Source organism: Streptomyces sp. NPDC059142 (assembly GCF_042755665.1).
In the GTDB taxonomy this organism is placed as follows: domain Bacteria; phylum Actinomycetota; class Actinomycetes; order Streptomycetales; family Streptomycetaceae; genus Streptomyces.
Genome location: NZ_JBHZDA010000033.1, coordinates 1 through 45,734, shown reverse-complemented (window position 1 = coordinate 45,734; position 45,734 = coordinate 1). Strand labels below are relative to the sequence as shown.

38 protein-coding genes and 2 rRNA genes are annotated in these 45,734 nt (G+C 73.2%); 13 read left to right on the top strand and 27 right to left on the bottom strand.

Annotation, left to right across the window (positions count from 1 at the left end):
* Nucleotides 1-44 precede the first annotated feature (44 nt).
* The 8 genes from ACFXPK_RS15005 to ACFXPK_RS14970 all read right to left on the bottom strand — a co-directional run bounded on the left by ACFXPK_RS15005 (nucleotide 45) and on the right by ACFXPK_RS14970 (nucleotide 9,197).
* The gene (locus ACFXPK_RS15005; protein WP_384991500.1) at nucleotides 45-833 is read right to left on the bottom strand and encodes an SDR family oxidoreductase; all 789 of its coding nucleotides are present in this window, start codon (nucleotides 831-833) and stop codon (nucleotides 45-47) included.
* 17 nt (nucleotides 834-850) lie between these two features.
* A complete protein-coding gene (fabG, locus tag ACFXPK_RS15000; protein WP_384991502.1) occupies nucleotides 851-1,612 on the bottom strand; it encodes a 3-oxoacyl-ACP reductase FabG in 762 nt (253 codons plus the stop codon).
* 178 nt (nucleotides 1,613-1,790) lie between these two features.
* Complete coding sequence (locus ACFXPK_RS14995) at nucleotides 1,791-2,219, bottom strand: DUF3037 domain-containing protein (RefSeq protein WP_385075346.1); 429 nt, start codon at nucleotides 2,217-2,219, stop codon at nucleotides 1,791-1,793.
* The gene (locus ACFXPK_RS14990) at nucleotides 2,216-3,076 is read right to left on the bottom strand and encodes a HipA family kinase (RefSeq protein ID WP_385075343.1); all 861 of its coding nucleotides are present in this window, start codon (nucleotides 3,074-3,076) and stop codon (nucleotides 2,216-2,218) included. Before ACFXPK_RS14990 ends, ACFXPK_RS14995 begins: the two co-directional genes overlap by 4 nt.
* A 426-nt stretch (nucleotides 3,077-3,502) precedes the next feature.
* Nucleotides 3,503-4,750: a cytochrome P450 gene (locus ACFXPK_RS14985; RefSeq protein WP_384991514.1), complete on the bottom strand. Its 1,248-nt coding sequence runs from the start codon at nucleotides 4,748-4,750 to the stop codon at nucleotides 3,503-3,505.
* Between the two features lie 59 nt (nucleotides 4,751-4,809).
* Nucleotides 4,810-6,015 carry a sulfotransferase family protein gene (locus ACFXPK_RS14980; RefSeq protein WP_385075340.1) on the bottom strand — a complete coding sequence of 402 codons (1,206 nt, stop codon included), beginning with the start codon at nucleotides 6,013-6,015 and terminating at the stop codon, nucleotides 4,810-4,812.
* Nucleotides 6,012-7,493, bottom strand: a complete 1,482-nt coding sequence (locus tag ACFXPK_RS14975) for a pyridoxal phosphate-dependent decarboxylase family protein (RefSeq protein ID WP_385075337.1) — start codon at nucleotides 7,491-7,493, stop codon at nucleotides 6,012-6,014. The genes ACFXPK_RS14980 and ACFXPK_RS14975 overlap by 4 nt, the downstream gene beginning before the upstream one ends.
* 657 nt (nucleotides 7,494-8,150) lie before the next feature.
* Entirely contained in the window at nucleotides 8,151-9,197 is a 1,047-nt protein-coding gene (locus ACFXPK_RS14970) for an NAD(P)/FAD-dependent oxidoreductase (protein ID WP_385075335.1), read from the bottom strand.
* A 107-nt stretch (nucleotides 9,198-9,304) separates the two neighbouring features.
* Between ACFXPK_RS14970 and ACFXPK_RS14965 the strand changes: the two genes are divergently transcribed.
* Nucleotides 9,305-9,898, top strand: a complete 594-nt coding sequence (locus tag ACFXPK_RS14965) for a hypothetical protein (RefSeq protein ID WP_385075332.1) — start codon at nucleotides 9,305-9,307, stop codon at nucleotides 9,896-9,898.
* Nucleotides 9,899-10,050: 152 nt separating this feature from the next.
* The gene (locus tag ACFXPK_RS14960) at nucleotides 10,051-11,349 is read left to right on the top strand and encodes an alginate lyase family protein (RefSeq protein WP_385075329.1); all 1,299 of its coding nucleotides are present in this window, start codon (nucleotides 10,051-10,053) and stop codon (nucleotides 11,347-11,349) included.
* 29 nt (nucleotides 11,350-11,378) lie between these two features.
* Here the strand turns inward: ACFXPK_RS14960 and ACFXPK_RS14955 are convergent, their stop codons facing one another.
* Together ACFXPK_RS14955 and ACFXPK_RS14950 are read right to left on the bottom strand one after the other, a co-directional pair.
* Nucleotides 11,379-12,230, bottom strand: coding sequence for an NAD(P)H-binding protein (locus tag ACFXPK_RS14955; protein WP_385075327.1), 852 nt, complete (start codon nucleotides 12,228-12,230; stop codon nucleotides 11,379-11,381).
* A complete protein-coding gene (locus ACFXPK_RS14950) occupies nucleotides 12,227-12,652 on the bottom strand; it encodes a nuclear transport factor 2 family protein (RefSeq protein WP_384991530.1) in 426 nt (141 codons plus the stop codon). The genes ACFXPK_RS14955 and ACFXPK_RS14950 overlap by 4 nt, the downstream gene beginning before the upstream one ends.
* Before the next feature lie 87 nt (nucleotides 12,653-12,739).
* On the opposite strand from ACFXPK_RS14950, the gene ACFXPK_RS14945 reads away from it, so the two are divergent.
* Complete coding sequence (locus tag ACFXPK_RS14945) at nucleotides 12,740-13,342, top strand: TetR/AcrR family transcriptional regulator (RefSeq protein WP_385075324.1); 603 nt, start codon at nucleotides 12,740-12,742, stop codon at nucleotides 13,340-13,342.
* Nucleotides 13,343-13,432: 90 nt separating this feature from the next.
* Here the strand turns inward: ACFXPK_RS14945 and ACFXPK_RS14940 are convergent, their stop codons facing one another.
* Genes ACFXPK_RS14940 through ACFXPK_RS14925 form a run of 4 tightly spaced genes read right to left on the bottom strand, consistent with a single transcriptional unit; the run spans nucleotide 13,433 to nucleotide 25,875 of the window.
* Nucleotides 13,433-14,233: an ABC transporter permease gene (locus tag ACFXPK_RS14940; protein WP_384991535.1), complete on the bottom strand. Its 801-nt coding sequence runs from the start codon at nucleotides 14,231-14,233 to the stop codon at nucleotides 13,433-13,435.
* Nucleotides 14,233-15,210 carry an ATP-binding cassette domain-containing protein gene (locus tag ACFXPK_RS14935; RefSeq protein ID WP_384991537.1) on the bottom strand — a complete coding sequence of 326 codons (978 nt, stop codon included), beginning with the start codon at nucleotides 15,208-15,210 and terminating at the stop codon, nucleotides 14,233-14,235. The genes ACFXPK_RS14940 and ACFXPK_RS14935 overlap by 1 nt, the downstream gene beginning before the upstream one ends.
* Before the next feature lie 37 nt (nucleotides 15,211-15,247).
* On the bottom strand, nucleotides 15,248-15,454 hold the full coding sequence (locus tag ACFXPK_RS14930; protein WP_384991539.1) for an MbtH family protein: 207 nt from the start codon (nucleotides 15,452-15,454) through the stop codon (nucleotides 15,248-15,250).
* The gene (locus ACFXPK_RS14925; RefSeq protein WP_385075386.1) at nucleotides 15,451-25,875 is read right to left on the bottom strand and encodes an amino acid adenylation domain-containing protein; all 10,425 of its coding nucleotides are present in this window, start codon (nucleotides 25,873-25,875) and stop codon (nucleotides 15,451-15,453) included. Before ACFXPK_RS14925 ends, ACFXPK_RS14930 begins: the two co-directional genes overlap by 4 nt.
* 338 nt (nucleotides 25,876-26,213) lie before the next feature.
* On the opposite strand from ACFXPK_RS14925, the gene ACFXPK_RS14920 reads away from it, so the two are divergent.
* The gene (locus tag ACFXPK_RS14920) at nucleotides 26,214-26,471 is read left to right on the top strand and encodes a hypothetical protein (RefSeq protein WP_384991545.1); all 258 of its coding nucleotides are present in this window, start codon (nucleotides 26,214-26,216) and stop codon (nucleotides 26,469-26,471) included.
* A 67-nt stretch (nucleotides 26,472-26,538) separates the two neighbouring features.
* Here the strand turns inward: ACFXPK_RS14920 and ACFXPK_RS14915 are convergent, their stop codons facing one another.
* The 3 genes from ACFXPK_RS14915 to ACFXPK_RS14905 are packed head-to-tail and all read right to left on the bottom strand — an operon-like array spanning nucleotide 26,539 to nucleotide 29,674.
* Entirely contained in the window at nucleotides 26,539-27,393 is an 855-nt protein-coding gene (locus ACFXPK_RS14915) for a hypothetical protein (protein ID WP_384991548.1), read from the bottom strand.
* On the bottom strand, nucleotides 27,390-29,213 hold the full coding sequence (locus ACFXPK_RS14910) for a GMC family oxidoreductase (RefSeq protein ID WP_384991550.1): 1,824 nt from the start codon (nucleotides 29,211-29,213) through the stop codon (nucleotides 27,390-27,392). The genes ACFXPK_RS14915 and ACFXPK_RS14910 overlap by 4 nt, the downstream gene beginning before the upstream one ends.
* Nucleotides 29,210-29,674: a hypothetical protein gene (locus ACFXPK_RS14905; protein WP_385075319.1), complete on the bottom strand. Its 465-nt coding sequence runs from the start codon at nucleotides 29,672-29,674 to the stop codon at nucleotides 29,210-29,212. Before ACFXPK_RS14905 ends, ACFXPK_RS14910 begins: the two co-directional genes overlap by 4 nt.
* A 309-nt stretch (nucleotides 29,675-29,983) precedes the next feature.
* Here ACFXPK_RS14905 and ACFXPK_RS14900 point away from each other — a divergent pair, with 309 nt between their 5' ends.
* Nucleotides 29,984-31,297, top strand: a complete 1,314-nt coding sequence (locus ACFXPK_RS14900) for a glutamine synthetase (RefSeq protein ID WP_385075317.1) — start codon at nucleotides 29,984-29,986, stop codon at nucleotides 31,295-31,297.
* A 198-nt stretch (nucleotides 31,298-31,495) separates the two neighbouring features.
* Here the strand turns inward: ACFXPK_RS14900 and ACFXPK_RS14895 are convergent, their stop codons facing one another.
* Complete coding sequence (locus ACFXPK_RS14895) at nucleotides 31,496-32,632, bottom strand: PQQ-dependent sugar dehydrogenase (protein ID WP_384991558.1); 1,137 nt, start codon at nucleotides 32,630-32,632, stop codon at nucleotides 31,496-31,498.
* Between the two features lie 237 nt (nucleotides 32,633-32,869).
* On the opposite strand from ACFXPK_RS14895, the gene ACFXPK_RS14890 reads away from it, so the two are divergent.
* Entirely contained in the window at nucleotides 32,870-33,199 is a 330-nt protein-coding gene (locus ACFXPK_RS14890; protein WP_384991561.1) for an antibiotic biosynthesis monooxygenase family protein, read from the top strand.
* A 108-nt stretch (nucleotides 33,200-33,307) separates the two neighbouring features.
* Entirely contained in the window at nucleotides 33,308-33,769 is a 462-nt protein-coding gene (locus ACFXPK_RS14885; protein ID WP_385075314.1) for a pyridoxamine 5'-phosphate oxidase family protein, read from the top strand.
* A 65-nt stretch (nucleotides 33,770-33,834) separates the two neighbouring features.
* Here ACFXPK_RS14885 and ACFXPK_RS14880 read toward each other — a convergent pair whose 3' ends face one another.
* Nucleotides 33,835-34,494 carry a TetR family transcriptional regulator gene (locus tag ACFXPK_RS14880; protein ID WP_385075311.1) on the bottom strand — a complete coding sequence of 220 codons (660 nt, stop codon included), beginning with the start codon at nucleotides 34,492-34,494 and terminating at the stop codon, nucleotides 33,835-33,837.
* Between the two features lie 296 nt (nucleotides 34,495-34,790).
* Here ACFXPK_RS14880 and ACFXPK_RS14875 point away from each other — a divergent pair, with 296 nt between their 5' ends.
* The 5 genes from ACFXPK_RS14875 (at nucleotide 34,791) to ACFXPK_RS14855 (ending at nucleotide 38,886) form a co-directional block, all read left to right on the top strand.
* On the top strand, nucleotides 34,791-35,567 hold the full coding sequence (locus tag ACFXPK_RS14875) for an SDR family NAD(P)-dependent oxidoreductase (protein ID WP_385075308.1): 777 nt from the start codon (nucleotides 34,791-34,793) through the stop codon (nucleotides 35,565-35,567).
* A 90-nt stretch (nucleotides 35,568-35,657) separates the two neighbouring features.
* Complete coding sequence (locus tag ACFXPK_RS14870; protein WP_385075305.1) at nucleotides 35,658-36,593, top strand: zinc-binding dehydrogenase; 936 nt, start codon at nucleotides 35,658-35,660, stop codon at nucleotides 36,591-36,593.
* A 236-nt stretch (nucleotides 36,594-36,829) separates the two neighbouring features.
* Nucleotides 36,830-37,522 carry an ArsR/SmtB family transcription factor gene (locus ACFXPK_RS14865; protein WP_385075302.1) on the top strand — a complete coding sequence of 231 codons (693 nt, stop codon included), beginning with the start codon at nucleotides 36,830-36,832 and terminating at the stop codon, nucleotides 37,520-37,522.
* Nucleotides 37,519-38,304 (top strand): SRPBCC domain-containing protein, encoded by a 786-nt coding sequence (locus ACFXPK_RS14860; RefSeq protein WP_385075299.1) that lies wholly within the window; start codon nucleotides 37,519-37,521, stop codon nucleotides 38,302-38,304. The genes ACFXPK_RS14865 and ACFXPK_RS14860 overlap by 4 nt, the downstream gene beginning before the upstream one ends.
* 9 nt (nucleotides 38,305-38,313) lie before the next feature.
* The gene (locus tag ACFXPK_RS14855) at nucleotides 38,314-38,886 is read left to right on the top strand and encodes a dihydrofolate reductase family protein (protein WP_384991578.1); all 573 of its coding nucleotides are present in this window, start codon (nucleotides 38,314-38,316) and stop codon (nucleotides 38,884-38,886) included.
* A 48-nt stretch (nucleotides 38,887-38,934) separates the two neighbouring features.
* Here ACFXPK_RS14855 and ACFXPK_RS14850 read toward each other — a convergent pair whose 3' ends face one another.
* The 3 genes from ACFXPK_RS14850 to ACFXPK_RS14840 form a co-directional block, all read right to left on the bottom strand.
* A complete protein-coding gene (locus ACFXPK_RS14850) occupies nucleotides 38,935-39,270 on the bottom strand; it encodes a YnfA family protein (RefSeq protein ID WP_384991580.1) in 336 nt (111 codons plus the stop codon).
* Between the two features lie 151 nt (nucleotides 39,271-39,421).
* Nucleotides 39,422-40,201 carry a MerR family transcriptional regulator gene (locus tag ACFXPK_RS14845; RefSeq protein WP_385075296.1) on the bottom strand — a complete coding sequence of 260 codons (780 nt, stop codon included), beginning with the start codon at nucleotides 40,199-40,201 and terminating at the stop codon, nucleotides 39,422-39,424.
* A 64-nt stretch (nucleotides 40,202-40,265) separates the two neighbouring features.
* Nucleotides 40,266-40,727: a GNAT family N-acetyltransferase gene (locus tag ACFXPK_RS14840; protein WP_384991586.1), complete on the bottom strand. Its 462-nt coding sequence runs from the start codon at nucleotides 40,725-40,727 to the stop codon at nucleotides 40,266-40,268.
* A gap of 272 nt (nucleotides 40,728-40,999) precedes the next feature.
* Between ACFXPK_RS14840 and ACFXPK_RS14835 the strand changes: the two genes are divergently transcribed.
* On the top strand, nucleotides 41,000-41,752 hold the full coding sequence (locus ACFXPK_RS14835; RefSeq protein ID WP_385075293.1) for an SDR family oxidoreductase: 753 nt from the start codon (nucleotides 41,000-41,002) through the stop codon (nucleotides 41,750-41,752).
* 99 nt (nucleotides 41,753-41,851) lie between these two features.
* On the opposite strand, the gene ACFXPK_RS14830 is transcribed toward ACFXPK_RS14835, so the two are convergent.
* The 5 genes from ACFXPK_RS14830 to ACFXPK_RS14810 all read right to left on the bottom strand — a co-directional run.
* Nucleotides 41,852-43,075, bottom strand: coding sequence for an N-acetylmuramoyl-L-alanine amidase (locus tag ACFXPK_RS14830; protein WP_385075290.1), 1,224 nt, complete (start codon nucleotides 43,073-43,075; stop codon nucleotides 41,852-41,854).
* Between the two features lie 163 nt (nucleotides 43,076-43,238).
* Entirely contained in the window at nucleotides 43,239-44,006 is a 768-nt protein-coding gene (locus tag ACFXPK_RS14825; protein ID WP_385075384.1) for a hypothetical protein, read from the bottom strand.
* Nucleotides 44,007-44,044: 38 nt separating this feature from the next.
* Nucleotides 44,045-45,172 carry a hypothetical protein gene (locus ACFXPK_RS14820; protein ID WP_385075287.1) on the bottom strand — a complete coding sequence of 376 codons (1,128 nt, stop codon included), beginning with the start codon at nucleotides 45,170-45,172 and terminating at the stop codon, nucleotides 44,045-44,047.
* Between the two features lie 238 nt (nucleotides 45,173-45,410).
* Nucleotides 45,411-45,527: ribosomal RNA gene (rrf, locus tag ACFXPK_RS14815) — 5S ribosomal RNA — on the bottom strand.
* A 133-nt stretch (nucleotides 45,528-45,660) separates the two neighbouring features.
* Nucleotides 45,661-45,734, bottom strand: a 23S ribosomal RNA gene (locus ACFXPK_RS14810); the annotation flags it as partial.

Here is a 45,734-nt window from a genome sequence, read left to right as displayed (position 1 = left end):
CCGCCCCGCCCGACCCCCCCCCCCCGCCCCCCCCCCGGCCGCGCTCAGCCGACTCCGGCGTTGAGGAAGATCCCGCCGTCGACCACGAGCGTCTGCCCGGTGATCCAGTCCGACTGGTCGGAGGTGAGGAAGGCCGCGGCGCCGCCGATGTCCTCGGGCACCCCCAGCCGGCCCAGCGGATAGGCGCCGGCGGCCTCGGCCTCCCGGCCCTCGTACAGCGCCTGGGCGAATCTGGTCTTGACCACGGCGGGTGCGATGGCGTTGACCCGGACGGACGGCGCGAACTCGTGGGCGAGCTGGAGGGTCAGATTGACCATGGCCGCCTTGCTCATCCCGTACGCGCCGATGAAGGGCGACGCGGAGATCCCGGCGACGGACGCGATGTTCACGATCGCGCCGCCGTTCTCCTTCTGCCAGGCGCGCCAGGTGTGCTGGGCGAAGCCGAGGGCGGAGATGACGTTGGTCTCGAACACCTTGCGGGCCACGTCGAGGTCCAGCTCGGCCATCGGGCCGAAGACCGGGTTCGTCCCCGCGTTGTTGACCAGGAAGTCGACCCGTCCGAACGCCTCCATGGCGCGCTCCACGGCGACGGCCTGGTGCGCCAGGTCGTGCGCCTTGCCCGCCACACCGATCACCCGGTCGGTGCCGAGCCGCTCCACGGCCTCCTTGAGCGCGTCCTCGTTCCTGCCGGTGATGCACACCCGGTCGCCGCGCGCGACGAGCGCCTCGGCCACGCCGTACCCGATCCCCCGGCTCGCGCCGGTGACCAGCGCGGCCCTCCCGCTCTCCGGGGCCCGCGCGCCCGGCTCCGTACGCTCGGTCTGCTCCGTCATGTCGGCAGTCCCCCCTCTTAGTTGAGCGGCCCGCCGGCCACGTACATGACCTGTCCGGAGACGAATCCGGCCGCGTCACCCGCGAAGAACGCGATCGCGTTGGCGACGTCCTCGGGGTGCCCGACCCGCTGTACGGGGATCTGGGTGGCGGCGGCGGCCTGGAACTCCTCGAAGCCCATGCCGACCCGGGCGGCGGTCTGCGCGGTCATCTCGGTGACGATGAAGCCGGGGGCCACCGCGTTGGCCGTGATGCCGAACTTGCCCAGCTCCTTGGCGAGGGTCTTCGTGAAGCCCTGGAGGCCCGCCTTCACAGCGGCGTAGTTGGCCTGGCCCCGGTTGCCCAGCGCGGAGCTGGAGGAGAGGCTGACGATACGGCCGAACCCGGCGTCCACCATGTGCTTCTGACATGCCTTCGCCATCAGGAAGGCGCCCTTGAGGTGGACGTTCACCACCGTGTCCCAGTCGGACTCGCTCATCTTGAAGAGGAGGTTGTCCCGGAGCACGCCCGCGTTGTTGACGAGGACGGTCGGCGCGCCCAGCTCTGCGGCGACCCGGGCGACGGCCGCCTCCACCTGCGCGGAGTCCGAGACGTCGCAGCCGACGGCGAGGGCGGTGCCGCCCGCGGCGGTGATCTTCTCCACGGTGTCCTTGCAGGCCGCCTCGTCCAGGTCGAGTACGGCCACGGCACGGCCGTCCGCGGCCAGCCGTACGGCGGTGGCGGCGCCAATGCCACGCGCCGCCCCGGTCACGACCGCTACGCGCTGCTCGGTGGTGGACATCCCTGTTCTCCTCGCCCTAGGATCCTGCGGCCCTGATGCTGAGCAACCGCTTAGTAGGTTCAGCAGACAGACGCTAGAAGCCGCAGCACCCCGTGTCAACGGCCGACGACGCCGGTGACGGAATCGGCCGCGGGAAAAGACGGAAAGAGCGGCGGGAGCGAAGGGGGACGGACGGAACTCAGAGGACGAGAAGGCTCAGCAGCCGTTCCGCCTCGGCCCTCGGATCGGCCGTCAGCCCCGTGTGGACGGGGCCCGGCTGTACGACGGTGGAGCGCGGCGCGATCAGCCAGCGGAAGCGCCGGCCCGCGTCGTCCGCCGCGGCCTGTCCGGCCGCGGCGCCGCCCTCGCAGATGCCCTCGACGGCGCGCAGCGCCGCCCGTACCCCCGCGAGATCGGCCCTCGGGTCGAGGGCGGACAGCTTGGCCTCGTCGAGATGGGTGAGGGCGCCGACGTAGGACCGCGCGCGGCAGTAGACCAGCACCCCGGCGTTGAAACACTCGCCCCGCTCGACACGCGGTACGACCCGCAGCAGCGCGTACTCGTACGTGTCCTTCTCGCCCTTGACGTTCTTGACGTACGTGGGCCCGGTGAAGTCCTTCGTGCTCACTGGGCGTCCCCCTTCTCGCTCCGCGTACCCTGCGCCCGGCGCGGCCGGGGGGCGAGCCGGTCGGCCAGCCACCCCGGGGCGCGCGAGGGCCGCTCGACGCTCGGTGCGCCGAGGGTGATGCGCCGGTGGATCGTCGCGGCGCGCTCCAGCAGCGGCGCCACATACGCGCGGCGCAGCGCGTCGGTGGAGTCGAAACCGGGCTCGTCGGCCAGCCACTCCTCCGGCACCTCGGCGGTGACCTCGGTCAGCAGCTCCTCGGTGACCAGCGGGGCGAGCCGCTCGGCGGCGGCCGCGAGATCGGGCGCGAAGGGCGCGAGCGCGTGGTCGGAGGCGTTGTACGGCTTGGCGGCCGACGCCTGGGCGCCCGGCCAGTTGTGGTGCCAGATCATGGTGGCGCCATGGTCGATGAGCCACAGATCCCCGTGCCACACCAGCAGGTTGGGGTTGCGCCAGGAGCGGTCGACGTTGTTGATGACGGCGTCGAACCAGACGATCCGCCCCGCCTCCTCGGAACTCACCTCGTACGCCAGCGGATCGAAGCCGATCGACCCCGGCAGATAGTCCATCCCGAGGTTCGGTCCACCGCTGGCCTTCAGCAGCTCCTGCACCTCCTGATCGGGCTCCGAGAGCCCGATGACCGGGTCGAGTTCCATCCGCACCAGCTCCGGAACGGGCAGCCCGAGCCTGCGCGCGAGCTGCCCGCAGATGACCTCGGCGACGAGCGTCTTACGGCCCTGCCCGGCTCCGGTGAACTTCATGACGTACGTGCCGAGGTCGTCGGCCTCGACGAGCCCCGGCAGCGAGCCACCCTCACGCAGGGGCGTGATGTAGCGGGTCGCGGTGACCTCATTCAACATTTCGCCAGGCTACCCGTCTCTTCGACCTTGCAATCCATGGACAGCCTCGGAAGGCCGGAACAGGGGAATCACCTGTCAACGACCCTGGGGAGAATCTGGGGAGTTCCGACCGGCGGGCGGTTCCCCCTGCTCCCCGAGCAGTCCGCCGCCGACGCTACGCCCCTCGCTTCCCGCCTCCGGCATGAAGTGAGCATAGTAACCGAGTGTAATTGTCGGCGCAGAGTGCCCAAGCCACGCCGTCCTTCGGGGACGCCGCCCGCTGCCAGGGGGCACACGCGTCCTCCCGCCGCTTCAGTGCCGTCCGGACGCACAATTCGCCGTCGCGCTCGTGCGGGAGGTGCCCGTGCGATGGAGATGCCCCGTATCGGACCGTGCCGTCGGGCAGGCCGCGAGCAGGCGCGCCGGGCGTGCGGCGCGGCGGGTCGGTCAGGACGTCGCCGGGCCGAGTCCGGTCGCGGGCAGTTGGGCGACTCCGCCGATCAGGGAGCCGTTGAGGAAGGGCAGTCGGGTGACGGGGCGGGAGACGGTGAGGCCGGGGTGGCGGCGGCTGAACGCGAGGAAGGCCGTGCTGAGTTCGAGCAGGGCGAGGCGGGCTCCGATGCAGCGGTGGGGGCCGTGGCCGAAGGCCAGCAGGGGGCCGGGGGTGCGGGTGATGTCGAAGGTGTGCGGGTCGGTGAAGACACGGGGGTCGCGGTCGGCGTGGGCGTGGGAGGGGATGACGGCCTCGCCGGCCCGGATGCGGGTGCGGCCCAGGCGGATGTCACTGGTGGCGAGGCGGGGCAGGGCGGCGTCGGCGATCGTGTCGTAGCGGAGGATCTCCAGGACTGCCCTGTCGATCAGTGCCGGGTCGCGGCGGAGAGCCTGCCATTGGTCGCGGTGGATGAGCAGGTGGAGCAGGCCGTTGGTGAGGGTGGCGGCGGTGGTGGCGTGGCCGGCGACGTACAGGTTGACGGCGGTGGCGAGGAGTTCGGCGCGTGAGATGGAGCCGTGCTGGTGGCTCTGGAGCAGGGTGCGCAGCAGGCCGCCGCCCGGGCTGAGTCCGCTTCCGTAGTGGGGGCCGCCGAACAGGAGGTGGTGCCAGTGGGCGCGCAGGGCCTGGTGGCCGGCGCGGGTCCGGTCGGGTGGCAGGCTGGTGAGGGCGAGTTTCTGGCGGGACCAGTGCAGCAGCGGAGCGCGTTGCTCTTCGGGGACGCCGAGCAGGTCGCAGACCATGCCGGTGGCCAGGGGCAGGGAGAAGGCTCGGTGCAGGTCGACGGGCCGGTCCGCGACGGCGTCCGCGTCGATCGAGTCCAGCAGGCGGGTCACCCGGGTGTCGAGGGCCGGGCGCAGGGCTTCGACGGCTCTCGCGCTCAGGGCGGGGGCGCACAGCCGCCGTACGCGGGTGTGGTCGGGAGGGTCCAGGCCCAGGAGGCTGGGTTCGTCGAGGTCGGCGTGGGTCATACGGGGGCCGTCCGGCGCGGTGAGCATGGCGCGGCGGCTGAAGCGGCGGTCGGCGAGCACCCGTACGACGTCGGCGTGGCGTACGGCGAGGTGGGCGGGGTGGCCGCTGGGCATCGTGACGACGGCCATCCGGTCCTGGTCCAGCAGGTCGGTGTGCGGGAAGGGCGAGAGACAGTGCTCCCGTTCGAAGGGGTAGGCACCGAGCTGACGTGGCAAGCGGGCTGGTTCGGACACGCGGGCCCCCTTGGGTGGGCGGGACGACGAGCTCATGGCGACGGACGGCGTGTGGCGGGTCAGGACGTCGGGCGGCCGTCGGCGGAGGGCAGTCCGCACGGGCCTCGGGGGTGCTCGTGCGGGGGGCGCGGGTGACGCGACAGGTGGTCGCGCCAGCCGCGGCGGACGGATTCCGTGACGGGTACGCCCAGCCAGTCGCTCACGCGTTCCGCGGTGGCCCGGGGGTTCCGGGTGAGCTCGTCGAAGGTGACGGCCAGGCAGCGGATGCCGGGCGGAGGCTGGGCGGTGAAGGCGCGCAGGCGGTCGAGCGCGGTGTGGGTGGCGGCCGTCATCTGGCGGCCGATCTCGTGCGCGTCCACGTCGTCGCTGCGTTTGCGGCGTGCCGCGAGGGCGAGGCCGCACACCGAGCCGATCGCGGCATCGGTGTCGCGGTGCAGCACCACGAGGTCCGCTCGGGGGTAGACGGCGGCCAGGGACGGCAGGTGCCAGACGTGGGAGGGGCTCTTCAGCAGGAGTCGGGCGCCCGCCGGGGCGGGCCGGCGGGCGAGGATGTGCCGCAACTGGGCCTGGTGGAGGCGGTAGGCGCCGGTCAGGTCCTGGTCCATGAGCCAGGCGGCGTAGTCGGGCAGGCGGTAGCTGATGGTCGCGAGGACGGCGTTGCGGAAGTCCGTGTTCATCAGGTACTCGCACTCCTCCGGGCCGGTCGCCGATGTGGGGTGGATACGGCGCAGGTCGGGAGCGGCCCGGAAGTGCTCGGTGACGTGCCGGCGCGCGGCGCCGACGAGCTGGTCCTCGGTGGTGCCCGGGGGCGTGAGGGGAGCCAGCAGTTCCCACAGCCGGGGCGCGCGCAGCGACGGGTGGTGGGCGAGCAGGTGGTGCAGCAGGGTGGATCCGGTCCGGGGAAGGCCGACGAGCACCACCGGGCCCCGGCCGAGGGCCGGATCAAGGGCCGGAAGCGCGTTGGCGTGCAGGCGCAGACGGGTGCACAGGGCGCCCAGGAGCACTGTGCGCGCCTCGGCACGGCCGTACGGGTTCAGCCGGGCCTGGGAGGCGAGTGAGGCGGTGAGATGCGCGAGCGCGCTCCGGTGGTCGGGAGAGCCGAAGTCGTCGAGGCCGGTCAGCCGCATGGCCTCCTCGCGCAACTCCACATGGTCGAGGCGGGTGTCGGCCTCGCCGCGCTTCGTCCCGGGCGTACCGCGTGAGGCCGTCGCCCCGCCGACGGCGGTCCCGGGGGGAGTGCTCCTCCCGGTCGCGTCCGGGGTCATCCGGCGGTTCCCTCGGCGCGGGCCTGCCCCGAGGGGGTCGGGCGCGGGGACGGTGGTGCGGCCGTGCGGGTCTGCCAGAGCGCGCCGATGTGGTCGACCACGCGCCGCAACTGTGCTGTCTCGATACGGGGGTTGATCGTGCACAGCCGGAAGACCCTGCGACCGGCGACGGTGACGGCCATCACCAGCGCGTGTCCCTCGTCCATGAGCGCGCGGCACACCTCGTCGACCGCCCGGTCCTGTTCCTGGGGGGTCGGTGCGGGGCCGGGCCCGCGCGGCAGGGGACGGAAGGTGACCACGGCCAGGGCGGGACCGGTGACCACGGCCAGGCCGGGCGAGGCGTCGATGTGGCGGGCGATCTCCTCGGCCGTGTCCAGGCCGCGGTCGATCGCGGAGCGGAAGGCGTCGGCTCCGAAGGTCTTCAGCGACAGCCACAGCCGCAGCGCGCGGAACTCGCGGGTGTGCTGGACACCCCACTGAAGGAAATCGACTCCGTCGTCCTGCGCCCCGGACGCGGGCGCCGTACCGTCGGCCGCCAGGTAGGGGGGCAGTTCCACGCCGAACGACCGGCGCAGATGGGCGGGTTCGCGCAGCAGCACGCAACTGGTCTCTGCGGGCTGGAAGAGCCACTTGTGGGCGTCCACGGTGACCGAGTCCGCCAGTCCGAGGCCGGCCAGGGCCCGCCGCCCGCGGTCGGTCAGCGCGGCGGGGGCGCCGTAGGCGCCGTCCACGTGCAGCCACAGTCCCTCCTCGGCGCAGAACCGGGCCAGTTCGGGGAGCGGGTCGACGGCGCCGGTCGCCGTGGTGCCCGCGGAGGCGACCACGAGGAACGGACACGAGCCCTGCCGGCGGTCCTGGCCGACCCGCTCGGCGAGGGCCGCGAGGGGAAGGCGCTGGGCGCGGTCGCTCGGCAGGATACGGACGCGGTCCGCGCCCAGCCCGAGCACGTGCAGGGCACGCCGCACGGAGAAGTGCGCCTGGTCGCTGACGTAGGCCGTGGCCCTGTGCGGCTCTTCTCCCGCGCGCGCGTCGCGGGCGGCGGTCAGCGCGGTCAGGTTCGCCAGAGAACCGCCCGGCACGAACAGTCCCGATGTGCCCTCGGAGAGGCCCAGCAGTTCCACCAGCCAGCCGACGGTGGCCGACTCGATCGCGCTGGCGACGGGCCCCGTCAGCCGCCACCCGGTCGGCACCGCGAACCCGGTGGCCAGAGCCGCGCCCAGCACCCCGGTGAAGGTGCCGGGGCTCGGCACGAACGCCAGAAAGCCGGGACGGTCCGGATGGGCGTTGCCGTCGCGTAACAGCAGGTGCAGTTCGTCGAGGAGCGCGGCCGGATCGTCCACCGCCGCGTGCGGGACCGGCTGATCCCGGAGAAGCGCCGCGGCGGCGCCGGCGGTCCTCGCGGGCACCGGCGTGCTGTCGGACGGGGCCGCGACGTGGTCGATCAGCATGTCCAGCGCCCGCAGCCCCAGCGCCCGCATGCTCCCTTCCGTCAACAGCAGTGACGCCCCCGGGGCCGGTCGGGAAGCCTGTCGGGCGCTTTCGCTCTCTGCTCCCCGCTGCGGAATCGACATTTTCACCACTTTCTCCCGTGTATGCCCGAGCCTGCCCCTTCCTGCCTTCTTCGACACACGCGTGGAGCTGCCCCGCAGGGCCTTCTTGTCGGGCTTGCCCCCGCCGGTGAGAGGGATGGAGTCGGTGAGGGCACGTGGCCGTGGACGCACAGGTCGCCCCGCCCGTCGCGGACCATGGACTTCAGCGCCCGGCGGTGACGGTGGCTCCGGGGACGGTGACCACCGCGGCGTGGATCAGTGCGTGGCCGCCGCCGGGAGGCCGGACTCCGCGGACCGTGCCGCGCCTGACGTCCCGGTGGGTGTCTGCGACGCCTTCGCCGACCGGTACGCCGAGGCCGCCGACGAACCGACGCGGCAGATCGTGGTCAGTAAAATCGGCGGCTTGACCGGCCGGCGCAAGGCCGCGATGGCACCTCGCGGTGCGGCTGGAGCGGTGATGGGCTTCCGCCCGCTGCTTCGTTCATCTGGGCCGGTGGAAGTGTCCGGTGCACCTCCGGCGCAACGTGGTGCCGTGAGCCGGGTGTCGGACCGGTGCTTCCGGCCACCGGCCGGCGCCGGAAGCCGTCATCGGTCCGGCTGCCCGAGGGCGCCGAAGCGGTCCGGGCGGCAACCCGACAGAGCGGGCTCGACGGTTGCGTCCACCAACTCCCGTGCGACCAGGCGGCCCACGGCCGGGGCGAGCGTGACCGCCGAGTGCATCACCGCCAGGTAGAGGCCGGGGACCTCGGCGACCGGGCCGACGATCGGCTCGCCGTCGGCCGGCATCGGGCGCACTCCGATTCGGGTGCCGAGCAGTTCGACGCTCCCGGCGCCGTGGAACGTGGACCGGACGGCGGCAAGGGTCCGCTCCGGCGAGTCCGCGGCGGCGATCAGCCGGTCCGGGGCGACCTGCCGGAGATCGAAGTCCTCGGTGTTGACCACGGTACGGACCAGACCGGCCGGGGCGCGGAGCCGGAACAGCGGGCACGGCGACGGTTCGACCGGGACGCGCACGCCGAGCGACGCGCCCAGGGCGGCCGTGGCGACGCCGGCCGCCAGCACCACCGTCGTGCCGGAAACGGGTCCTGCTGTCGTCCCGACCCCGGCGATACGGCCCGCCGCGTCCCGGTGGACCTCGGTGACCCGCGTGTCCGGACGCACCCGCGCCCCATGGACGCGAGCGCCCTCGGCCAGCCGCCCGGCCACGCCCACCGCGTCGACAGCGCCGTCGTCCGGCGCCCAGACAGCCCACTCCGGAGGCCGCCGCAGGGCGGGTTCCAGTGTCGCCGCGGTGGCCGCGTCCACGATGGTCTGCCCGGGTCCGGCGTCCGGCGCGCTCTGCTGCCTGTTCCAGCTCAGCGAGCCGGACCAGGTCACCGGAAGCCCCGGCAACTCGGTCCCGAGGCGGCGGTACTCCGCCGTCGCGGTGGCCCGCAGCCCGGCGGCCGGACCGCTGAGCACGCCGGACGCCCCGACCCAGGCGAACGAGTCCGCCGTCACGCCCGCGCCTGGCCGCCCGGCGTCGACCAACGTCACGGTGGCCCCCGACCGGGCCGCGTGATAGGCCACGGACGCGCCGACGATGCCGGCGCCGACGACGACCAGGTCCCCGCTCAACGATGAGTTCAACACGCTCATGACCCTAGCGGCGCCCCGTTGCCGATCCCGGATCGGACGGTGTCGGCGGCTGGTGACAGGATCGAAGGGTGCTGATCACGGGATATGGTCACGGTCCTTTGGTGCCGGGCGAGTCACTGCTGGAGCGCCCGGGCTTCTGGTCGAACCACCTCGGGGCGGTGTGCGGTGACGGGGAGTGTGCCGAGCAGCCGGTTCCCGAGTGGTTCGGCGACGACGGCGCCGATGCCGATGCCCTGTCCGAGATCCTCTTCGACCCTGACCGCTGGCCGGTGTTCAGGGTGCCGGCCGAAGACGGTCCCGGGATCGTGGTGATCCACCGCAACCTGGACGGCGACCACGGCACCGACCACCTCCTCACCCGTCCCGGCGGAGGCCACGTCGAGCAGATCACCGGCCGGGGGCGGGACGTCTCGGGAACCGGGCTGACCTGGCGCGAACTGATCCGTATCGCGGACAGCCCGTCCCCCACGGCCGAAGGCGTCCAGGACGCGGCAGCCCGCCTCCTGCTGCTGTTTCCCCTCCTCACCGATCCGGACGTACCGGACGCGGCGGCGGCACGGCTCACGGCCGCCCTGGTCGCGGTCGGCGCGCCACCCGGGACCGTCCGCCGCGCGGCGGAGCATCTGCTGTCCCATCTCACCGGGAGATCCCGGCACGATCCCACGTGGGCGTCTCCGCTGAGCGGTGGCCGATAGGTCGATCACCGAACGGCCCGGGAGGCACGCACACCCCGAAGTGGCACGGCAACTTCCGGGATGTGCGGGCCTGTTGCCGGGTGCACGCCCTGGCTCTACGCTCGCACGGTCTCGTTCGTGAATCGTGTTCATGTACATGATGGGAGCGTTCGATGAACGGCACTCCTCAGTCGCGTCCGGCAGCCCTGTTCCTCTCGGTGATCCTCGCCCTCGGCACCCTCTCCGCGGCGCTCGCCCCGACCGCCGCGGCCACCGCCCCGGGCCACGGCACACGCGTGGTCCCGGCGACCGTCGTGATCGACGGACAGCGGATGCGGCAGACCCGTATCGCCCTCGACCGGGGCGACCCCGCGCTCCGCAGATCCGTCGCCACCCTCATCGCGCAGGCGGATTCCTGGCTCGGACGGGGCCCGTGGACCGTCACCGACAAGCCACGGCCGGCCCCCAGCGGCGACCCGCACGACTATCTGAGCCAGGCCCCGTACTGGTGGCCCTCGCAGCCGAAGACCGCGGACAACCCCTGGGGCTGTCCCTACGTCGAACGCGACGGCGAACGCAACCCGGATCTGGAGACCGGTACCGACCGGCCCGACCTCAGCCGGGTGGTCACCTCCGCCACCACGCTCAGCCTCGCCTGGTACTACACGGGGCGCCAGCGGTACGCGGAGCACGCCGCCGAGATCCTGCGCACCTGGTTCGTGGCCCCGGCGACCCGGATGAACCCGAACCTGAACCACGGGCAGTTCATCCCGTGCAAGTACGACGGCCGTTCCATCGGCGTCATCGATTTCTCCCAGCAGTACACCGGCGTGCTGGACGCGCTCGCCCTCCTCGACACCGGAGCCCCGGGGTGGACCAGGAGCGACCGGGCCGGAATGCGCGCCTGGAACCAGGACTTCCTGGACTGGCTGGTCAACTCCCCGTTCGGCAAGCAGGAGTCCGCCGCCGTGAACAACCACGGCACCTTCATGGACATGCAGGTCGCCGCGCTCGCCCTGGCCACCGGCGACCGGGCCCTCGCCCGCAGGACCGTCCTCGACGCCCGCGCGAAGCGGATCGACGTGCAGATCGCCGCGGACGGCAGCCAGCCGCAGGAACTCGCCCGCACCCGAAGCTGGCACTACTCGACCTTCAACCTGGTCGCGTACGCACGCCTGGCCGCCACCGGCCGACAGCTCGGCGTGAACCTCTGGGCGTACGAGGGGCCGCAGGGCCAGAACCTGCGCAAGGCCGTCCGCACCCTGCTGCCCGCGGCCACCGGCGCGACCGACTGGCCGTATCCGGAGCTGGAGTTCTCCCGTTACGCGGCGACGGACATCGTCCACGCGGCGGCGGACGCGGGCGACCGCGCCGCCCGCGCGGCGATCCCGCGCCTGCAACCGCCGCCGGGCGGCGACCTGTGGGCGCTGCGTCCGGCGGCCGAACAGCTCGACGGGCCCCTCTTCCCGTAGACCGTCCCACCGGCCGCCCCGCGCCACGGTCAGGCGCGGAAGGATCCCCTCTCCCCTTCGAGGAGGGCGCGGAAGGTGCGCGCGGGGCGGCCGGTCAGGCGCCGGACGGTGTCGGTGGTACGGTCCTCCGCCCCCTCGGCGATGGCACGGTCCATGCCGGCCAGCATCGCGGCGAACTCCGCCGGCACCTGCGCCGCGAGACGGTCGCGCATCTGCTCGTAGGACAGACGGTGGTGCGTGACGAGCCGGCCGGTGACCTGGGTGAGGGTGGCGGCGATGTCGTCGTAACCGAGCGCCTCCGGCCCGGTGAGAACGAGATCGGTGTTGGGGGCGTGTTCGTCGGTCAGCGCGTGGACGGCGACGGCCGCGATGTCCTCCACGTCGACGAAGCCGACCCGGCCGCTGCCGGTCGCGGTCCAGATGGCCCCCTCCTCACGGATGCTCACGGCGTGCGCGTGGGCGCCGGTGAAATTCTGCATGAACCACGAGGGCCGCAGCACCGCCCACTGTTCGAACAGATCGGGCAGCAATTGGTGCACCGCTCCCACGTCGGGGCCGCCCGCGGGGATGGCCGAGGAGCTGAGGAGCACAGCGCGGCGCACTCCGGCCGCGCGGGCCCGCCGGAGGAACGGCACCATGACCGCCGCCGGGTCGGGGTCGCCCACGGGCGGGATCAGGTAGACGCGGTCGGCCCCGTCGAGGGCGGTGGCGTGGGTGGCGGGTTCGTACCAGTCGAAGACGACCGGCTGCGCGCCGGGGACCGCGGCGGCCCGGCGGCCGGCGGCCCTGACCCGGTGGCCGGCGGCTGTCAGCCGCGCGGCGGTACGGCCGCCGGTGGTGCCGGTGGCGCCGATGACCAGAGTGGTGCCGGTGGCGGTCATCGGTTGCTCCCCGCGAAGTCGGTGCCGGGTTCGAGGAGCACGAGGGGGTTCCAGTAGTCGCGGTAGGACGCGAATCGCCCGTCCCGGACCGTGACGACGGCGATGTAGGTCATGTCGAAGGGGCGGTCGGACTTCACCAGGCGCCCGACGCCGCGCATCTCCACCACGATGGTCTCCGGGTCGGTGGTCCGGTGGATCCGCGTCTCGGGGAAGTCGCGCAGATCGATGTGGTCCGGGTAGTGGCGCATGTACGCGGCGACGGCCTCCCGGTTCTCCAGGCGCTTCGGCCGGCCGTCGGGGGCGAAGGGGAACTCCATGAAGCCGTCCTCGGCCCACAGGTCCACCCACGCGGGAATGTCCTTGTCCAGCAGCAGCCGCAGGCTGTGGCGGAACAGGTCCACCGGAGAAGTCGGTGCGGACATGGGTATCCTCCATCTCATAGAATACGGACCCTGGGTCCGCTTCAAAGATACGGACCCGGGGTCCGCTTCGCAACTGGAGGACGCACCATGCCCGAGCGCAAGCCCCGCAAGGACGCTGCCCGTAACCGGCAGGCCGTCCTCGCGGCCGCCGACGCTCTCTTCGCCCGCGGCGAGAACCCGGAAGGCGTCACCATGGCCGCCGTCGCGGCGGCGGCCGATGTCGGCAAAGGGACCCTCTTCCGTGCCTTCGGCGACCGCACCGGTCTGCTGCGCGCCCTGTACGAAGCACGGCTGGAGCCGGTCAGGGAGGCCGTCGAGGCCGGACCGCCGCCCCTGGGCCCCGCGACCCCGCCGCGGCAGCGCGTACCCGCGCTGCTCGACGCCCTGCTGTGCTTCAAGCTCGACAACCGCCCCCTGATGCTGGCCCTGGAGGAGGGCGGGAGCGGCAGCCCGTACCAGGCGGAGCATTACGGGCGTTGGCACGGCCTGCTGGACGCCATGCTGGGGCAGATCCCCGGCCCGGCCGACAGCGGCTTCACCGCGCACGCCCTGCTCGCCGCCGTCCGGGCCGATCTGGTCGAGCATCTGGCCGGGCACGAGGGTGTGCCGCGCGACAGGATGCGGGCGCAGTTGGCGGACTTCACCGCCGGAGTCCTGGACTCCGGCCCGGTACGAGATCTGCCGGAATGACGGCGACACCCCGGGGAGTTCGCCCGGAGCACCGCCGCCCGCGAGGAGGAGGCGGGGGCGGTGTGGCGCGGCGGGCCGCCGGACGGGCCGTCAGCCCACCGTCACACGCCGGAATCTGCCCAGAGCCGTCGCCATGAACGCCGCGGTGATCGCCGCAGCGCACAGGAGGGCGTACGGCAGGGCATGCACGACCGGCCACGCGTCGCCCGGCACGATGCCCGCGGGCGGCGCGTTGCCGAAGAGCCCGCGGACCGCGGTGGCGGTGGCCGAGACCGGATTCCACTCCGCGACCGTCCGCAGGGGGCCGGGCATCGTCTCGGTCGAGACGAAGGCCGAGGAGACGAAGGTGACGGGGAAGAGCCAGATGAGACCGGCGCTCTGCGCCACCTCCACGCTCCGCGCCATCAGCCCGATGGTGGCGCCGACCCAGGACATCGCGAAGGCGAAGGCCAGGACGAGCAGGTAGGCGAGCACCGCCTCACCGGGTGAGGCGGAGACACGCCAGCCCACGAGCAGCCCGCAGAGCGAGGTGACCGCGAGGGTGACACAGGTCATCGTCAGGTCGGAGAGGGTCCGGCCCAGGATCACCGCCGCCCTCGGCATGGGCAGCGAACGGAACCGGTCGACCATCCCCTTGTCCAGGTCGTGGGCGAGGCCGAGCGCGGTGAACGCCGCGTTGAACGTGACCGCCTGGGCGAAGATGCCGCCCATCAGGAAGGTGCGGTACTCGGCTCCGCCCAGGCTGCCGCCGAACACGTACGCCAGGAGCAGGACGAACATCACCGGCTGGACGAGCGCCGCGATCACCGAGCCCGGTGTCCGGCGCAGGTTGAGCAGATTGCGCCACGCGATGATCGTGGCGTCGCGGGCGACCCGCTTCACGGACGCCATCAGCGGTCCTCCCCCGCCGGCCGGACGGTTCCGGGCTGCCCGGTGAGGGCGAGGAAGGCGTCGTCGAGCGTCGGCGGCGCCAGTTCGACGTCCTGGACGGCGATGCCCGCGCGCCGCAGGCAGCCCAGGGTGTACTCCAGGGTCTCCGCCCCGTGGTCCGTGGTGACCGTGAACCGCCCGGTGTGCCGGTCCAGGTCCGGGGTGTGGGGCCCGAGCCCGTCCAGCACGGCGTACGCGCCCGCGCGGACCGTCGGATCGGCGACCGTGAGCGCCAGCCGCTCGCCCCCGACGCGCGCCTTCAGCTCCGCCGGGGTACCGCGGGCGACGACCCGGCCGCGGTCGATCACCACGACGGAGTGGGCCAGTTGGTCGGCCTCCTCCAGATACTGGGTGGTGAGCAGGACCGTCGTACCCGCCGCCACCAGTTCACCGATGGACGCCCAGGTGTCGGCCCTGCCGCGGGGGTCGAGCCCCGTGGTGGGTTCGTCCAGGACGACGACGGCGGGACGGGCCACCAGCGCGCCCGCCAGGTCCAGCCGTCGGCGCATCCCTCCGGAGAAGGTGCCGCTCGCGCGGTCGGCGGCCTCCTCCAGCCGGAACCGGGCGAGCAGTTCGGCGGCTCTGCGCCGCGCCTCGCGCCGGCCCATCCCGTACAGCCGGCCGACGAGATACAGGTTCTCGCGGCCGGTGAGCTTCTCGTCCACCGCCGCGTACTGGCCGGAGAGGCCGAGACACGCCCGTACGCCCTCCGGGTCGCGCAGGACGTCGTGCCCGGCCACCCAGGCGCGTCCGGAGTCCGGCCGCAGCAGGGTGGACAGCACCCGGACGGTGGTGGTCTTCCCGGCCCCGTTGGGCCCGAGGACGCCCAGCACGGTGCCGGGCGGCGCTTCGAGGTCCACGCCCGCCAGGGCCTGCCGGTCGCCGAACCTCTTGGTGAGACCCTCGGCGCGTATCGCCGGGGGGTGGTGCGCCGTCATCGTTGCCTCTCGTCGGCGGATCGGAGGTGCGGGCGGTTCACGCCACGGTGATCCGGGCGCTCCTGGGCGTCAGATCCGTCCAGTTGCGGTCGACGTACTCCAGGCAGGCGCCGTGGTCGGCGGGGCCGAAGACCGGCTCCCACCCGGCGGGGACGTCGGCGAAGGACGGCCACAGGGCGTGCTGGTCCTCGTGGTTGACGACGACGCGGTGCTGGGTCCTGGGGTCGTCGAAGGGGTTCGTCACGAGATCTCTCCTTGTACGGTGCGGTGGGCGGTGCGCAGGGCCGCCGCCACGGTGGTGCCGATCCGCTCACGGGCGGCCGGCTGCATCATCTGGGCGTGCGCGCACGCCACGTCGTGGTTCTCGATGTGTCCGCCGATGTACGGCGCCCACAGACCGAGCCCGAAGGCGTCGGCGGGACGTCCCTCGGTGGCGGTGAAGAAGAGGACGGGGCCGTGGAAGGTCCGGGGGGTGTAGGCCCGCATCAGCCGCGCCTGACCGGCGAAGTTGTCCACCATCGCGTCGATCGTGGCCGGTTCGAGCGAACCGAGGGGGCTGCCCGTACGCCGGAACTCGTCCCGTACGGAGGCCGCGTCGACGGCCTCCGCACCCGCCAGGGCGTCCCCGTCCACCCCCAGGTTGGCCAGCAGCGCGCGGAAGACCGTGTCCCGGTCGGCGCTGTCCAGGTCGTCGAGGGGGGCCAGCGGAAACGCGTCCGCGAGGGCGAGCAGGTCGACCCGCTCGCCGGCCTCCTGGAGCTGGACCGCCATCTCCTGCGCCACGTTGCCCCCGAAGGACCAGCCGAACAGGTGGTACGGGCCGTGCGGCTGGACGGTGCGCACCTGGGCCACGTACCCCGCCGCCATGGCCTCGATGGAGCCGGGGAAGGGCTCCGTACCGTCCAGGTTCGGGGTCTGGAGCCCGTACACCGGCTGGTCGCCGTCGAGATGCGGCAGCAGCCCGCCGTACGACCAGGCGAGCCCGCCCGCCGGGTGGACGCAGAACAGCGGGGGTCGCCCGCCGGACGTGCGCAGCGGCAGCAGCGTCGCCAGCGGGTCGTCGTCCGCCGCGTCGAGCAGCCGGCCGGCCAGCGCGGCGACGGTCGGCGCCTCGAAGAGCGTACGGATGGAGACGTCCGCGCCGAGGGCGGTACGCACCCGGCCGATGAGCCGGGTCGCAAGCAGCGAGTGGCCGCCGAGGGCGAAGAAGTCGTCGTCGATCATCACCCGTTCGACGCCGAGGACTTCCGCGAACAGCGTGCACAGGACGTCCTCGCGCGGGCCGCGCGGGGCGCGCCCCTGGGAGCCGCCGCGCGCCGGCGCCCCGGGGGCGGGCAGCGCCCGGCGGTCGAGTTTGCCGTGGACGGTGAGGGGGAGCCGGTCCAGGCGCCGCCAGCCGGAGGGCACCATGTAGGCGGGCAGCCGGCGCGCCGCGTGGTCGCGTACGGCGTCGAACCCGGCCGTGTCGGCGGTCCCGGCGTCGGCGGTCCCGGCGCCTCCGGAGGCGGGGACGAGGTAGGCGGCCAGCCGGGTGCCGTCCTCGGCCTCGTGGGCGATCACGGCGGCCCGGTCGACGGCGGGATGTTCTTCGAGGACCGCCGCGATCTCCTCGGGCTCGACGCGGAAGCCGCGGATCTTGAGCTGGCCGTCGGCGCGCCCGGTGAATTCGAGGGCGCCGTCGGGGGTGCGGCGCGCGCGGTCGCCGGTGCGGTACATCCGGCTTCCCGGCGGACCGTACGGGTCGGGCAGGAACACCCGGGCGGTCTCCCCGGGCCTGCCGTGGTAGCCGAGGGCGAGGCTGTCACCGGCGAGGTGGAGGTCCCCGGGCACCCCGGGCGGCGCCGGCCGCAGCGCCGCGTCGAGCACATAGGCGCGGGTGCCGGCCACCGGGGCGCCGAGTACCGGGTGTCCGGCCGAGTCGAGAGGCGCCTCCAGGGTGTCGACGGTCGCCTCCGTCGGACCGTAGAAGTTCCAGCAGCGCACGTCCGGGACGGCGCGCAGCTCGCTCCAGAGCCCGGCCGGGACGGCCTCGCCGCCCAGGATCAGTACGGACGGCCGGTGGGGCGCCGTCCGGTCCAGGAGGCCGGCGTCCAGCAGATGCCGTACATGGGTCGGGGTGGTCTCCAGGACGTCCAGCCGCCGGTCGCGCACGCTCGCGACGAGCGCTTCGGCGTCGCGCCGGGTGAGGTCGTCCACGAGGTGGAGGTGGTGGCCGTCGATCATCCACAGCACCGGGTCCCAGGCCGCGTCGAAGGAGAGCGCGGTGGTCAGCGCCACGGAGAGCCGGTCCCGGCCCGCGGCGCGCACGGCGGGGGCGAAGACCTGCCGCCGGTGGTGCTCCAGCAGCCGGGCCAGGGAGCCGTGACCGACCAGCACGCCCTTGGGCCGGCCGGTGGAGCCGGAGGTGTGCAGGAGGTACGCGGCGTCCGCGGAGCCCGGCCGTGCGGCGTCGCGGGGTCCGGCGGGGGCCTTGAGCGCGTGCGCCGCCGCGTCGCCGTCCAGTACCAGCCGGGCGGCGGTGGCGGGGAGCAGGCCCTCGGTCGCCCGCGCGGTGACGGTGAGCCGGGGGCGGGCGTCCGCCAGCACGGCCTCGATCCGCCCCTCGGGAAGCGAGGGGTCGACCGGCGCGTAGACGGCGCCGGCCTTGACCACGCCGAGCAGCGTCGCGATCGAGTCGGTCGAGCGGGGCAGCAGGACCGCCACGGGGTCCGCGCGCCGTACGCCCGAGGCGTGCAGCAGGGCGGCGATCCGGTCGGAGCGCGCGTCGAGCGCGGCGAACGAGAGCCGCCCGTCGGGTGCGGTGACCGCGATGTCCCCGCTGCGGGCCCCGGCCACGGTGCGCGCGAAGCGGTCCAGGACGGTGCCCGGGTCGCCGGGGACCCGGCCGCCGTCGCCGAGCGCCAGCAGCCGCGCCTCCTCGGCGGCGTCCAGCGGGCCGAGGCCGGAGAGCGGTGTGTCCGGGGCGGCGACCGCGCGCTCCACCACCCGGGCGAACCACCGGGCGATCCGCCGCGCCGTCGCCGGGTCGAAGAGGTCCCCGCTGAACTCCAGGGTGCCGTCGAGCGCGGCGGGTCCGCCCTCGGCGCCGGGCCGCTCGGTGAAGCCGAACGACAGGTCGAACTTGGCTCCTCCGGTCTCCACACCGCCGAGTTCGGCGTGGAGTCCCGGCAGGTCCAGCCGGGGCGGCCGGTTGTTGTTCAGGGTGAGCATCACCTGGAACAGGGGGTGGCGGGCGAGGGAGCGGGTCGGCCGCACCTCTTCCACCAGCCGTTCGAAGGGCAGGTCCTGGTGGGCGTAGGCCGCCAGATCCGTCTCCCGTACCCGGGCCAGCAGCTCCCGGAAGGTCGGGTCGCCGGAGGCGTCCACCCGCAGCGGGAGGGTGTTGACGAAGAAGCCGACGAGCCCGTCCAGCGCCTCGTCCGTCCGGCCCGCGACGGGTGTGCCGATGGTGAGGTCGTCGCCCGCGCCGAGCCGCCGCAGCAGCGCCGCCAGGGCGGCGTGCAGCACCATGAAGGTGCTGGACGCGCAGGACGAGGCCAGTTCGGCGACGGCCGCCGATGTCGTGGACGGCAGCGGGAGCGGGACCGTACCGCCTCGGCCGGTGGGCACGGCGGGCCGCGCACGGTCGGCGGGCAGCGGGGTCTCCTCCGGGGCACCCGCCACCGCACCGACCCAGTGGGCGAGTTGGCGGGACAGGAGGGATTCCGCACCCGGGGAGCCGTCGAGCAGGGTCCGCTGCCACAGGGTGTAGTCGATGTAACTCACCGGCAGCGGAGTCCAGTTCGGCGCGCGGTCGGCGGTACGCGCGGCATAGGCTCCGGCGAGGTCCTCGGCCAGCGGCCCCATCGACCAGCCGTCGGCCGCGATGTGATGCACCGTCAGCAGGAGTACGTGCCGGTCCTCGCCCGTCTCGAAGAGCTCGGCGCGCAGCGGAATGTGGCGGGACAGGTCGAAGGGGCGTGTCGCGTGGTCGCGCAGCACACCGTCCAGAGCGGACTCCTCGACGGCTGTCACCGGCAGCCCGGGGCGGGCGTCGCCCGGGTCCAGTACCACCTGGAAGGGGTCGGGGCCGTGCTCGTGCACGACCGTGCGCAGGCTCTCGTGGCGGGCCACCACATCGGCCAGCGCGCGGCGCAGCGCCCGCCGGTCCAGATGTCCCGTCAGCCGTACGGCGATCGGCAGGTGGTAGGCGCCGTCCTCCGGGTCCATCCGGTGCAGGAACCACAGCCTCCGCTGGGCCGGGGAGAGCGGGGGCCGGGCGGGCCGGGTGGCGCGCCGCAGCGCGGGGCGCGCGGCCCCCGCCTCGTCCAGGCGCTCCGCGAGGGCGGCCGGCGTGGTCGACTCGAAGAGCGAGCGGACCGGCAGTTCGACGCCGAAGGCGGCCCGGACACGGCCGACCAGGCGGGTGGCGAGGAGGGAGTGCCCGCCGAGTTCGAAGAAGTCGCCGTCGCGGGAGACCTGTGCGACCCCCAGGCTCTCCGCGAACAGCGCGCACAGGATCTCCTCGCGCGCGGAACGGGGCGGTTCGGCGCCGGCCTCCTCGGCCCCGCCCGGCTCCTCGGTCCGCGGGGAGGCGGGGAGGGCTTCGAAGTCCACCTTGCCGTGGGCGGTCAGCGGGAGCGCGTCGACCCGCACCACGGTGGAGGGGACCATGTAGCCGGGCAGCCGGTCCGCCGTGAAGGCCCTCAGTTCCCGGGCTGACGCCCGCTGCCCGTCGCAGGGCACGACCCAGGCGGTGAGCCGGCCGCCGCCCTCGGCGTCGGGGCGTACGGTGACGGCCGCCTGGGCGACACCGGGGTGGGCGGTCAGCGCGGCCTCCACCTCGCCGGTCTCGACCCGGAAGCCGCGCACCTTGATCTGGCCGTCGGCGCGCCCCGCGTACTCCAGTCGGCCTTCCCTGCGCCGCACCAGGTCCCCGGTGCGGTACATCCGGGTGCCCGGCGGGCCGTGGGGGTCGGGCAGGAAGCGTTCGGCGGTGGTGGCGGAGCGGTTCTCGTACCCCCGGGCCAGACCGGTCCCGCTGAGGTACAGCTCACCGGTCACCCCGGGCGCGACCGGGCGCAGCCGGGCGTCCAGGACCCGCGCCCGGGTGTGCGCCACCGGGTGGCCCAGGTGCGGTCTGCTCCCGGGGACGATCCGGCCCATCACGCTGTCGACGGTGGCCTCGGTGGGACCGTAGAGATTCCACACGGCGACGTCGTGCAGGGCGGCCAGCTCGCTCCACAGCGACTCGTTGACGGCCTCGCCGCCGAGTGCGAGGACCCGCGGCCGGGGCCGGCCGGCCGCGAACAGCCCGCAGGTCCTGAGCTGTTCGAGGAAGGACGGGGTGGTCTCCACGACGTCGATCGCGTGGTCGTGGAGGAAGGCGGTGAGCGCCTCCGGGTCACGTCGTACGGAGTCCTCCACCAGGTGGAGTTCGTGTCCGGCGACCATCCACAGCAGCGGGTCCCAGGACGCGTCGAACGTCATGGCGGCGGTCAGGGCGACCCTCAGGGGCAGGCCGTTGTTCGCGCGCTCCGCCGGGGCCATCAGCCTCTCCTGGTGGCTCGCGAGGAGGTTGGCGAGCGCCCGGTGCTCGACGGCCACGCCCTTGGGGCGGCCCGTGGAACCCGAGGTGTAGAGGATGTAGGCGGCGTCCTGGGCGAGGGGCGGCGCGGGCAGTTCCCCGCCGGTCGGGCGCGGGACGGACGGATCGTCCAGCAGCAGGAGGCCGGGCCCGGGGGGCAGCGCGTCGGCGGCCTCCGCCGTGGAGAGCACGAGCCGGGGCGACGCGGTGTCCAGGATCAGTTCGTTGCGGACCCGTGGATGGGACGGGTCGAGCGGTACGTGGACGGCGCCGGCCCGCAGTACGGCCAGCAGCGCGACGACGTAGGACGAGGTACGGGGGAGCGCGACGGCCACCCGGTCGCCGTGGCGGACACCCGAGGCGTGCAGGGTCCGGGCCAACCGCTCGACCCGCTCGTGGAGTTCACCGAAGGTGAGCCGGCCGTCGGCGGCGACGACCGCGGTGCGGCCCGGAGTGACGATCACGCGGGTGGCCAGTACGTCCAGCACCGTCCAGTGCGGCACGTCGAGCCCGGGGTGGCCGGGCGGCATCTGCTCGCGTGGACGGGGGACGGCGCGCGGGAGTTCGTCCAGCGCGGCCCGGTGCTGGTCGGCCGTCAGGAAGTCGAGGTCCGGGTACGGCAGGTCGGGTGCGGTCAGCGCGGCGGTCAGCAGCCGGACGAAGTGCTCCGCGAACCGTTCGGCGGTCCGGTGGTCGAACAGGTCCTCGCTGTACTCCAGTTCGCCGCTGATCCCGGCGGGCGCGCCGAGGGCGTCGTGGTGTTCCCGCAGGTCCCAGGTCAGGTCGAACTTGGCACCGCCGCGTCCCACGGACGGTTCATGACGGACCGTCAGTTCCGGCAGGGCGAGGCGCGGCGGCGGGGTGTTGTCGAGGCTGAGCATCACCTGGAACAGCGGATGGCGCGACAGGGCGCGGGCGGGCGCCAGCTCCTCCACGATCCGCTCGAAAGGCAGTTCCTGGTGGGCGTACGCGGTCAGGTCGGTGTCCCGTACCCGCCGCACCAGCTCCCGGAACGCGGGGGCGCCCGAGGTGTCCGTGCGCAGCGCGAGCGTGTTGACGAAGAATCCGATGAGGTCGCCGACGCTCTCGTCGGTACGGCCCGCGACCGGGGTGCCGATCACGATGTCCTCCCCGGCGCCGAGCCGGGTCATGAGGGCGGCGAGCCCGGCGTGCAGCACGATGAAGGCGCTCGACCCGCTGGACCCGGCCAGCTCCGCGAGCGCGCGGTGGGCCGCGGGACCGATCCGTACGGGCACGGAGGCTCCGGCACCCGAGGGCCGGGCCGGGCGCGGCCGGTCGGTGGGGAAGGTGACCTCGTGGGCCGCCCCGTCGAGCACCCCGGACCAGTGGGCGAGCCGGCGCCGGGCGAGGCCGTCCTCGTCCCGGGGGTCGCCCAGCAGCTCCCGCTGCCAGAGCGCGTGGTCGGCGTACTGGACGGGCAGGGGTTCCCACGCGGGCGCCGTGCCGCCCCGGCGCGCGGTGTAGGCGTCGGAGAGATCACGCGTCAGCGGTGCCATGGACCAGCCGTCGGCGGCGATGTGGTGCAGTGTCAGCACGAGCAGATGGTCCTCCGCGCCGTACGCGAACAGCTCGGCGCGCAGCGGAAGTTCGTGCTCCAGGTCGAACGGGGAGGTGTCCGGCCGCACGGCCGCCCCTTCGGCGGCCTCGGTCACGGACAGCTCCGGCCGTGCCGGTTCGGCCGGCAGGACGCGCTGGTACGGGCCGTCCGCGTCCTCGCCGAAGACGGTACGCAGGCTCTCGTGCCGCCCGACCAGGTCCGCCAGGGCGCCGGCCAGCGCCGACCGGTCCAGCGGTCCGCTCAGCCGCAGCGCGACCGGCAGGTGGTAGGCGGTGCCCGCCCCGCCCATCTTCTCCAGCAGCCACAGGCCCTGCTGGCCGGCGGAGAGCGGCAGCCGGTCCGGGCGCGGCACGACCGCCGTCAGCGGGGGCCGGGCCGGTGAGGCGGTGTCCAGCAGCGCGGCCAGGGCCGCCGGGGTCGGTGACTCGAACAGCGACCGGATCGGGATCTCCGCGCCGAAGCGTCCGCGGATCAGGCTGACCAGTTGGGTCGCGAGCAGCGAATGCCCGCCCAGCGAGAAGAAGTTGTCGTCCCGCCCGACCCGGGGCAGGCCCAGGCAGTCCGCGAACACCTCGCACATCAGGGCCTCGTCCGGGGTGCGCGGGGCGCCGCCGGGCGCCGCGACCGGACGGGCGCGCGGCAGCCGGCCGGGGTCCAGCTTGCCGTTGGGGGTGAGCGGCAGCCGCTCCACGGCGGCGTAGGCGGTGGGCACCATGTGCTCGGGGAGCACGGCGGCCAGTGCGTCCCGTACGGTCGTCGCGCCGGGTTCGGGGAGGTCCGGGTCCGCCACCCAGTACGCGGCGAGCCGTTGCGGACCGTCCGCGGGGGCGGTCAGCACCACGGCCGCCCCGGTGATCCCGGGCAGCCCGCGCAGGACCGCCTCGATCTCGCCGGTCTCCACCCGGTGGCCCCGGAGCTTGATCTGCCGGTCGCTGCGGCCCAGGTACTCCAGCGAGCCGTCCGCGCCCCAGCGGGCCAGGTCCCCGGTGCGGTACATCCGGCCGCCGGGCGGCCCGAACGGGTCGGGGAGGAACCGTTCGGCCGTCAGTCCGGTGCGGCCCGCGTAGCCGCGTGCGACGCCTTCGCCGGAGAGGTACAGCTCACCGGTGGCGCCCTGCGGCAGGGGGTGGAGCGAGGGGTCCAGCACATACGCCCGCGCCCCGGCGACGGGGCGCCCGATGACCGGCTTGTCCCCGGTGACGCGGCTGGTGACCGCGTTGACCGTGGTCTCCGTCGGGCCGTAGAAGTTGAACACCAGCAGATCGGGGTGGACGGCGAGTTCGTTCCACAGCGCGTCGTCGACGGCTTCCCCGCCGAGTGCGATGACACGTGGCCGGTGGCCGCCCCCGGTGAGGAGCCCCGCGGTGACCATCTGCCGCAGATGGGTGGGGGTGGTCTCGACGGCGTCGATACGGCGCGCGGCGAGGAACTCCACCAGCGCCTCGGGGTTTCTGCGGGTGTCGTCGTCCACGAGGTGCAGTTCGTGTCCCGCGACCATCCACAGCACCGGGTCCCAGGACGCGTCGAACGAGGTCGCGGCGGTCAGGGCGACCCGCAGCCGGCGGCCCAGCGCCCGTTCGGCGAGCGCGTGGGAGTCGTGGCGGTGGTGCCCGAGCAGATTGCTCAGGGAGCGGTGTTCCACGACGACGCCCTTGGGGCGGCCCGTCGAGCCGGAGGTGTAGATGATGTACGCGGCGTCGTGCGGTCCGGGACGGACCGGCTCGCCGTCGGCCGGGTCCGCCGCCGCCGTGTCCACGAGCGCCGGGTCCACCAGGGGGAGCCCCTTCGCGGCGGTCAGCCGGGCCAGGCCCTGAGCCGCCGCCACCAGTACGGCCGGACGCGCGTCCTCGATCATGTGGTCGAGCCGGTCGGCCGGATACGCGGGGTCGAGGGGCAGATAGGCCGCGCCGGTCCGCATCACCGCGAGCATCGTGGCCACCAGGTCGGTGGAGCGGGCGAGCCCGACCGCCACACAGGTCCCGGGGCGGGCGCCCCGTGCGGAGAGCACGGCGGCGAGAGCCGTGACCCGCTCCGCGAGCCCGCCGAACGTCAGCCGGCTCTCCCCGTGCACCACCGCCGTCGCGTCGGGGGTACGGAGCGCCTGGTCGGCGAGTTGCTCGGGCAGTGTCTTCACCGGCTCCGCCGCCCCGGGGCGGGCGCTCTCCCCCGCGCCCAGGCGGATAACCCGGCGGTGTTCGTCGTCGCCCACGATCCGCAGGGAGCCGATCTGACGGTCCGGGTCGTCCGCGAACGCCTCGATCAGCCGGCGGCAGCGCTCCTGGTGCCCGGCGAGTTCCGCGCGGGAGTGGAGCCCCGGATTGCCCAGGAGATCCATCCGGAAACCGCCGTCCGCGTACGACGCGTGCACGGCGACGGTCAGGTCCGCCACGGGGCCGATCGAGAGATTGCGCAGGGTCGCGGTACCCGGGCCGAAGCGCAGGGTGCCGTCGAAGGCCAGCACATTGACCGAGGGCCCCGTCAGCGGCTCGTTCCGCCCGGTCAGACCACGCAGGGAGCGCAGGCTCTCGGCGGGGAAACGCTGATGCCGCAGGATCCGCCGCGCCTGGGCCGAGGCGCGCTTGGCGACGTCCGCCACCCGGTCCGACGCGGATATCTCCAGCCGCAGGGGCAGCACGTTGGAGAGCATGCTCGGCGTGGCACGCGCCGCCTCTGTCCGCCGGGCGGTGACGGGAAGCCCGAGCACGACCTCCCCGACTCCCCGGCTGCGGTGCAGATAGACCCCGGTGGCCGCCATGAAGAAGGTCGGCCAGGCCACCCCCGCCCGCCGCGCGGCGGCGCGCAGCCGATCCGCGCCGGCCGCGTCGAACTCCCCCGCCACGGAGTGGAATCCGTGCCCGGGAGCCGCCGATCCCCCGGCGAGTCCGACGGGTGCGGGCGCCCCGTCCAGGTACTCCGTCCAGAAGGCGCGGTCGGCCGTGTACTCCTCCGACGCACGGTAGGCACGGTCCTCCTCGACGACCGCGCCGAGTCCCGCTCCCGGCGCCCGGGCGGGCAGGACCCGGGCTGCGTCCGGCCGGGTGTAGACCTCGGCGATACGGGACAGGGCGAGGGCCGCCCCGTAACCGTCCAGCGCGAGATGGTGCACCTGCTGGTGGAAGAGGTGGCGCTCCTCGCCCAGCCGGTAGAGGACCATCCGTACCAGGGGCCCCCGGGCGATGTCGGCCGGCACCGTCAGTTCCGCCCGCATCCGGCGCACCGCCTCGCCGTACGGGTCGTCCGCCGCGGACAGGTCGACCAGCGGGACCTCGACCCCGCCGGAGGCGTGCACCGTCTGGAAGGGGACGCCGTCACGTTCCCCGAAGGTCAGCCGCAGCGCATCCGTCTCCGCGACCACCTGACGCACGGCCGCCCGCAGCCGCGCCGGATCCATGGGGCCGGTGACATCGGCGTATTCGGCGACGTTGTACGAAGGATTCCCGGGATCGAGCTTCTGCGCGAACCACAATCCCCGCTGAGCGGCGGTCAGGGGAAGGACCTTCGGCACGGTGCCGTCGTACATCGCGTCGGTCACGGATTACTACCTCTGCAAGTTCTGGCGTCGAGAAGCACGGGGGACGTCTGTTGGCGGGCCACGACGAGCGCTCCTCCAGAACCGCCGTCGCCCGGAATGGGCTTCCGGGAATGTGTTCGGAGGCGTGGCGTCACCGGATTGGCGCTGTGATCCAGCCCACATGACGGCTTCTCAGCACGGATCCTGCCTCGTGAGGAGAGGTGGATCACATGTGCAGGAGAGACCGATCCCTATCCTCACCGGCAACGAACACCAGGCTGAGAACGCTGTTCCGTACGAGGCTTGGAGGGCCTTTGCGTACTTCCCGTTCAACTCTGCGCTGGGGAATGACGACCGTGACCGCGGGGGCGATTGTGCTGATATCCGCGGGCGGCGCGACGGCGGCGCCCGTTTCCGCACCCGAGCGGGAACGGACGGCGGCGACCGCCGTTCCGCAGAATGCCTACCGAGGCGTTCAGGGGGCGAATTTCTGTCTGCTCTCCCGCTGCACCGTCGGTGATTCCGGCAGTGGCGGCTCCGCCGGACCGAGCAATACCCAGGGTGTCAATTTCTGTCTGCTGGCGCTCTGCACCGTGCGCCCCTGAACCGTACGGAACCGGACGGCGTCCTCAGGAGGACACCGTCCGGGCCGGGCCGCGCGGCGGCGTCCGGTCAGCCCGCGCGGGGGACGTAGTAGGGCCGGTTGTGGGCGGCGACGGGGGCCGACTGGTACGTCCACGCACCGGCGGCGGGGGTGTCGCCGACATGGGCGGTCAGGTCGGCGCCGACGGGCGAGGCCGGGTCGTGCACGGTCAGCTCCGCCCGCTCCGACGCGCCGGCCAGCGAGATGTACTGGTAGGGCTGGTAGACGTTCATGGGCCCGGCCAGCGGCCGGCCGGTGTCGTCGGTGCCGTAGCCGGTGATGGGCGTGTTGTTGACGGGGACGCGGGGCAGCCCGTCCAGATCGGCCCGGAAGGAGAAGAGCGCCCGGTCCTGCGGGTCGACGGCCGGGGCGCCGGGGGTGTGGGTGGCCTGCCCGCACGCGACGGTCCAGACGTCACCGGCCGGGCCGTTGAGCGAGGGAAGGGTCGTCCCGAACCAGGCGGGGTACTTTGGCTCTCCGTAGAGCCGCGTACCGGCCTCGATCGCCAGCGGGTTGTCGCACAGGACGTGGAGCCGGGCGATACCGAGCAGCTTGGTCTGGTCGTGGCCGTGGGCGTACTGCTCGTACGTGAGCCGGGCGAGGCGGTCGGCGCCGGTCGTGGGGTGCGCGACGATGCTGTACTCGATCTCCTGGGTGATGCCGCCGCCGTTCGGATACTGGGCGAAGTAGAGCTGGTAGTTGAGGGTGACGCAGGCCAGCCCGTCGAAGTCGGCGGCGGTCAGGTCCGGGTGGTGTTCGGCCAGCGTCTTGCGCACCGGCGCGGGATCGACGAGGAAGTCGAGGCCGATGTTGTGCAGGGCCCCGTAGTGGAAGGGCAGTTGGTACGGGGCGGCGACGGGCGGCAGCGAGAGAGGGTCGGTCATGGGGCGTCTGTCTCCTCCGAAGTGGCGTGGCCGGGAGCGTTCGCGGTGGCCGGCGGGTGGATCGTGACGCGCTCCGCGGACAGGTCGCGATGGATCTGTTCGGCACTGCGCAGGGTGATCGCGGCCATCGTGAGCGTCGGGTTGGACGTGCCGAGGGAGGGCATGCTGCCGCAGCCCACCACGTAGAGGTTGGGGTGGTCCCAGGCGCGCTGCCAGGAATCGACGACGGAGTCGGCGGGCCGCTCGCCCATGATGTGCGTACCGGCGCCGTGGCCCGCGCCCCGGTAGGCGTAGGGCCGGCCGCCGTACTCGAACCATCCGGGCTGGGACGGCCCCGACGCGTACCGGCTGTGGTCCTCCGCCCCGAGCAGGGCGAAGATCTCGTCGGACACCGACTTGGCCGCGGCGATGCCCTTCTTCACATGGTCGGACAGGTCGTAGGTCAGAACGGGGCGCGGGTTGCCCAGCGGGTCACGGTGGTGGGGGTCGAGCGTGACGCGGTTGGCGGGATCGGCGCTCTGCTCCATCTCGAACTGCAAGGCGAACTGCCGCCCGACGCGGTCCCCGACGGCCTGTCGCAGCTCCGTACCGAACAGTCCCCGTCCCCGGTTGAGGAGGGCGACGACCTCGTGGCCGGGCGGGCCCACGGCCCAGGTCCAGCCCCAGTTGCCGATCTCCACCCGGAACGGGGCGCGTACACCGCGGGCGGGGCCGAAACGGAACCCCTCCAGACCGGATGTCGAACCGGGCCCGCGGTAGGGGCCCGTCCGCTCCGGCATCAGGCCCCAGGTGAGCAGGACGGGGTGGTCCATCAGATTGCGGCCCACCTGGTCGCTGGAGTTGGCGAGGCCGGAGGTGAGCAGGAGGCGGGCGTTCTCGATCGCGTGCGCGGCCAGGACGACCGTCGTCCCCCGTGCCACCCGCCGGGTGACCGAGGAGGGCCGGGTGGGGTCGTCGTACCGCTGGTACTCGACTCCGGTGATCCGGCCGGCCGGGTCCGCCAGCAGGCGGCCGGCCACCGCGCGGGTGAGGAGGGTGACGTTCGGGCCCCAGCGTTTCTGGGTGCGCAGCGGGGTGTACTTCGCCCCCGTGGGGCAGACCGGGATACAACTGGCGCTGCCTTCGCAGACGGGGCCGTGCTCGGCGGTGGCCGCGCTGTTGCGTGCCTGGGGCGTCCCGACGACCCTCAGTTCGACGTGGCCGGGGTACGAGGGATCGGTGACCTTCCGTCCGTCGAGCCGCTCGGCCATGAGCCGGTCCAGGTGGCTCGCGGGTAAGGGCCGGTGCGCGAAGGTGTGGCCGTCCGCGAGCGGGAGACCGACGAGGTCCCGTTGTTCCTCCGGGTCGCCCGCGACACCCAACTCCTGTTCCGCGGCCCGGTAGTACGGTTCCAGCTCCGCGTAACCGACCGGCCAGTCACGGCCGTACCCGAAGTCCGAGGTGCGGAAGTCCTCCGGGTGCATCCGCGGCGCCAGCCCCGTCCACGCGGTGCCCGTACCGCCGTTGACGCGGAGATAGCCGCTCGCGTACGGCAGCCGGCCGTTCTGGAGGAAGTATCCGCCGGCCCGGTATCCGCCACCGGTGCGGCCACCGAGATCCGGTACGTCGGGGGACGGCACCAGGGGGTTCGGCGCGATCGCCGCGCCGGGGACCTTCGCCGCCGCGGACCGGAACCGTTCCGCGTCCGCCTCGGGCTCCCCGCCCAGGCCCGCCTCCAGGACCAGGACACTGCGGCCGCGGTCCCCCAACTGCCGTGCCACCAGCGATCCCGCGACCCCCGCGCCGACCACGATCACGTCGAAGTACCGTTCGCCGGTCAACGGCCCCCGCCTCCCGCCGTACCGGCCGGGACCTCGGCCCAGGTGCCGTGGCCGGGCTGGGCCGCGCCGGGCGCGTGGCCGCCGAAGGTGCGCCAGACCAGCCCGTGGGCGTAGGCCCGCCCGGACACCAGGGAGGGCGGGGCCCCGCCGTCGCCGCCCGTCGGCCCCGGCCACTCCCCCAGGTACCAGAGCCGGCAGACGGCCCGCGCGAGGTCACCCAGCCGTGCGTCGTCGTCCAGCGCCGTACGGGCGTCGGCCGTCGTCCCGGTCAGGGTGTCCACCAGCCGTGCGTAGAGGGCCGGTTCCACCCGCCGGGTGACCAGCTCCCGGTAGGTCCCGGCCATGCCGGTCTCCGTCAGTTCGGCGGTGTCGAACCCCGTCAGCAGGGCGGAGAGGGCCAGGAACCGCTCGGCCTCCTGGCCGGGACCGGCCGTGGTCCCGTACGGATCCGGCGCGTTCACCCGGTGTCCCGGCCCCGGTCGGCACTCTCGCCACCGATGATCAGCGCCATCGCTCACACCTTCCTTCGGGTCGCCCCCACGGGGCCCGGCCCATCAGCCGGGATCCCTACCTCCGCACGGGGCACTTCATGCGCCGGACCCTCGCCCGTCGTGCGGAGCCGGTGACGCAGAGCGACGTACGGGCGAGGCGGGCCCGCCCGCCGGGCGGATCGCGGTCCCACCGTCCTCGGAGAAGGGTGCATGATGCTGCCCATGAACGAACCGTCACGAAGCACCGATAGTTCTCACATCACCGCATTACATGACGAATTGGCACACGCCGGTGTGCGGACCGTCATCGGCGCCGTCGTCAACTCGGCGGGACTCACGCTCGCCAAGAGCGTCCCGGTCGCCCGGCTGGGCGCCTTCCACCGGAGCGGCATGGGCGCGGCCGGAGTCTGGCACGTGTTCTGCGCGGACGGGGCCATCGCGTTCACCGATTCGATCGGCGCGGTCGGGGACCTGCGGCTGCGACTGGACCTGGACGGGCTGCGCGACCTCGGCGGCGGCCTGGCCTGGGGACCGGCGGACTTCTTCGCGCAGTCGGGCGAACCGGACCCGCGATGCCCGCGCGGGCTGCTGCGTACCGTCGAGCGCCGGCTCGCGCAGGCCGGTCTGGAGGCGCGCGTGGGACATGAGCTGGAGTTCGTGCTGGTCGCACCGGACGGCTCGGCGCTGGAGGACACCTCGTGGGTGCCGTACGGCGTCACCGGTCTGCTGGACCGCGAGAGCCTGCTCGCGGATCTGCTCGCCGCGACGGACGCCGCCGGTATCGGTATGGAGCAGATGCACTGCGAGTACGGCCGTCACCAGTTCGAGTTCTCTCTCTCGCCGGTCGCGCCGGTCGCCGCCGCCGACGCCGTGGTGCTGGCCAGGACCCTGGTCGGCCGGGTCGTCCGGCGCCACGGGCTGCGGGCGTCGTTCTCCCCCGTCCCGTTCCCCGGACACCTCGGCAACGGCGCTCACCAGCACTTCTCGCTCACCCGCGACGGCCTGAGCCTGTTCGCGGGCGGTACGGGGCCGCACGGGATGACGGCCGAGGGCGGCGCGGCCATCGGCGGTGTCGTGCGCGGACTGCCCGAGGTCCAGGGGCTCCTGACCGGCTCGGTCCTCTCCGGCGAGCGCCTGGCACCCGGCCGGTGGGCGGGCGCCCACGCCTGCTGGGGGCTGGAGAACCGTGAGGCCGCCGTACGTTTTCTGCGGGACGGCCCCGGCAATCCGCACGGGGCGAACTTCGAGGTGAAGGTCATCGATCCGTCCGCGAACGTCTACACCGCCTCGGCCGCGGTGCTCGCACTCGCCCTGGAGGGCATCACGACGGGGGCACCGCTGCCGGCGGAGGTCGCCGACGACCCGGTGACGCCGCCCGCCGGCCGGCAGGGGGCGGCGGCGCCGGTCGCCGTGCTGCCGCACGACATCCCCGCCGTGATCGACCTGCTCGACAAGTCGCCACTGGCCCGCCGGCTGGTGGGTGACGGGATCGTCGACACGACGGTGGTGACCCGGCGTCACGAACAGACCCACCACGCGGAGAAGACACCGGAGGAACGCGCCGAACTGCTGCGCCTCGCCTGGAGCGTGTAGGGGCCCTGCCGAGGGAGCGCCGGCGCCCAGGGCGCGGTGCGACGTGACCGCCGCGCCGTCGGGCCCGCTCGGGGCCCTGTCCGCGCCCGCACCCCCGGGGCCCCGGGCGGCGTCACCGTCGAGGCGACACCTCCGGAGCCCCGAGAGCCCACGCGTACAGCTCAACTCAGTTGATCCGAACGGCACTTCCCGCGGCGATCACGCCGGGTCGATACGGGAGACGCCGCCACCGATACCGAGGACGTACAGCTCGCCGTCCCCTCCCTGCACGAAGGAGATGACCTCGCCGCCGTTGACTCCGAGGTCGCTCTCGCCGGTCACCTCGCCGTTCTCCACCCGCAGGGCGCGGACGGTGCCGTCGCAGTAGTCGCTGAACAGGTACTGCCCTTCGAGTTCCGGGATCGCGTCGCCGCGGTAGACGTATCCGCCGGTCACCGAGCAGCCGAGACCGTTACGGTCGTACTCGTGGATCGGCGGTACGTGGTTCGCGGGCTCCGTGCCGCCCCGGAAGGGGTGGTTGCCCTCCATCTGCGACCAGCCGTAGTTCTCGCCGCCCTCGCTGTCCGCCGGGGCCCAGTCGATCTCCTCCCACTCGCTCTGGCCCACGTCGCCGATCAGCAGGTCGCCCGTGCCCGCGTCGAAGGAGAACCGCCACGGGTTGCGCAGCCCGTACGCCCAGATCTCGTCCCGGGCGTTCGGAACGTCCACGAAGGGGTTGTCCGACGGAATCGCGTACGGCTCGCCGCCGCTCGGGTCGATCCGCAGCATCTTGCCGAGCAGGGTGTCGAGGTTCTGCCCGTTGCCGTGCGGGTCTCCGCCCGAGCCGCCGTCGCCGAACGCGATGTAGAGGTAGCCGTCGGGGCCGAACTGGATGTCCCCGCCGTTGTGGTTGGCGTACGGCTGCGTCTGGGTGAGGACGGTGCGCCGGGTGTCCGGCTGGATCCCGCCGTCCCGTACGGCGAACTCGTCCACGGTGCTGGTGCCTTCGAGGTCCGTGAAGGAGATGTAGAAGTGCGCGAACTCCTTGTCGAACGCGACGCCCAGCAAGCCGCGTTCACCGTCGGTGGTGGTCTCGTCGGATATGTCGAGGACGGGCTCACCGAGCCCCTGGTCGTCCAGAACCCTTACGGTGCCCGCGCGTTCGGCTATCCAGACGGTGTCACCGGGACCGGCGGCGCCGGCGATGGGATTCTGGGCCCTGGCCACCTCCGTGAGCACGACCTCCGCTCCCTGGTGCGGAGTTGTCCGCTCGTCGGCCGAAGCCGAGGACAGGGCGAGGGAGGCGATGAGGCAGATGGTGCCGATGATCGCCGAGCTTCTGGTGCGAACTTTCACCGTGAGCCTCCTAGAGGCGGCGAATGGGGGGAACCCGGCTGCGTGGGGCAGAGTGGTGTGGGTGTCGCCCGCGCCAGCGCGCAACCTGGGTGGGGGGATTGTGTGCTACTGGCTCCGGCTGAGAGTACAGGGGCAGGAGCGCTTGGAGTAGACCAATGCTCCGTATCGGGCGGGATCCCACCAGCGGCGCACGAGCCGCTCCTCGTCCGCGTCCCGCCGTGCGGCAGTATGGGGCGCATGAGCGTAGTCAAGATCAACGTACTGACCGTCCCCGCCGAGCAGCGCGAGACGCTGGAGAAGCGCTTCGCGTCCCGTGCCCACGCCGTGGAGAACTCCGACGGATTCGAGTGGTTCGAACTCCTCCGCCCCGTCGAAGGCACCGACAGCTACCTCGTCTACACGCGCTGGCGGGACGAGGAGTCCTTCCAGGCATGGATGGAGGGCCCCATGAAGGCGGCCCACCGGGGCGGCGGCGAGGCCGGCGGCGAGCGCCCCAAGCCTGCCGCGAGCGACTCCGCCCTCTGGTCCTTCGAGGTCGTGCAGCAGGCGGCGCCGGCGGACTCGTAGGACCTCGGGGAGGGGCGCCCCGACCACGGACCGAGGGGGCCGTCGGTCGCCGGGAGTAGGTCCCGCGCCTCAGGCGCGCTCCGTGCCCCCCGGCTAGGGTCGGCCCTCATGGAGACCACGGGAGTCGTCGGCCGCCGGACGGCGGAGCGCACGCGCGACACGCTGGCGCGGCTCGTCGCCGAGCGGGACGTCTGGGTGTCGACGGCTCACCCCGATCACGGGCCGCACCAGGTGCCGCTGTGGTTCCTGTGGGACGGACGGGCGGTGTGGATGTGCACCGGCGCCACCTCCGCGACCGCGCGGAACGTCCGCCGGGAGCCGCGCGTGCGCCTGGCGCTGCCGGACACCTTCGACGTGGTGCTCCTCCAGGGTGCGGCGGAGTGCTTCCCCGACCGGCAGGTGCCCGCGGACGCGGCGGAGGCGTTCGCCGGCAAGTTCGGGTGGGATCCGCGGGCGGAGGACGGGGCCTTTCTGTACGTACGCGTGGTCCCGAGGACGGTGCGCGCCTGGCGCGGCGAGCCGGAACTCCGCGGGAGAGTCATCATGCGCGACGGGACATGGCTGGACTGACGTCCCGGCCCCGCCCCACCGCCCCGCCCCGCGCACACCGCACGCCCCGCTCCCCCGTTCGCGGCTCACACCGTGGTGTCGAGCCCCGTGGGGTCGAGCCCAGGGGTGTCCAGCCACGTCTGCAGGAGGTCGCAGAGCGGGGCAAGTTCGCCGTCCAGCTCCGGGAGGAGCGCGGGGGACGGTGACGGTTCGGGGAGCCAGCTCCGCAGCACCGCGAGGAACGCCGCCTGTACGGCGCCGCCGATGCTCTGGGCCATCACACCGCTCTCCGGTATGCCGTGCCGGCGGGCGACGAACCCGGTGACGGCCGCCGCCCAGCTCAGCCAGTGCGCGGACTCCTCCGAGCGCAGGTCGGGAGAGCTGTCGAGAAGCGCGAAGCGTTCCATCCACAGGCTGGAGTCCTCGATGGACAGCGCGAGGTTCCTGACCACGCAGGCGCGGACGGCGCGCATCGTCGGCTCTGCGGGGTCCGTGGCGTCGAGCAGGTCGGAGAGACGCCGGGTGTGGAGGTCGAAGGTGCCCCAGACGATCTCCGACTTCGTCCCCCAGTAGCGGAACACACTCGTCCGGCTGACCCCGCTCGCCTCGGCGATCATCGGGATCGTGGTCGCCCCGTAACCGTGGTCGAGGAAGAGGCGGATCGCGACGCGCTCGATCTCCTCGCGGGACGACACCGCGGGCCGGCCGGGTGACCGCCGTCGCGGCGGCGGTGGGGTCGCGTGCATGCCCGTCCTGTCCCCCGCCCCTGTCAGGGGGCGAGTACATTGTGATACTCAGTACCAGAATAGAAGGCGCACCTCGTCGCGGTGCTGAAGGGACCGTACTCGACGGAGGGAGGAGCCCCCGTGGAACAGGACACCGCACGGGACGGGACAGCGCCCGCCCCGCCGTCCGCGGCCCCGGTGGCGGCCGGCCTCGTCACCGGGGAGCGAACCCGCGAGGGGACGGGCCGCGCCCGCGCCCCGCGAGGCACCGCACGGGACGGGACGGCGCCCCGCAGCAAGCGAAAGAGAGAGCGACCATGCAACTCGACGGCAAACGCACCATCGTGACCGGCGGTTCCCAGGGCATCGGCGAGGCCACCGTGCGCGCCTTCGCGCGGGAGGGCGCGCGGGTGTGGTCGCTCGACCTCACCCAGGACGCCGGTGAGCGCGTCGCGGCCGAGGCGACGGCGGAGGGCCCCGGCACGGTCACGTTCCGTCGCGCCGACATCGCCGACAAAGACGCCGTCGACGCCGCGTTCGACGAGGCGGTCGGCGCGCTCGGCGGCCTCGACGTGCTGGTCAACGTGGCCGGCCTGCAACGCAGCTCGCCCGCCGCCGAGATCACCGACGAGCTGTGGGAGACCGTCTTCCGGGTCAACGTCCTGGGGACGATCCACACCAACCAGGCGGCCCACCGGGCCATGCGGCCGGGCGGCGCGGGCGCGATCGTCAACTTCGGCTCGATGTCCGGGTTCACCGGCGAGCTGACCAACGCCACCTACGGGGCGTCGAAGGCCGCCGTCCACACCTGGACGCGCACCGTGGCCCGCGAGTGGGGACCGGACGGGATACGGGTCAACGCCGTGCTCCCGTACGTCAACACCCCGATGTTCGACAAGTACCGCGGCTCGCTCACCCCGGAGGAACTCCTGGCGTACGACGCGGAGATCGCGAAGTCGATCCCGCTCGGCGGCAGGTTCGGCGACGCCGACACCGATCTCGCGCCCGTGCTGGTGTTCCTCGCGAGCGACGCGTCGCACTTCATCACCGGGCAGCTCCTGCCCGTCGACGGCGGACTGACCAGCGTCCGCTGACGGCCACCACCGGCCCGGCGGGTCCGCCACCGTCACCACGGTGCGCTCCCGCCCGGCCACCACGTACCACCAGAGGAAGAAGAAACACCCATGAGGGCATGGCAGTTCACCGGTGTGAACGAACCGCTGCAGCTCGTCGAGCTGCCCGTACCGACCCCGGCCGCGGGCGAGATCGTACTCGCCGTCAAGGCGGCGGGAATCTGTCACAGCGACGTCAGTTTCATCGACGGCACGATCACCTCGCTGCTCGGGCACGTCCCGATCACGCTCGGCCACGAGACCGCCGGGGTCGTCACCGCCGTCGGTGAGGGCGTCACCGGCTTCGCCGTCGGCGACCGGGTCGGCGTCCCGGCCACCACCGAGGGGCCGGGCACCGCGGTCGACGGCGGATTCGCGGAGTACGTGGCGGTGGAGGCGCGGCTCGCCGTCCGGGTACCCGACGCCGTCGGCTTCGAACAGGCCGCGCCCGCCATGGACGCGGCGCGGACGGCCTACCGCGCCGTCGAGACGTTCGGCCATGTCGAGGCCGGGATGAACGTCGGCATCATCGGCTTCGGCGGTCTCGGCTCGCTCGGCGCGCAGATCGCGAAGGCCGTCGGGGCCACCGTGTACGTGGCCGAGGTGAACGAGTCCGCCTGGGACCGGGTCAGGGAACTCGGGGTGGGCGGCGTCTCCGCCGACATCCGGGACTTCGAGGACGCCGGACTGGACGTCGTCATCGACTTCGCCGGGTTCGGTACGACGACCGCCTCCGCCGTGGACGCCGTCAAGCACGGCGGCCGGATCGTGCAGATCGGCCTGGCCCGGGAGACGGCGACGATCTCCATGCAGAAGATCACGATGAAGGAGATCACCCTCGTCGGAGCGTCCAACGGCGAGAAGTCCGAGGCGGAGGCCGTCCTCGGCCTCCTCGCCACCGGGGCGCTGCGCTCCCACACCGTACCGATCTCGTTCGAACAGATCCCCGAGTACATCGGCAAGCTCACGACCGGCGAGCTGCCCGGACGCGCCGTCGCCCTGCTGTAGCGGCGGGAGCGCCTTCCGTAGTGGCGGGCGTGCCGTAGTGGCGGGCCTGCCGCAGCGGCGGGAAACCGGCCGCCGGAACGGGCCGGGGGCCGCCGGGATCCACACGCGTGTCGCATCCCGGGCGGCTCCTGGCCCGGGCCGCCGCCCACAACGACGCCGAACGGTGCCGGGCGACGAGTTCCACCGACAATAAAATCCACCTTGACAAAAAATCTCGTCGGTCGCATCCTGGAACGGTGCTGGATGTCGCCGTGATCGAAGAACCCGCCGCGGCCGAGGCGTCCCTGGACCCCATACGGTCCCGGATCCTCGCCGCCCTCGCCGAGCCCGGCTCGGCCGCCATGCTGGCGGCCCGGCTGGGGCTGCCCCGGCAGAAGGCCAACTACCACCTCAAGGAACTGGAACGGCACGGACTGGTCGAGCTGTCCGAGGAGCGCCGCAGGGGCAGCGTCACCGAGCGGGTGTACCGCGCCACCGCCGCCTCGTACGTGATCTCCCCCAGCGCCCTGGCCGCCGTCAGCCCGGATCCCGCCCGCTCCCCCGACCAGCTCTCCGCCCGCTGGCTGCTGGCGCTGGGGTCCCGGCTGGTGCAGGAGGTCGGCACGCTGCTGACCGGTGCCACCCGGACCGGGCGGCGCCTCGCCACGTTCGGCGTCGACGCCGAGGTACGGTTCGCCTCCGCCGCGGACCGTACGGCCTTCGCCGGCGAACTGGCCCAGGCGGTGGCGACCCTCGTCGCCCGCTACCACGACGAGTCCGCCCCGGAAGGCCGGGATCACCGTGTCGTGGTCGGGCTCCACCAGATCCCCGCCCCACAGCCCGGCGCGCCCGGGGACAACGCCACCGACGGTGCGGCCGGACCGCCGCCGCGACGCCCCGGGGGAACGCCCGGCGCCCGCCCCGGAGCAGGACAGGACGGCACACCATGACGCACCCGTTCGAGATCGAGCTGGAGACGACCCTGCCGGCCGGCCCGGACCAGGTCTGGGAGGCGATCGCGACAGGACCGGGGATCGACTCCTGGTTCATGGGCCGCAACGAGATCGAGGCGCGCGAGGGCGGTGTCGCCGCCATGACCACCGGAGGCCACCGGGAGGAGGCGGTGATCACCGCGTACAAACCCGGCGAGCGCTTCGCCACCCGTACGTCCACCGCCGAGGACGGCCGGTTCATGGCCTTCGAGTACCTGGTCGAGGGGCGGGACGGCGGCAGCACCGTACTCCGTGTCGTGCACAGCGGACTCCTCGGCGACGACTGGCAGGACGAGTACGACGCGCTGCGCCGTGGCTGGCCCTTCCATCTCCACACCCTCCGCGAGTACCTGACCCACTTCCCCGGCCGCGGCGGCGTGCCGGTCTTCGCCATGGCACCGGCGGACGGGCGGTCGGAGCGGGAGATCCGGGCGGCGCTCGTCCACGGGCTGTCGCTGCCGGACCCGCCTGTCGTGGGCGGCCGGGCGCATGCCGAGCCGGCCGGTCTGCCGCCCCTGGACGGCGAGGTGGTCTGGTCCGACGACGAGCGCGTGGGGATCCGTACCGCCGACGGGCTCTACACCTTCCACCACGGCTCCGGCATGGCGTTGATCTTCCACCACCTGTTCGGACCGGACACGGGGCAGGCCGAGGCCGCCTGGCAGCGGTGGCTCGCCGGGCTCCTCGGCCAGGGCCTCCCGCACTCCCGGCCGCCCCGCCCCACCGACACGAGGAACTGAGGACATCCGATGCGTACCCTGATCAGCACCGCCTTCATCTCGCTCGACGGCGTCATGGAGGCGCCCGGCGGCGAACCGGGCTACCGCAACGCCGGATGGACCTTCAAGGACATCGACTTCGTCCCCGAGGCTTTCGACCTCAAGGGACGGGAGCAGAGCGAGTCCACCGCGCTCCTGCTGGGCCGGGTCAGCTACCAGGCCTTCAGCCCGGTCTGGCCCGGCATGGAGGAGTTCGCCGGGTACCGGGCGATGCCGAAGTACGTCGTCTCCACCACCCTCACCGACGACGACCTGGTCCCGGACTGGGGCGACACCACGATCCTGCGCTCGCCCGACGAGGTGGCCGCCCTCAAGGAGACCGAGGGCGGCCCGATCATCCTCCACGGCAGCGCCTCTCTCAACCACGCCCTGTCGGACGCGGGCCTGATCGACCGCTACCACCTGCTCGTCTTCCCGCTGCTCCTCGGCGCGGGAAAGCGCCTGTTCAGCGCCGCGGACAAGGACACCCAGAAGCTGAAGCTGGTCGAGTACGAGGCGTACTCCAACGGCCTGCAGAAGAACGTCTTCGACGTCGTCCACTGACCGGGCCCGCCGGGCGGCGCTCCGCCCGTCCCCCGGGGACGGTCCGGGTCAGTGACCCCGGGGCGCGTACATGATGACCGCCATCCCGGCCAGGCAGACCAGGGCGCCGATGACGTCGAAGCGGTCGGGGCGGTAGCCGTCGGCGACCATGCCCCAGGCGATCGAACCGGCGACGAAGATACCGCCGTAGGCGGCGAGGATACGGCCGAAGTTGTCGTCGTTCTGGAAGGTGGCGACCACGCCGTACAACCCCAGCGCGATCACACCGGCGCCGATCCAGATCCACCCCTTGTGCTCACGGATCCCCTGCCAGACCAGCCAGGCACCTCCGATCTCGAACAGGGCGGCGGCGACGAACAGGGCGAGGGAGCGGGCGACGAGCACGGGAAGGTCTCTCTGGGTCGGAGGATCAGAACGTCGGAAGAGCGTCGGAAGCGGTACGGAACTCATGGCCGCGGTGCGGGCCGGACCGACGCAGTACGGGCCGGACGGACGCGGTACGGGGTGAACGGAGGCGGTACGAGGGCGGGGCGCGTCAGGCGGCCGGGCCGAAGAGGTCCATCAGCGGCGCGGTGCCTTCGGTGGGCGCCCGGACCTCCAGGTGCAGATACGGGCCGTCGAGGTGGAGGCGGAAGTCGAGGAACGGGCAGCACCGCTGTTCGGCGGCGGCCAGTTCGGCCACCCGCGCCGTCCGGTCGACGGGCAGCGTCAGCCGCAGCCCCTCGGGCAGCGGGGCCCGCACGGCGCCGTCGACCGCCTCGCGCCACTGGGCGACGCGTTCGCGCGCGCCCGCGCCGGTCAGCGAGCAGGCCACCGGCACCGTACGCCACCGCTCCGCCTCGCCGGCGGCGGCCCCGTGGCCGGGCGCGAGCGCGACATCCACCGGCCGCCCGCCCCGGGCCGGCGATGCCGGGGAGAGGAAGCCGCACCCCGGATCGCAGCGGCCGGTGCGGTCCGGCAGCGCGTCGAGATGGGCCAGCGCGTCGTGGAGCGAGGCGGTGAACGCCGCCAGTTCGGCGGTACGGGCCTCGGCCTCGGCCAGCCGGGCGGCGATCCTCGGCCGCAGGTCCGCCTTCACCTCCCCGCAGGCTCCGGCCTCCCACACCCGGAGCAGCTCGCCGATCGCCTCCAGCGGCAGCCCCAGGTGCTTGGCCGCGCCGATGAACGCCAGCCGGTCGAGCGAGTCCTCCCCGTACACCCGGTAGCCGGAGGGGGTACGGTCCGCGGGCAGCAGCCCCTCCCCCTCGTAGAAGCGCAGCGTGGTGGCCGGCACACCGCTGCGCCCGGCGAGCTGGGAGATCCGCATGAAGGTCACACCGTCGACGGTAGACCTTCCACCCGGCTCGAAGGTCAAGCGGGACCGGCGGCGGAAGGGCCCGTCAGTGGTCGGCGTCGAGGACGAGCATGACGTGCTCGTTCTCGCCGTGCCGGATCGTCCCGGTACGCCGGAAGCCGTGCTTCTCCAGCAGCCGTACCGAGCCGGTGTTGCCGAGGAAGGGATCGGCGTGGAGCGGCCGGTTCTTCTCCCGCTCCAGGAAGAGCGCCAGCGCCCGCGTGCCGATGCCCCGGCCCCAGTACTGCCGGCCCAGCCAGTACCCGAGGAAGCGCCGGTCCTCGTCCCACCACGCCACCAGATTGCCCGCCAGCTCTCCGTCGACGGTGACGGCCTGCACGAAGACGCCCGGATTCCCGAGGACCTTCGTCGTCCAGTGCGTCATGAAGGCGTCCCGTTCCCGGGGAACGAACCGCGACCGCCGCGCGGCCTCCTGGTCCTGCTCCTGTGCGAAGAACTCCTCCAGATCGGCCGGTCCCGCATCTCTCAGACACACCTGTTCGCTCATGACACGGATTCTGCCACCGGCCACTGACAGTCCCCCGGCGGCGGCCGGGGCGCATGTCACATCGGCGGGGGACGCTCCGTCGTACCCCTGTCCGCACCGGCACCCCCAGCGGCCCCGCTGTGGTGTCGGGCCCGCCCGGCGGGGTGGAGGACACACAATGACGTCCCGTCACGAATACGGGAAACAAGGCACACACGGCGAACACGAAGAAAGCGACGAACGCGACCGTAACGGCGTCGGCATGACGGCGTGAGCGCGGAGAAGAGGGTGGCATGCGGGTAGCGGTGGCAGGCGGGACCGGGCTGGTCGGCCGGTTGGTGGTCGAGGAACTGGCCGCGGCAGGACAGGAGCCGGTGGTGCTGGCGCGGTCACGCGGTGTGGACCTCGTCGCGGGCACGGGGCTCGACGCGGCCATGGCGGACGTGGAGGTCGTCGTCGACGTGAGCAATGTGACGACCATGAGCCGGAAGAAGGCCGTCCCCTTCTTCGACAGCGTCGGCCGGCATCTCCTGGAGGCCGGTGAACGGGCGGGTGTACGCCACCACGTGGCCCTGTCGATCGTCGGTGTCGACCGGGTCGGGCACGGCTACTACCAGGGAAAGCTGCGTCAGGAGGAGGTGGTGAAGGCCGGTCCGACGCCGTGGACGGTGGTACGGGCCACGCAGTTCCACGAGTTCGCGGAGCAGACCCTCGGCCTGTTCCCGAAGCCGCTCGCGGTGGTGCCCCGGATGCGGACCCAGCCGATCGCGGCCCGCGAGGTGGCCCGGCATCTCGCCCGTCTCGCGTCGGGGCCCGCGCAGGGCATGGCGCCCGAACTCGCCGGACCCCGGGTCGAGCAGCTCGTCGACATGGTGCGCCGTCTGCTGCGGGCCGGACACGAGCGGCGCCTGCTGGTGCCGGTCAAGGTCCCCGGCGCCGTGGGCGCGGCCATGGCGGGCGACGGCCAGCTTCCGACCGGACCGGGCCCCCGGGGCAGCCAGACCTTCGACGAATGGCTCGCGCGGCGGACCCCACGGGGTAAGTGACGACGCCGAGCCGCGCCCGGAGGCGGTCCGGTCGTGAATCCGGGGGCCGGAGGGGCGGGGCGCCCGCGTCGCGAGGGACACGGGCGCCTCCGACGCCGGTCAGCCGATCCGGTCGGCCACCTGCTCGCGCAGGCCGGGGAGGAGTTCGTAGAGCTTGCCGCCCGGGCAGGCCGTCACGTTCACGTCCCGGTGGCTGGAGATGACCGGCACGTCGAGCACCGTGCCGGTCGGGTGCGGGTTGGTGCCGCCTCCGCCGGCCGACACGAGCTGCGTGGTGCCTTCGGGGTTCAACTGGTACTGGCCGCCCTTCCAGGCGAGCAGGTCGGCCAGGCTGTCGACCATGGCCGTGGTCGGCTTCGGGTCGGGCCCGGTGTCCTCGCCGCCTTCGCTGTTGTCCGGCTCGAAGTTGCCGAGCATCGCGACACCGAAGGTGTTGGTGTTGAAGCCGGACGCGTGGCCGCCGAGGACGGCGGGGATCGCGGTGCCGGGGCGCATCTCGACGGAGCCCTTGCGGCCTTCCCAGATGCCGCCGAAGCGGTCGACGATGAAGTGGTAGGGGAAGTCGCCGTAGCCGAGGACCAGAATGTGCTGGACGTAGATGCCGTTGATGATCTGCGGCACCTGCTCCTGGGTGTAGGAGTTGTTCCCCGTCACGGTGTGGTGGACGAGGGCCGCCTTGATCGACGCCTGCGTCTTGTACCCGGGGTCGGCGAGGCTCTCGTCCGCGCCCCAGTCCTCGCGCGGCTTCACGTCCGGCTGCGCCGCCTGCGCGACCCGCGCGGAGCGGGACCGGCTGCTCGACGACGGGACGGCGGGGCTCCGGGCCGGGTCGATGAACGACAGCCGCAGGTCCTGCGGCAGGCCGCCCTTCGGAGAGGTGAGGCGGACCTCCACCCCGTCCGCGTCGTCGGTGTAGAAGGCGGGCGCGCCGGCCCGCTTCGCCTCCTCGGCCACACCCTCTTCCAGCTCCAGCGGGACCTCTTGCCACGCCCCCCAGGCACCGTCGCGGTGGACCCGCGTCTCGGCGGTCAGCCCGCTGTCGACGGCGGACTGCTTCTTCCAACTGAGGCCGATGGAGGAGAAGTTCTTCCTGGTGATCTCTCCGGTGGAGAACACCGTCCCGGTCTGTGCCGCGGCCTTCGCCGACAGGGCGCCCGAGGGCTTGCCGGCGCCGTCGGTGAGCGTGGCCTCTTCGACCTGGGGGGAATGTGCCGCCGTGGCCTCGATCGCCGTCGCCGCGGTACCGGTACCGGCGACGGCGAGAGGCGCCGTCAGGGAGACCACACCGAGGGCAACCGCGGGGATCGTCTTACGAAAACGCATGAACTTCCCTATGTCGTAACCATGCCTCAAGGGGCGGCACGAGAAGGGGGGGGGGGCGTGGCTGTAGGGCGGGGCCCCCCGCGGGCCCCCCCCCCCGCGGGGCCCACACCCGACGGGGGGGGGACCCCCGGCGGGGGTCCCCCCCACTGCTGTCAGCCGCCGCTCAGCGCTTGTCGTCCTCGTCGGGGACGACGATGTCCTCGTCGACGAGCGCGTCCGTGTCCGCGTCGTCCACCGGCGGGGCGGCGGCCGCGGCCGCTTCCTCACCGCGGGTCGCGGGCGCGGTGCCACTCCCGGACTCGGGCTCGTCCTCGCCCATGGCGTCGACGAACTCGACCCCGTCCAGCTCGGCGAGCCGGTCGGAGGCGTCGGTCGCCCCGTCCTTGTCCGCCTCGATGGTCTTGCCGAACCACTCGCGCGCCTCGTCCTCACGCCCCGCCGACAGCAGGGCGTCGGCGTACGCGTAGCGCAGACGCGCGGTCCACGGCTGTACGGAGTGGGACGCCAGCTCGGAGCTCTGGAGGGTGACGATGGCGGCGTCGATCTGCCCCATGTCCCTGCGCGCACCGGCCGCGACGAGCCGCATCTCGACCTGTCCCGCCTTGTCGAGCTTCTGCACCTCGGGTTCGCCGGCCATGGCCATCGCCCGCTCGGGGCGGCCGAGACCACGCTCGCAGTCGGCCATCACGGGCCACAGCTCCACGCTGCCGGTCATCCGCCGCGCCGCCCGGAACTCGGCCAGCGCCTCCGCGTACTTCTGCGTCGCGTACGCGGCGAAGCCGGCGGCCTCGCGTACGGCGGCGACACGCGAGGCGAGCCGCAGGGCGATCCGCGAGTACGCGTACGCCTGCTCGGGCTCCTCGTCGATGAGCTGGGCGACCATGACGAGGTTACGGGCGACGTCCTCGGCGAGCGTCTTGGGCAGGCTCATCAGCTCCTGCCGCACGCTCTTGTCGATCTCGTCGCCGGTCACGTCGTCCGGGATCGGCAGCCGCTTGATGGGCTCGCGGTCACGGTCCCGGTCGTCACGCCGCTCGTACCCGCCGCCGCGATTGTCGTCCCGGCCGCGGTATCCGCCCCGGTCGCCACCGCGGTCGTCACGCCGGCCGTAGCCACCGCCACGGCTGTCGGTACCCCGGTCGTCACGGCGAGGACCGGCGGGCCGGCCGCCACGGTCGTCCCGCCGGAAGCCACCGGACCGGTCGTCACGGCGCGGAGCGCTCGAACGGTCATCACGCCTGTCGTCACGGCGGTCATCACGGCGGAAGCCACCGGACCGGTCATCGCGACGCGGAGCACTGGACCGGTCATCGCGACGGTCGTCACGGCGGTCATCGCGGCGCGGACCGCTCGGACGCTCGTCGCGCCGGTCGTCACGGCGGAAAGCGGGCCGGTCGCCACGGTCGTTGTCACGGCGGGGACCGGAGAAGGGCCGGTCATCGCGGCGCGGACCGCTCGAACGGTCGTCACGCCGGTCGTCACGGCGGAAGCCACCGGACCGGTCGTCACGACGGGGAGCACTGGACCGGTCGTCACGACGGTCATCGCGGCGCGGACCGCTCGGACGCTCGTCACGCCGGTCGTCACGACGGAAAGCGGGCCGGTCGCCACGGTCGTTGTCACGACGGGGACCGGAGAAGGGCCGGTCGTCACGACGGTCATCGCGACGGAAGGCGGGCCGGTCGTCACGGCGCGGACCGCTCGGACGGTCGTCGCGGCGGTCGTCGCGGCGGAAGCCACCGGGCCGGTCATCGCGACGCGGCCCGCTCGAACGGTCATCACGCCTGTCGTCACGGCGGTCGTCACGGCGGTCGTCACGGCGCGGGCCACTGGGCCGGTCGTCACGGCGGGCGTAACCGCCACCGCCGCCACGGTTGTCACCGCCGGCCGGTCGGCCACCACGGTCGTCACGGCGACCGTAGCCACCGCCGCCACCGGAACCAGAACCGGAGGAGCCGGAGCCGAAACGGGAACCCGAGCTGGGACGGCCGCCACGGTCGTCATCGCGACGCGGCCCGCTGGGCCGGCCGTCGCGCGCACCACGGAACCCGCCGCCGCGCTGGTCGTCGCGACGCGGTCCTCGATCGCGATCGTCACGGCCGCCACGGAAGCCGCCCCGGTCGCCGCTGTCACTGCGGCGCGGGTCGCGCTCAGGACGGTCGTCGGAGGAATTGGGGGACATCGGTTGGGCTCCTGTCTTCGGGTACCGCAGCCATTCTCGCGCAGTCGGGGTGCCGACGAGCACTTCGGGAGGGTGGCTTCGGGTAATAGAGGGCAAAACAAAAAAGGACCCGTAGCCCAGCGTGAACGCTGGACCACGGGTCCTTGAAAGATTGTTCGGCGGCGTCCTACTCTCCCACAGGGTCCCCCCAGCAGTACCATCGGCGCTGTGAGGCTTAGCTTCCGGGTTCGGAATGTAACCGGGCGTTTCCCTCACGCTATGACCACCGAAACCCTATCGGGCCATCCCAAAAAATCGGGATATCGGCACTTAGCGAACAAGCACACTCTTCAATTGAGTTCATACTGGTTCAACCGGTGCGACTGTTCGCAACCCGGGAACCACACAGTGGACGCGAGCAACTGAGGACAAGCCCTCGGCCTATTAGTACCAGTCAGCTCCAACCGTTACCGGTCTTCCACATCTGGCCTATCAACC

Bases quoted from the DNA above. Each gene is read 5' to 3' on its own strand.
- ACFXPK_RS14950 (WP_384991530.1), bottom strand. From the start codon at position 12,652: ATGTCCGCACCGACTTCTCCGGTGGACCTGTTCCGCCACAGCCTGCGG.
- ACFXPK_RS14825 (WP_385075384.1), bottom strand. From the start codon at position 44,006: ATGAGCCTGCCCAAGACGCTCGCCGAGGACGTCGCCCGTAACCTCGTC.
- ACFXPK_RS14925 (WP_385075386.1), bottom strand. From the start codon at position 25,875: ATGTACGACGGCACCGTGCCGAAGGTCCTTCCCCTGACCGCCGCTCAG.
- ACFXPK_RS14920 (WP_384991545.1), top strand. From the start codon at position 26,214: ATGACGACCGTGACCGCGGGGGCGATTGTGCTGATATCCGCGGGCGGC.
- ACFXPK_RS14890 (WP_384991561.1), top strand. From the start codon at position 32,870: ATGAGCGTAGTCAAGATCAACGTACTGACCGTCCCCGCCGAGCAGCGC.
- ACFXPK_RS14875 (WP_385075308.1), top strand. From the start codon at position 34,791: ATGCAACTCGACGGCAAACGCACCATCGTGACCGGCGGTTCCCAGGGC.
- ACFXPK_RS14835 (WP_385075293.1), top strand. From the start codon at position 41,000: ATGCGGGTAGCGGTGGCAGGCGGGACCGGGCTGGTCGGCCGGTTGGTG.
- ACFXPK_RS14940 (WP_384991535.1), bottom strand. From the start codon at position 14,233: ATGGCGTCCGTGAAGCGGGTCGCCCGCGACGCCACGATCATCGCGTGG.
- ACFXPK_RS14990 (WP_385075343.1), bottom strand. From the start codon at position 3,076: ATGTTGAATGAGGTCACCGCGACCCGCTACATCACGCCCCTGCGTGAG.
- ACFXPK_RS14885 (WP_385075314.1), top strand. From the start codon at position 33,308: ATGGAGACCACGGGAGTCGTCGGCCGCCGGACGGCGGAGCGCACGCGC.
- fabG (WP_384991502.1), bottom strand. From the start codon at position 1,612: ATGTCCACCACCGAGCAGCGCGTAGCGGTCGTGACCGGGGCGGCGCGT.
- ACFXPK_RS14915 (WP_384991548.1), bottom strand. From the start codon at position 27,393: ATGACCGACCCTCTCTCGCTGCCGCCCGTCGCCGCCCCGTACCAACTG.
- ACFXPK_RS14980 (WP_385075340.1), bottom strand. From the start codon at position 6,015: ATGACCCCGGACGCGACCGGGAGGAGCACTCCCCCCGGGACCGCCGTC.
- ACFXPK_RS14880 (WP_385075311.1), bottom strand. From the start codon at position 34,494: ATGCACGCGACCCCACCGCCGCCGCGACGGCGGTCACCCGGCCGGCCC.
- ACFXPK_RS14945 (WP_385075324.1), top strand. From the start codon at position 12,740: ATGCCCGAGCGCAAGCCCCGCAAGGACGCTGCCCGTAACCGGCAGGCC.
- ACFXPK_RS14975 (WP_385075337.1), bottom strand. From the start codon at position 7,493: ATGCGGGCGCTGGGGCTGCGGGCGCTGGACATGCTGATCGACCACGTC.
- ACFXPK_RS14870 (WP_385075305.1), top strand. From the start codon at position 35,658: ATGAGGGCATGGCAGTTCACCGGTGTGAACGAACCGCTGCAGCTCGTC.
- ACFXPK_RS15005 (WP_384991500.1), bottom strand. From the start codon at position 833: ATGACGGAGCAGACCGAGCGTACGGAGCCGGGCGCGCGGGCCCCGGAG.
- ACFXPK_RS14935 (WP_384991537.1), bottom strand. From the start codon at position 15,210: ATGACGGCGCACCACCCCCCGGCGATACGCGCCGAGGGTCTCACCAAG.
- ACFXPK_RS14955 (WP_385075327.1), bottom strand. From the start codon at position 12,230: ATGACCGCCACCGGCACCACTCTGGTCATCGGCGCCACCGGCACCACC.
- ACFXPK_RS14960 (WP_385075329.1), top strand. From the start codon at position 10,051: ATGAACGGCACTCCTCAGTCGCGTCCGGCAGCCCTGTTCCTCTCGGTG.
- ACFXPK_RS14840 (WP_384991586.1), bottom strand. From the start codon at position 40,727: ATGAGCGAACAGGTGTGTCTGAGAGATGCGGGACCGGCCGATCTGGAG.
- ACFXPK_RS14830 (WP_385075290.1), bottom strand. From the start codon at position 43,075: ATGCGTTTTCGTAAGACGATCCCCGCGGTTGCCCTCGGTGTGGTCTCC.
- ACFXPK_RS14860 (WP_385075299.1), top strand. From the start codon at position 37,519: ATGACGCACCCGTTCGAGATCGAGCTGGAGACGACCCTGCCGGCCGGC.
- ACFXPK_RS14855 (WP_384991578.1), top strand. From the start codon at position 38,314: ATGCGTACCCTGATCAGCACCGCCTTCATCTCGCTCGACGGCGTCATG.